Origin of the sequence: Geofilum rubicundum JCM 15548 (genome assembly GCF_000974365.1) — a bacterium.
Classification (GTDB): Bacteria; Bacteroidota; Bacteroidia; order Bacteroidales; family Marinilabiliaceae; genus Geofilum; species Geofilum rubicundum.
This window is the reverse complement of sequence record NZ_BAZW01000031.1, coordinates 1-46,632: the sequence shown is the minus strand read 5'-3', so window position 1 is coordinate 46,632 and position 46,632 is coordinate 1. Positions and strand designations below refer to the sequence as shown.

The following is a 46,632-nucleotide window of genomic DNA, read 5'->3' as shown; positions in this document are numbered from 1 at the left end:
CGCAAAAAAGCTGCCCTTTTCAGGACAGCTTTCCACTATATATCAAATTACTAAAAAGTTATCGGTTCAAACGACCGGCCAATACCCAGGGACTGACTTGTTTGATGCTGTTGATGGCGTATTGAACGCCGGAACCGGCTTCTTCAGCTGCAATGGCTGCTGATAATACGGCGACCAATTCGTCATCGTCTTCCTCAGCCACTTCTGTTTTGGCAGGAGCTGCTTTGGGAGCTGGCGTTTCTTCCACCTGATTCAGGGTACCATCCTTACGCATTTTGAAGAATTTTTCAGCTACCTGAGGCAGCAAAGCATAGGTCAGCACATCTTCGTCCTGTATAATATACTCTTCAATCTTGGCACGAATGGTATGTAATTCGGGCGCGATCAAATCGGCCGGGCGACAAGTAATGGGTTCTTCATCTCCCAAAATCTTTTTGGTCAACTCAGCAGAGATCGGTGCCGGGGTTTTTCCATATTCCCCTTTGACAACACCTTTGGACTCTTTAGGCACCATTTTGTAGCGCTCGCCCATCAACACGTTGAATACGGCTTGTGTACCAACAATCTGGCTCGAAGGTGTTACCAGTGGCGGGAAACCAAAGTCCTCACGCACGCGTGGCACCTCTTTCAACACCTCATCGTATTTGTCCAAAGCATTGGATTGCTTCAACTGAGAAACCAGGTTGGACAACATGCCACCCGGCACCTGATAGATTAAAGCATTGGCATCTACACCCAACATTTTGGTATCCAAAAGGCCGGTTTCAATCCACTTGTCCCGCAACGGACGCATGTAATCAGCAATTTCGCTCAACTTAACCAGATCCATTCCCGTGTCGTATTTGGTTCCCTGCAGCGAAGCGACCAAAGGCTCGGTAGCTGGCTGAGAGGTACCACCCGACATGGGTGAAAGGGCGGTATCCACCACATCTACACCTGCCTCAATGGCTTTGATGTAGGTCATGGAAGCCACACCACTGGTGTAGTGGGTATGCAACTGAACAGGAATCTTAACGGTTTCTTTGATGGCCTTGATCAGATCATAGGCATCATAAGGCTTCAACAAACCAGCCATATCTTTGATACAGATAGAGTGCGCCCCCATGTCCTCAAGAACCTTGGCATCTTTGGCAAACAACTCCAGACTGTGGAAGGGACTGGTGGTATAACTCATACAAGCCTGGGCGTGACCGCCTTCTTTGATACAGGCTTTGATGGCCGTCTCCAGGTTACGGGGATCATTCATGGCATCGAAAATGCGGATAATGTCCATACCATTGGCGATGGCTTTCTGCACGAAATATTCGACCACATCATCGGCGTAGTGACGGTAACCCAACAGGTTTTGTCCGCGCAACAACATTTGCAAAGGCGTTTTGGTGGCCTTCTCTTTAATCTTGCGCAAGCGATCCCAGGGATCCTCGTTCAAAAAGCGAATACATGCATCGAAGGTAGCACCACCCCAAGCTTCCAAAGAGTGGTAACCGATATTGTCTAACTGCTCTACTATTGGTAACATCTCTTCGGTGCGCATACGAGTGGCGATGAGCGACTGGTGCGCGTCCCGAAGGATGGTTTCTGTAATTCCTACTTTCCCCATTATTCTACTCCTTTTAACTATTCAATCACAACTAAAACATCTCCAACAGCCATCACGCCGCCTTCTTTCACATTCACCTGAGCAACAGTCCCATCACATGGAGCCGTCAGGTCATTTTCCATCTTCATGGCTTCAAAAACCAATAAAGACTGACCTTTGGTTACTACATCACCTTCGGCAACATTCACCTTTAAAATACTACCCGGCATAGGCGCTGAAACAGATTTTCCACCATTCACTGCTTTTTTGCTTTTGATGTGATCGGTAGATACTGCTTTCTTCATCTTAGGGGCTGATTCAATCGTTCTTTGAGCCGAACCTGATGCCCGAACCTCTGCTACTTCAACCTCGTACTGTTTGTCGTTAACTGTGATTAAATACTTTTTCATAGAATATCTGGTATAAATGTTTGCTAATTCAATTACTGCAAAATTACTTTAATTGAATAAAACACCCTCCTATTTAAGTATTATTAACCAATTGCTACAAATTTGAAACAAAAACAATCAAACCTCTGTTTATCAAATATTTAAAACCTAATATTATGGACATATTAAAGATACAAGGTCATTGAAATGTTATATAGCATAAAAACCGCAAGCCCTATTATGTTATAGGGCATAAAAAACAGGATAAAACCTTATCAATAAGACCTTACACCTACTTTTGGTTCATTTATTTTAAGACTATTAAAGATTTAATTCTCTATTAAAACCGTCTTATCCGGAGTTCGCTACAAATTGCAAAACACTATAATTTAAGAGATTGCAAAATTCAGATCACTTCTTTTGAAAGACACGGACGTAATCTACTTCATAGCGAATGGGGAATTCGGTGTCGGACGGATCGCCCCCATTGGAGCCAACAGCCAAATTGAGAAGTATATAGTGCGGTTGATGAAAGGGATTAAAACCATCCGGGTGGATGGTTTTGGTCAGGTCCACTTCATTGAGCAATTCATCATCCAGGTAGAGACGAATAAAATCTTCATCCCAATCCATTTTCCACACATGAAACTTCTCATGCCATTCCGGATCCTTGGCCAAAAAATCGCTATAGTCCATCACCTCAGAGTCCCACACAGCGTCCCAACTGTCGTCTACCGACCAGGCAGCATTGGCAAGAATTTTGGGGGCATCATTGACCCGGTAATATTCCAAAATATCAATTTCTCCGTTGGCGGGCCATCGTCTTTCATTTCCCAAAGTCCATATAGCCGGCCAGGACCCTTTACTGGTATCAATTCTGGCTTTAACCTCCACAATACCATACTGAAAGGAAAACTTACCGTTGGTCTTGATTAAACCGGAGGTGTAGTCAATAAATTCCCGGTTATAACGCCAGTCATCGCTCGATGGGTTATAATTGGGGTTATTGTATTCCTCACGTCTCGCCTCAAATACCAATATGCCGTCTTCAATGAATACATTCTTTGAGCTGTACCATTGCAGCTCCTGGTTACGGACAAAGCCTTCCTCAAAATTCCAGAATTGCTCATCCGGCTTTCCGTCTGTCTCGAATTCATCGGACCAGACCAGTTCGTAGCCTTTAGGGGCCAGAACAAAACTGCCCGATTGATTACTTTGTATGTTGCAACCGGCCCATACAAGCATGCCTACCACCCAAATCCATCTCATTTCGTTCTTTATTTAGTTATTTGCCAAAATCGACAATAACGGTTTCATTATTTGATTTTTCTATGACGATTTCCTCAAAATTATCAGAGAAGGTGAAACCTCAACGGGTAAAAGTTCTTCGTCGGACCAGGACTCACCCGACTTTTTCCACAACATCAGTGTGGCATAAATGGGATTAGAATTTGTCTCTGGTTCATAAGTTCCGGTCACCACCAAAACTTTACTTTTTTCACTTATGGGATGCAAACCTTCAGCACTCACCACTTCGGTCTGACCCCACCCCAGCAGTGGCACCATGGCCAACTGATGGCTTCCGTTATCCAGGATGGTCACAGAATGCCCTTTCACTTCTCTGGAAGAGACTTCAATGCCATGGCCCAGATCGGGCAAGGCATAATGCCCCAGGCGCATTTGAACCGTCTGTGGGCTCAATTGACGATCAACCCGCAAAATACCATTGGGCAGCGGAATATCAGCCAGATTCATGGCCCATTCCTCATTGGTCTCCAATACCACATCCCGGTAATATATCCCCTTTTCAAACTTTTGAAAATCATACAATCGAAAAGCCTCCCACTCCTGCTTGTCATTCAGGAACAAGTAATTCATAGCCACCTCCCCGTTGGCGCCATCCGCCTGCCAATGAAATTCTGTGTTGTAAGCCAATCGGTTGTAATTCTCGGTCGACCGGAATTTTTGCCAGTCGTCGGCCACCCTTTCATGACACCACGAACGCACCTCTGAAGCCCCTATATTGGGGTAGTTGGTAATCAGAATCTCTGAGCCCGGTTGGAACTTGTTATAGACCTGATCGGCTTCAAACGCATTGTCCCAGGCACCATTGTTCTCGGTGGCTGTCCAAAACGGACTGTCTTCCGGCACCAGCAAACCCATAAACAACTTACCCATCCAGTAAACACTGGCGCGGCAGCTATAAATCTGAACCGCAGGCTCAAAAGCACCGTAAAAGCCCAAAGTAGGCACACTGTCCTGCAAAAACTCGGGATGTTGCATAAACTGCAACAAGGTAGAAGAAGCTATCCGGCGCATCCATCCATAATTAATGTCCTCATCCACATCCCATCCCATCAACGGAAAAGGCACAGCTGCGGCCATGCGATAGGCCATACTGCGTCCCCACATAATCATCTCCCCGTCTTCATCAAAAGATAGGGGTAGTTATCAGACAAGTCGGAAAAATTGGCCTGGAAAGCACTGGCGTATTCCGGATAATGGCGTTCACCGTAAAGTTCGCTCCACAATTTACCATACATTTGAAAGGACCACATGCTGTAAAAATCGTAGGCCGGACTGTCATTGTACCAACCCTCGCCGCGGTATTGGTCCAGCGACTTTTCAATATACTCCACCATCAGGGCTCATCAATATCATAACCCCGCTCCTGGTAGAAACTCAACACAAAAATATTGAAAAAGCGCCAGTTGGAACCCACCGTTGGACCATTGCCATAGCTGATCATCAAAGCCGCCAAAGCATCTTTGGTTTCCTGATCAAAAGGCTCCCACAATACTTCAGGGGCCACTGACATAGAAATGGCAAGGGCACCGAACTCAACCAATATTTGTGAAATCCAGCCGGGTTGACTCATGTGTTTAATAAACATCGGACCATCCGGATCGAGCAGCATCTTCATTTGATGGCGGTAATATTCCCCCACCTGAATGCCATTGATCACCAGTTCCGGATCTTCTTTGAGCAAAGGCGCTGCCATAAACAAGGTACGACATAAGCCCTCCAAATTCTCGGTAACATTATAGGATCCATCCTGGGGATAACTTTTTCCCGGCTGCTTGGGAAAGCGCATGGGATCATCCAGTTCCTCTATATAGCAAAATGCCCCCTCCAATAAGTATAGCGCCGCATCCTTCCAATGCGCTCTCGTTAGCCCGGTATAGGGACTCACCGAATAATCCGGGTTTTCTACCTGAAACACGCCTTCCGGCACTTCCTTTCGTAGGGCATTTTTTGGTGCGCAGGACATCCACACCAGTGAAACAAGCAAAAGACTGACTGAGAATAATTTACCAAAACGGATCATCTGTACAAAAATTACTGATTATTAATATAATAGCTTGTTACTACTTTGTAAATGCTTAATTTTAAACAACTTACACCTTTTAACGTCAAGGACATAATTTATTGAATATCATGGATTTATTTTCACCTATCCACCTAATGATCTATCCACCTAACGATCTGTTATTAAAAGATTCATTGAGAAATACATCCATGACCATTGTTGTCGCCATCTGAAACAGACAACCATAGGTCGCCTTAACTACTCATCAAAAACGGAAAGGTCCCATTCTTCATGCCACTCAATGACCGGTTTGTGTCCCTCAAATTTAATGGGCAGCCATACATACCGGCCGTCGATCGGGTTGCGCGGACGCCACCGATCGCCCATAAAAATAAATGCTCCCTCCTTACCAGCCACAGGCAACACAAAAGTGCTTTGCGAATGAAAAGTCAGGTCTGCCCCTTCACCCACACAGGGATTACCCAACATTTCCCACGGACCCCAAATACTGGTAGCCATGGCCGACCTGGCCGCATTGGGATCCCAGCCGGTGCAACCTGAGGTGATCATATAATATCTGCCTCGTGCTTGAAAAGCGCCGGCGCCTCATTGTGTCCCCCGGGAAAAATTCGAATGTAGCGTCCGGTATGCGACAGATAGTCGTCCGACAGCTCTGCAATATGAATGGTCAGGTTTTCTTCGGAAGAGAAAACATGATAGGCCTTACCATCATCATCGACAAAAACAGTCATGTCGCGCGACATCTGTCCCCCCTCGAAATCGCGTCGCACAAAAAGCCCTTCATCCACAGCTTTGCGCCATCGGGGCGTCCACCACTCATATTGATCCAAATCAACATCCTGGTTTTTAAAATCCGCATCCATATTGACCGGCCAATGTTGTGCATTGGGCCTGAGCGACTCAATAAAGGTATAAGGCCCCGTAACTTCCTCGGCAACAGCCACCCCGGCCCGTGCCGCGATATACCCCTGTCCCTTTAGTTCCAGATGAAACCACATCACAAACTTTCCGGTTGATTCATTATAGACCACTTTGGGCCGCTCAATCACCGCGCCTCTTTCAATATCGTGGCCCGCTTCATCCACCACACTTAAAGCCACTCCTTCGTTGCTCCAGTTTAGCAAATCTCTGGACGCATAGACCTGTACGCCGACAAGGGCGGTGTTGCCGCCCCGTCCGGCCGTTTTATGTTCCCCAAACCAATAATAGGTATGATCATGATATAGAATACCGCCGCCATGGGCATTGATATGCGTTCCCTCATTGTCCCACCACAACTCGCCGGGTGTAAAGGTTTGATTGATACGCAATCCTTCAGAATTCGTTGAAGCGCTAAAATAGAATAAAAAAACAAGTGCCAATAGTTGCATACCCCATCGCAGTCCAATACTTAACAGTGATACCATTTTTGTAGGTTTTAATTTAACAACCAAATAAAAGGCTTTTATCTCTAAATCTTTGGCACAAAATTGACGATTGGTGCAAGAAAATCTAACTGAACAAATCCCCTACCCTTTTTGATATTTTTTTACCCCTATTAACCAAAACCGGCGTCTGATATCAAAAACTCAACAGCGTCTGTCGAATAATTAACACTTATATCGAAAACCTGCCAAAAACCACAGAAATGCTGACAATTTTTAACAACTATATTGAATAATTTTAACCTTAAATTTTCAGCAAGCATCCATCCATACAATTCAATTTTTTTTACGCATGAAAAACAAATACAAGCGATTCAAAGAAGGGCTGTTATTGCTCCCGTTCCTGGCTTTTTCAGCATTAGCCATTGCCCAGCCGGCCATTGACCAGACTGGTCTTTTGGAGCCTCCGGTAAGCGGAGACATCATCCTGTACACGTCCTTTCAAATCACCGATGAAGGGGGTGATGGCCATGCCGATGCCGTATTCACACTTTCCGAAGGAACCATTGCCGACTGGTCCGATTACTCCGCAGCCTTACGTTTCAACACCGCCACCGGATTTCTGGATGTGCGCAATGGCGGAGGTTTTGCTTATGAGGCCGGCACTTCGGTGCCCACCCTTTTCAATACCATTTACCGGGCATGGTTGGTAGTCAACTTCAACACCTTTACTTACGACACCTACGCACAAACCGATCAAATGGACAGTCCGCAACTCATATACGCGGGTGCGGCCTTTAGAAAGCAACCTGTCGGTGAGCTGGCCCACTGGACTGCCGTTCACAATTCTCAGGGCGACTCTGATCAACTAAATATCGCAGAAGTGGTTGCAGTGGATCAGGTGGGCACCTATCCCCCTTCGGTGGACAGTTCCGATGATGATGCCGATGGAATTCCTGCATTTAAGGATAACTGTCCCGCCGTCTACAACCCCGACCAATCGGACATTGACGGTGATGGCATTGGCGATGTGTGCGATTCGGAAAACATCGAAGACTATAATTTTGGCATGACACTCCCCGGAGGTTCTAACGGTGCCAACAGTAACGTGGCCCTGCCGCCCTTTAATATCGCCTCACTGCCTGTCACCATAGAAATGTGGTATAAACCGGAGGCCAATCAAAACTACTACGCCACCCTTTGGTACAACCGCGGCGCCTCCAGTAACAGTGGCGTACAATACGACCGCTGGGCCGATGTGACAAAAATAAAGGGTGTATGGAACGGTGCCTCTGAAGTGCCGGACATAAAACCGGTACCCGGACAATGGAACCATGTGGCACTGGTGGTTACCTCCAATAGCAAAACGCTCTACATCAACGGACATCCGTTTACAGAGACAGGTACTTCGTTCAATAACTACCTTTTTGACGGTATTACCTATCTGGGTTTTGACAATGCGGTGGCCGACCGGACCTTAAAAGGCAGCATTGATGAAGTCAGGGTATGGACCACAGAGCGCAGCGCTCAGGAGATTACAGACCACATGTTTTCACCCTTAACCGGAAATGAAGAACATCTTTTGGGGTATTGGGACTTTGACGACCGGGCAACGATGGCCACCGATGTGAGTGGCAACGGCTTAGATGGCACCATCAATGGCGGCAGCTATAGTCTGTCGAGCATCTTTGACCCCATGGAAATGACCCGTGCTGAGGCTTACCAGGCCTCCCGTCTGGTCAATACAGGTACGGCCGACAATGTGGTCCTGCGCTTCGAATTGGACGTGCAAAACCAAAAAGACCTCTTGCAACTGACACAGATAGATCTCTCAGCTGCAGGCACCACCCTTTTGTCGGACATTACCAACGTTAAGGTATATGCCACAGGTACCCAATCCGCTTTCAATACCGCTCATTTGATTGGAGAATCGGCCGGCACACCGGCCAGTAATGCCTTCACCATCAGCAGCAGCTATGATTTATCCTTGAGCACCAATTATTTCTGGGTGACCTACGATGTAAGCGCTGATGCAGCTAAAAACAACACTTTGGATGTGGCCCTGACTCAATTCACACTGACAGGCACAGAAGCCACCAGCTATTCACCCGCTACGCCTTCACCCGTGGGTGAACTGACCATCAATCCGGATGCTTTCATTCAATCAACCAAACTCCCCATCAGTGTGGTCACCAACTCGGCAGCCACCTCGGTGGAGGGGGCCAATTTTGCCTCCTTTCAGCAAAATGCCATCATGACCTACAAGGGGTATCAATATGTGACCTATTGGAATCAGGTGGCCAGGGTATGCATTGCCCGCAGAAAGTTGCCAGATGGGAACTGGGAAGAGATTGAATTCACCGATCACACGATATCGCTGGCCCGCGCTGCCGACAACCACTATACCATTTCGATGGGGATTGCGCCCGGTGACGGAACCATTCACTTGTCGTACGACCATCACAACGATCCTTTGCGCTATAAAAAATCGGTAAAGGATTTGGCCAACGACCCGGAAAATATAGCATGGTCGGCGGCCTCTTTCGGCAGCAAACAGAATTATCTGGTAGCCGGAACCCCCATCGAAAATGTTACCTATCCACGCTTTGTGGCCAAGCCCAACGGGGATTTGCTCTTTGAGTGCCGACTGGGCTGGAGTGGCGATGGTGACTCTTTCCTTTGGGAATACGACGCACAGACCAGTGCATGGACCTACATCGGGGAGTATTTAAACGGAACCTCCGTCAATGAAAACGCCTACATCAACGGCATACATTATGACCCGGCGGGCCAATTGCACGTTTCCTGGGTATGGCGCCAGACACCGGATGCGCGGACCAACCACGATGTTTATTATGCCTATAGCGCCGATGATGGACGCACCTGGAACAATGCCGACGGTCAGCAGGTTGGCACGGCCGGAACGGCGCCTATGACCATCCATTCGCAGGGACTGAAAGTGTGGACCGTGGGTACCAACCGGGGGCTCATTAACCAGGAATCGCAGGCGGTGGACAGCAAGGGAGGCATTCATATCCTGCAGACCTACATTTCGGATGATCAGCCCAACAGCAGTGACTTCTGGGGCGGACGTATCAACCACGGACAGTTGCGCCACATTTACCGCGATGACCAGGGAGTATGGCACAATGATGTTATTGCATACTCAGGCAGAAACCGTAATGAAATTGCCGTTGATGCCAACGACAATATTTACGTGGTAGCCGGTAATTACCGCATCTATTTTGCTTCGGCGGCGGACCATTGGAAGACCTGGACCGAGTTGGACGTATCGGAAAGCCATATTGGCATGAATGAACCATTGATCGACCGGGAGGCCCTTCTTGAAGAGAACAGGCTGTCGTTCGTGATGGCGCACAGCGCGAACGACGGCCGCATTATTGTACCATCCTACTTACTGGAAATCGGAGACCCAAGCACCGGATGGGCCAAAGAACCAGCCAGAGAAGGCCTGACTGTTTATCCCAATCCCTTCCGTTCGACTTTTACCATAGAAACCAATGCTCCCTTCAGCTACACCATTTACGATTTATCGGGAAGGCTAATGGAAACTAAACCCGTGGCGGATCATAAGGTGCTGGGACAAACATTACCGCACGGCATCTTTATCTTAGAAATCGTCCAGGGCCAGCGTATGTGGCAACAAAAAATGATAAAAAAACCCTAAACTTAATCATCATGAACCGAAAGAGTAGCTGGCAACCCTTCAGCTACTAGCCGCTGAATTTTGCAAACACCGGTCGTGGCCTTGGCCGCGACCGGTATTTTTGTTTTAGCTCCCTAAACGCCCTGGCTTGGCGGTTCCCAATCCGGCCGACCAGCAATCACAACAAAGCATAAATACTGAGCAGGAAGAGCCTTATGCGCTCAGCCTCATCGATTACAAAGGAAGGACGGTATACCATCAGGCGGCCTTTTTTGAGAAGAAAATCACCGCTCCTCTAAACCATTTGCCCGCCAGCCTTTACATCCTTCAGTTGGTGGCTTCCGGCAAAGCCTATCAGACCAAGATCAGTATTAACTAAGTCCGTTTAGAAATTAAACCATTAAACCAAAAGGAAAGGGCTGCCCGCGTGGACAGCCCTTTTTACATAACAACTAATTAAGAACAGATAATTACTAATTGCTAAGTCCTCTTAATCTCTTTTAATTACTTTAAAGACGTTTACGCCCTCTTTCGTATCCACCTTCAGGATATACATACCAGCACGTTGCAGGCTGATGGTATCTTCTGAAGACTGTAGCGGCTGACTAATAACCACGCGGCCAGTCATATCATAAACAGTCACCATACCTGCCTGTCCTTTGGTCTTAATGGTAAAGTCTCCGCTGGTAATGGTTGGATAAACCACCACAGCTTCCTCCTTAGCCTCACCAATAGAAGTCGTAGGTCTGATAAATTCAATGGTATAAGTCAGTGTTGTTTCACCATCGGCAGCAAGTACCTCAACAGTGGCTGTACCAGGTATTTCATTGGCCTGAACAACAGTCGCCGTAGCTCCGGCATGCTTGGCCTCTGCTGAAATAAATGGCTCATAGTTTTCATCGGCCACTTCAACAACGTAATCTGTTATTGTAGAAGCAAATCCGTCGATGCTCACACCATCCAACATTAAATCAAGAAGTGTAGCATCTTCAGAACCGTCCTCAATTGGGAAGGCCACAGAACGCTGGGCCACCATATCACCATCCATTACACCGGAATAGATATTGTATTCCAGAATAGAACCATTCCATGTTTCATCACCTGAATAGCCACTCTTACACAGATAGGCCAGTTCGTTACTCAGGTTATAAATCTTATTGTGGTCCCGCAACAGCGTACTACCAATATAGGTACCATCCACATACAGAGAAATAGAATCATTGGTAAGGGTTGCCACCATATAGTGAGGAAGACCATCATCCATAACCAAGGAATTAACCCCATCCTCATTACTCCATGGCGATGAGTAATTGCCCGCACTAATGGCCGTGCGACTCTTATGAGAGAGATACAAGCCATCAATACCATAATTGTTTTGGGTATTACCGAACCAGGAAATCATGGTATTTGCGCCATTTATACCATCGCCGGCTTTAAAGTAAACCTCCATCGTCAAAGACGCATATGTATTGATAGCAATTAGGTCACCCGGAAGCGAAATAAATTCACCCTCTTCGGCCGCAATGTATTCACCGGCTACAATGGTACCACCATTGAGCGTACCATGTGCCTGGCCCACCACATCTTTGGCCGTTCCATCGGCAAAGGTATAAGAGTGCTTCAAAGTCAGTTCGGTCTGAACCTGATAGTTAACAACAAACTCCTGACTATAGGCTCCCTCTGTAACTGTAAATGTTGTAGAACCTCTTTCTCCGGTTACATCAATGGTTCCCGCACCGGTTATAGTGGCAGAGGCGGACTCAGCCTCAGCGCTCAAAACAAAAGAAGTCGTTCCTACCGGAAGAATAACGGTGTATTCAGTCACAGAAGCCTGCAATCCTGGGAATAAATTGCCCTGATCCACAGTCAGCGAGGTCAGATTCAAATTGGCCCGTGGGAAAGATTCCACAATAGTACCACCGGTAATGACACCGTTCACACCACCGGTCCAGTCATAAACGCCATGTTCATTATTCAAATCGAAATTCCAATAGCCAATCAGTCCTGCCTCTGCGCCAGTAAGAACCTCATAGCGATTGTTCATGATGGTTTCAGCATTTAAGGAATCATTCCATACGCGGACTTCATCAATCGCTCCTTTAAAGGCACGATTAGCTGCCCCCGTGTCCCATCCAAGATACAATTTCCCTACAGAATAATCGAAAGCGGGACTTTCTATCTCACGGGTATAAGGAGTTCCATTTAAATAAATTGTGCTGGTTTTTTCAGTCAGAACAACCGCTACGTGATGCCATACATCCGTAGCTGCCGTAACATCTGTAACCGTTCCATAATCGTTACTGGCAATATTGGTCATAAACCTCAGTTTGCCAGACCCCTGCCATCCCGAAGCATAAGCTGCACCGGCATTATCATCACCGGTACGACTGTAAAAAAGACCTGCATTATTGGTTTGCGCGCCTTCAGGCTTAATCCACATTTCAACGGTATAAGGCAAAGTTTTAAGGTCAAGACCGGAAATATCAATGTGACTGGTGGCCCCATCAACTCCGGCCATTTGTATGGCATAGTTAAGACCATCGGCCTCCACCACATTCACCGTATATGTCTTGTTGGCAGAACCGTCAAATGACTGAACAGCAACACTTGCAGTACCAGCACCACCGGTTAGAGCTATGGCACCATCACCACTAACAGTGGCCTGTGGGTAAGTCGGCGTGCCGGCAAGGGTCACCGATGTTACACCCATCGGTACGGTAAGCGTATAGCTTTCTACGGCCTGACTAAAGGCAGGCGAAAGGGTGCCAATACTTGGGGTGAGGTCAGACAATGTCGCTTCAGAGCTACCATCATCCACAAAAATATCCAGATAATAAGAAGCAGAAGTACCATCAAAAGCTTTTACCTGAATTTCCAGAGAAATACCATCCCCAGCAAAAGCAACCACCCCATCGTCACCTACCAGCTCTCCGAGTCCGTCAAAAATTTCAACAGTGGCACCCAAACCGTTAGCCAACGCATCAACAGTAATAGCGGTAGTTCCATAAGGAACAGCCAATTCATACGCCTGCTCCATGGGATTGAACTCAGGCGACATCACGCCCACATTGGCACTTAAACTGGCCAAAGAAGGATCTGAATTGGTGGTCAATTCAAAATTCTGTACCGTCAAATAATCATCCTGGCCACTGCCATTGTGAATGGCCGACCACAAATTAAGTTCTGTAAAATTGGAATGATTAAAACCGGCATCTTTAAAAATCATTAATGGCGCCTCCATGCCTTCAGTTTGCACCCAGGTAGTATAAACCCCATTCGGAATATCCACCGCCATCCAAATATCATAAGGCTGCCCGGGAACCGGAATCAATTGATTGGTATAAACAAGACTGCCCGTGAAACCATTCTTAACCGCAATGCCTGTGTGATAAAAAGCAACGGTTGTTACATAGTCGGCCCAAGCCCTCACAGTGTCCTGAGAAAGGGTGAAAATGGCATCATACTGTCCGTTCTCATCCCCATCAAAAAAGGTCACTTCCGCATGAACCAGATGCTTACCCGTTAATGCCGGATCAATCACTTTGGCTGTGTCTGTAATCTGACCGTTTACTGTTGTTACGCCCAGCATCATAAAGAATGCCAGAAGATACCAACCTCTTAAGAGTAAATTTTTCATTTTCATAAACTATTACTATTTAGATGAATAAAACTTTGTGTTTTAACTATGATTGTAAAAATACCATATAGCGCAGCAAATCGCTTTCATAAAAGGCCGCAAAACCTGACACATAATTGTAATTTTATGTAAAAAAATCGATCCCGAAAAACATCACTAAATCACACTCTGCTGTATTTCAAAAACTTACAATCAAAGCTTGATAAACAAGCATTTAGTTTTATGGATGTACGTTAAGAATTGTAGCGTAAAACGAATAGAAAAAGGGGGGATTTACTCATTTGAGCAGTCCCCCCTAAGTTGATTTTTAAGTACCAAATACCACAGCTCAATAATAGAGCGGGGGTTTCGCTTATGCATTATTTAATGGGCAAATACCAATTGCTTTCCTGCATCAGCAAAGCCTCAATGGCGGCTCTGTTGTCGTGCTTTTCCGCCACTTTAGCGGCCAAATACCCAGGATTGTTGCGTCGCTTGGCCACCCGCATCAGATCGTGGAAACGATTCCCTTCAAAGGCAGTCTCCAAAGCCAGTTCCTCAACAATTTTATCTTCCACATACAGGATAGAGTCCTGCAGCGTAGGTAAAGAAGGAATGCGGAAATCTTCTGAAAGATGAATGCTGCCATTGCCACGCCCATGAATGCCAATCACATCTATATTATTGCTGGTCGCATAAATATTAAAGCGGGGACCGGTAAAATCCATCCATGGGGCCAGAGCAGGAGTTTTTTCATGAAGGGGCACAATTTCATCATTGGCCAGTGTATTGGCCGTCAATCCATTTTTGAGAACAGCAAAGGCCAAATTGGGCTTGCCGGCCCTATTCACAGCTTCGGCATATCGTAAGTAAAGTAGTCCAATACGGTAAATCTGAACACCCCAGAACTCATCGGTATACATATTCCTATGCTTACGTACCGCAATCAGATCAGTATTTTCAGGAGCATCTGATCCAAAAAACATATTGTAATACATAGCGGTCATTTCGGCAGAATAATAAGAACCATTTTCTCCCCTCAAATCGCCTTCCTTGACCACTGTGGAGTTGTGAAAATAAACCTGGGCAGCCCAGTTCTCTACGGCCACTTGCGTAGGAGCTATTTCCCTGTTGAGAAAGAAGAGACTATCCAACCTATAAGGCGTTCCGAATTCAGAAGAACCACCAATGAGGGAAATATGCTCAGACCGACTAACTCCAACATTAAAAATACTCGTCCAATAAAGGTAATAGCTCGTAAACTCACCATTGGTGACACTCCACTCCGACTGATAAATGCTGGTCGACAAATACCCCTGACTCCACATCAGATCGTAGTACGCCTGAGCAGCCTTTTCATATTCCTGGTTGTACAGGTATAAGTCGCCCAACACAAACTGAACGGGAAAAAGCAATTGCCTGGAATCATCCACATCATCCCCCAAAGGAAGTTCACCTGGCAGAGGAATATCCCTAACTGGCTCCAGATCAGCGATCAATCTGGGTAACAAAGCATCCGGCCCCAGCTCCTCCATATCCTTTTCTGCATCCTGTATGGAAGTCAATGGCTGCTCATAATACTTGACCAGGCCATGATTAAGCGCTAATTGGAGATAAGTCCACGCCCGAATGGCTTTGGCAGCAGCAAATTCTTTGTACATCACCTTTTGACCCCGCGATACAATGGCCGTATCAATGTTATGAATCAAAAAATTACAACGATTGATGACGCCATAATAATCACGAACATTGGCATAAGGGTTGTCTGCCTGAACGCTGAAATTGTAGATATCCTTGAGTGAAGTAGATGCATTCTCAGTTATCTCGAGCAAGTCGCCCCGCAATTCACCTAAAACCACATAGCGCTCCCCAAGGCTTTCCAGCTCACTCAAAATTCCCATCATGGAATAGATCGTATCATTGGGAGAATCCATTTGATAATCCTTTTCCAACAATACATTATCGTAATCAACATCCAGAACGTTGTCACAGGAACTCAGCAACAATCCTGTTCCCATCAATCCGATAAATATTTTACTGAATAAATTCATTACTTTCCAATTAATTGATTAGTACATTGATTAACCTCAAACACCTAGAGGTTCAGCTTTACTCCCACCACAAAACTTTTGGTACCGGGAAGAAAACCCCTGTCGATTCCCTGATAAAGAACGGCATTGCCGGCACTTACTTCAGGATCAGTTCCCAGATAATCGGTCAAGGTCCACAAATTGTTGCCGGAAGCCCATATCTCAATCGCTTCAAAAGCCTGCGTATTAACAGGAATCTTGTAGCTCAACGTCAGAGTTTTAAACCGAAGGAAAGAGCCGTCTTCAATCCAACGATCCGAAAACCGGCTATTGCCCATTGGGTCACCAAAGACCGCTCTCGGTTGCGTAGCCGGTTGTCCTTCAGCCGTCCAGCGATCCAACATGGTTACTGTCTGGTTGCTAAAGTCTTTACCCGACTCCAGATTGGAACGCAAGTAGTTATAAATTTCATTGCCATAGGAAAAATTAAACAACGCACTTAAGGTAAAATTCCCCAAACCCATGCGGGTAGAAAAAGAGCCGTAAAAGTCAGGATTGGGATCACCAATAACCTGCTTGTCCTTCTCATCAATAACACCATCCTCAACCTGATCTACAAAGGCAACGTCACCGGGCGTAAACAAATAATAAGCACCACTCACATCATCTATCCGATAGGTTGGATTGGCCATTACCTCTTCCTCAGAAGAAATAACTCCGTTGGTTTTATAGCCGTAAAAGACACCGGCTGCCTGACCCTCGGAAGTCAGAATTTCGGCGCCAAAAATAGAGGTGATAAAGCGACCTTCGGGTAGTGAAGTAATCTCATTTTGATAATGTCCTACACTGGCACCCAGTTCCCACTTAAATTGATTAAAGTTCAAGATCTTCCAATTGGCGACCAACTCTACCCCGGTATTTTGCAACTCTCCTTCGTTGTTCCAATAAAACCCTTGCCCCAAAACTTCGGGGTAGGCCCGAAGTGCCAAGAGGTCTTTAGTCTGGTTCTGATAAAAATCAACATTCAGCGCCAACCGATTATTGAACACTTGGGCATCCAGCCCCACATTCATCTTGGAGGTCGTTTCCCACTGCACCTGCTCATTACCCATATTTCCAATTACCAGTCCATTGGCACGATCTAAGTATCGGGTAGAAGTCAGGTAGGTGTGACTGGCATAAGGATCAATATCATCATTCCCGGTAATGCTATAACCCAACCGTAACTTTAAATGGTTAAGCAGGGAACGGTTTCCCATAAAAGATTCAGATGAAATCAACCATCCGGCGTTAACAGAAGGAAACAAGGCCCAACTGCGATCCAAAAATTGAATACCACCAATGGTTTCCTTACCAAACTTTGAAGAACCGTCCATTGCAGCAGCCAAGGATAAAAAGTATTTGTTATCCAGGCTGTAATCGGCATTCAGGTAGGTGGACATATATTTGCTGCTGCTGTTTACTCCAATAATCTGACGGAACTCAAGTTCATTCATCAGGTTTCTTTTCTGATTGGATCCTGAATTGTGACCTTCTCCATATTCTAAACGGTAATCATTGAATAAGTATCTCCATCCCAACACCCCATTTATTCTGTGCCGGCCGTCCAATATCTTCTTATATTCTAAACGGGTATCGTCGTACATGGCAATATTGCGAATAACCTGGCTTCGAAAAACATTTTCCGACATGCCAAAACCTTCTATCTTGCGGAGAGCAACCACGTCTTTAGGACTATAGTAGGTTTCTTTGTTTTTATCCAGACTATAATCAAACAGCGTGCTTAAGGTCAGTTCTGGTGTCAACTTAAAAGAAGGTCGCATTCCTACATTTAAACGATAATGTTTATTGGTATTGAGCGCGAAGCCAATCACCCCTGTGGGGTTACTGATACCAAAAATATCACTGTTCTCATAAATAGAAGTTTCAGTACCCCCAGTCGTATAAGTATAGGGATTTAAAAAGGGCGACTTAATTCGGGCCAAATAGGTAGGTGAAGTATAAAAATTAACACCGTCATCCAATAAATCCCGATCCACATTACTAAAACCAACATTTAAACCTAAATCAATGTAATCTGACAAGTTAAAATCTGCATTAAAACGGGTAGAAAGACGCTCCATATTGGTATTTTTCACCACGCCTGTTTCTCCCATGTAACCAATGGAGAAAGCATAGAGAGCCCGCTCATCTCCGCCGTCAACGCCAATATTATAACCATGGACAATGCCATTGCGATAAACTTCATCGTTCCAGTCCGTATTGTTGTGATATCTGTTATAACCAATGGCTGAAGGATCGCCCTGCAAAAAGGGAAGCTCAGAAATATCAGAGGCTGACAAATTGGTGGTTCCCAATAATTCAGATGTATAAATGCGATAGGCATCGCCATCCATCATGGGTATATCAGAACCGGAACGCTGTGTTACGCCCCCAAAAGCATTGAATTCAATTTTTGTAACCATGCTCTTTCCACGCCTGGTACGAATATCAATAACGCCATTGGCGCCCTTGCTGCCATATAGGCCTGATCCGTCCTTTAGTAAATTAATACTCTCAATATCATTGACATCAATATCTGCCAGTTTGTTGCCAAAATATCCCTGATGCAAGGAGGCCTCATTATAAAAAGTATTCAGAATGACACCATCCACAACAATCAGTGGTTGAGAATTCATATTTACAGAATTAAACCCTCTGATAAACATAGCATTTCCAATTCCGCTGGTACCTGAACGACTTATGGAACGGATTTCACCACCGGCATAAGATTGAATCAAGGCATCGGCGGATACGGCCATGAGTGGATCATGGGCTTTCAATTTTCTTGAAGACAGCATATTGTGTGATGCCCTGGTTTTCCCCAAAAGGCCTTCTTCCTCACTAACAAAATCGGAGAAAAATTCAGGAAATAAGGAAACCTCCACTTCCGTCCTGCCCCTCAGAGGGACCTCAGCCGGGTCGTAAAAGTAGGCGCGCACTTCCAATACATCATTCAAGGAAACCACCCCAATATTCATAACACCTTCATCATTGGTAGTTCCGGCAGCAGGAAAATTGAGCGTTCGTGCCTGGGCGGCAGAAATTGGCGCTCCTGTATGGGCGTCCTTTACGAGTACTTTTATATACGTTAACGAATCTGCCTCCCCGGAATTCTGTCCTTTTAAAGACAAGGGAACGAGCATTAAACCAAATGCCAACAACAGCAGTAATTGCCTATCTGAAAAAAGTGATATTGCAATTCTTACAAGTCTATTATTTCTAGTCATTATCATCCTGTATATATTATATATGCTATTCAATAACGGGTTCTAATACAACGCAGTCAATTCGCATGGTCCTACTGTAGGCACCAGAGGTTTCTTCTGCCAGAGTCACATCATTGGTAACCTGTAAGTTAACTGCAACATTGGGATAATCCTCATTAGAGACATTGGCAAAAGGAAAATCAATCTCTGTCACAAACATTTTGGTCAGGCCTTCCGGCTTGGTTTCATTGTCTTCCGGTGTAACCCGCAAACGTTGAGTTCTTCCGGTTGTGGTATTGACATACGTTAATTGAAAACTCGTCTTGGTAGGGGTCAGGTTGTTGGGATCTTCCACCGTTGCAGGCACAAAAACAACGTAGACCCGGTATTTGGCTGACAAGGTATTCGGTATAGAAAATGTGACATTGGAACGCGCAAAATTACTTGTTCCGGAAGGCTCCAGTAACAGATACCGGTCATTTGAAACATCCAGTCCGGTGCCCAATCCACTTCGGTTGAAAAGTTCATTGTTCTGGTTGGTTCTGCCTGTGGGAAATTCCGCTTCAACCCTAATTTCTTTAAACCAGGTAAGGGTATCCACAAATGGAAAATCATTCAATAAGTATCCATCTCCATTACTTAACGCAACATGTTCAGCGCCGGCGAAAAGATAGGCAGGGGAATAAAATACGTTGCCCCCGGTAGAAATAAGTGAATCTCTGGCACCCGGGTCTTCAAATCTTCCTCTAAAAACCAAGTCGGAGATCATGCTACGACGCATCAACGCCTCCCCTCTTTCAGCCCCACCAAAAACATCCGGAACAGTAAAGTAGGGAGAAATCTTATCATAGGCCATATTCCAGGCTGAATTCTTCAAATACAAGGTGGTATAAACGCTGTCTTCCACATTCAATTCTCCTCTGGATTCCAGAAACAAGTTGCTTTCAACAAAAACAGAGTCATAAACAGCATTCCCATCCTCATTGGTACCAATCTGAGAACTGAGAACAGGAGAAAATACTTGTTCGGTTAGGCCGTATAAATACTCCCTCAGCGAATCCAGATCATTTCCCCTATCTAGAAACTCCCACAAGTTGGGCAAAAATTCCACATAGCTTTCAATTTCATGAACCAGACCATTGTTGGTTCTAATATTGCCCTTGGTAAAACCCGATCCTCCAAAAGAGAAGACCGCATTTTCGCCCCGTTCCAGGGGAATGTATTTACCATTGAGCAAGCGCACCATTCTGGAGCTAATCAGAGAGGTGGTAATGCTTCCCCGGGCAATATGATTTTGTGCAATCACCCTTGCACGTTCAACATCCTGTCGATCAACCATTTCCAGACTGGCATTGACTGGCGCCCATACCGTAAAGTTTTGGGCGGAAACAAGCACAGTGTCATAACCGGCTGTTTTCAAAATCTCGGCAAAATAACTAAGCTCGGCCTGAGAATTAATGTATTCATACAAATTAAAATCCGGAAGTTTTTCCTGATTGCCACTGTAGTGCTGTTCCCATTGATCGTCACAGGCAGTGCCGGCAAGAACCAAAAACAACAGAAAAACAAATGCATTTATCTTATTTAGTGCTTTCATCTGTGATTATTTTAACAACATTAGGAGCCTGAAACTTTTTTTGTACCTAATCAGGCCATCATTAATCTATGCCTTCAAATTCAATGACCTCAATGGGGACAAACTCCAGATAATCGAACATGAACTCTCCTGCCCGTGCTGCACGCACCGAAAAAGTATGATGAGCGTCCTCGGCAAAGGTGTAAATCCCTAAAATTCGTCGAAGCGCCTGGGGACTCATTCGTGCATTGGCACCGCCATACCACGCATTGTTGATGACTTTAAAACTGGCAGGCGCTTTCATATAACCTCGGTTACGCATCATCTTATCATTTTCGAAACCTTGCAAATCGGCAGGGTTCAACCCTGGTTGTTCATAACCAATCTTTGCATGGTTGGCATTCAATCTTAAATCAAGCGGTATACCACTGGGTTCTCCATTCCAGTATAGTTGTGCAGCACCCCTGTTGCCAGTTGGTTGATAGCCAAAGCGAATTTCGTAAGTTCCTGCGGGGATGGGAGGTGTTATGATGGAAAAATCATACAAGCCACTCAAAAACACTTCATCGCCTTGATAATCCAAAAATCGGTCATCTGCATTGAAATATCCAAAATTGGTATTGTCAGAAGTCTCTACTCGTTCGATATAACCGTGCGGAAAATAGAAGCGCTCTGAGGGATACTCCGGATTGTTTCCAGTGTACTTTTTTCCAACCCGCATATCATTATTCCGTAACTCCGGGAAAAAACTGGCGGCATCCATACGCATTCGCTTGCTGGTAAGCATGCGCTCTACATCCGTTGAGTAAGCCAGGATGCCATCAATTTCGTGATAGACGCCATTGAGCGCATCATTGTCAATATTATCTGCAACCAAACGAACAGCTGTTCCTTCATCAATCATATTAAAAACATTGTACTCATTACTGGCCCGAAGGGTACGTACCTCCATTAAGGTCAGTGGTGCCATGGTTTCAATGTATTCAAACATATCGTAAGATTTAACCGAATGACTGGTACCTGAAACAGAACCCGTGTTATCATAAGCCTCCACAAAAAACTCTGCAGGAATTTTGCGATCCAATAAGTGGTAGGCAATAAACCGGTTCAAACTGTTTTGACGATCCGTAATATCATCAATACCGGAATCTTCGGGATACTTTTCGTCATAAATGGTTTTTGCATAGGCTTTCAGATCTTCCATGTTCTCTATCCCATATTCACCAAATGTAACATCGCTGGGAATCAAAGCTGTAAAGCCGTATTTCCTTTCACGAGGCACTCGCATGATACTTCCAATACCATTGGTTACGCCATCGTATTGGGAAATAAGGTCGACAGGTAAAACGTAAGACTCATCCTTAATGGGCAGCAGAAGTTCAAATAGTCCGGTTTCAACCAAGCCTTCATAAAAAAGAGAAAACTTATCTTCTTTTCCAATGGCTTCTACAATGGTGTTATCGGTGGGAGAAAGAACACCATCAATGGTATGCACTACGCCATTGTGCAAATCAACATCCGGATTGACCACTCTGGCAGTCTTATTTACCAAGTATTCCAACCCTTGACTCGTGGGTCTAAAGGTAATTTCAATATTTCTTCCGTTCATCGACAAATTAGTCAACAAACCCTCCCTGAATTGGTCCGTTGTTACCTCAAAATCCTTGATAATGTGATTATACGCAATAACTTTCATGGAGTCCAGAGAAAAATCTCTCAAGGAGGATTTTCCACGGGTAGTGTAAAAAGCCTCCAATGCTTCATTGGTGGGCAAAAAACAGGTATAAACCCCGTAAGCATTCAATAAGCCCATTACCTTGGTGGTATCCAGAATTCTTTTGAATTCTGAAAACTGTTCCGGATTTGAACTGATATAGCCACCAACAGTCTCTCCGGTAAAAGTATAGTAATTATCACCGATTTCATCACTGTCGCAAGCATACAAAACAGCCAGCAGAGCCAACAACATTAAAACACCCGCCTTGTTAATTCTTTTCATAACTGATATGAATATATTCTTCATGACTTATAGTTTTACTTGGTGATATTTCCGTCCTCAATCTCATAGTAGGGATTCTGTTCAAGCGCTGAATTGGAATTAAATTCATCAATGTGTATGGGCATGTAAAGCGCATCCATCACAGAAAGTTTCAGATTATTACTTCCGCCAGCATATTTTTTAACCACATAGCCTACAAGAGAAACCGGAGAATCCTCACGACGGGCCAAACGCATTAAATCAAACCAGCGCTTCCCTTCAAACATGAGCTCTCTCTGACGTTCGCGCAAGACCAGGTTGGTCATCTGGCCCTGTGAATTGTAAAAATCAAGGTTTAACTCAAGAGTTCCCTCCTCTATATTGGAACGCATGTAAGTCAGGTTGACCATTTCCATGGCCTCCTCCAACCGATTCAATTGAACCAGGGCTTCGGCCCGAAGCAAAATAATGTCGGACAAACGATAAACAATCCAATTGGGAACGTGGGAACCAAAGACATAAGCACTTGAACCATCTTCCATTTCAATTCTGCGGGCGCCAACATACTTAAAAATACTGAAAAAGTCCTGAGCAACAGAAGTAGAGTATAGAAAGTCCTTTCTACGCAAATCCTCCTCACTTTCATAAGTAGTTCCAACCTGAACATTGAATATTTTAAAATTCTCATTACCGGTCACCAATGCCAGGGGAAATGTCCAGAAACCTACGGTTCTATCATAGGAGCCATAATTAGCCCGTACCAGATCATTCTCCTTGATGTCTCTTTCAAATTGCAGTTCAAAAATACTCTCCGAAGCGTTTTTGTTAAAAAACACTTCATACAACATCTCCTCACCCTCAACCAATTCCAAATCGGTATTGGCCATGACCTTATCACAATAGGCTACCGCAGCTTCATAATCCTCCATCCACATATAAATATCAGCCATCAAAGAGCGTACGGCACTTTTGGTAATACGTGCTTTCGATAAAAGTTCTGTTTCAAACTGATCACGGCTGTACCTTTCGGCAAAAGTCAAATCTTCGAGCAACTTATTTAATACAAAGGTCTCAGATGATTTCGGTATCTGATAATCCTGATTATCGGCAATACTGGGAGCATCAATCCATGGTACTTCTTTAAAAGTGCGCACCAAATAAAAGTAACTCAAGGCTCTCAATGTCAAAACTTCAGCTTTAAGAGAATTGAATTTAGACTCCGTAAAATTGGCATCCCGTTCAACAACCTCTGGGGCATAGTGCAAAAAGGTATTGCAATAATTAATAACCGTATAAAAAGGGCCCCATTTGGCATACTCGTTATTGATAGAAAGGTCGCCATCAATCAAACGAAACATGGATGTCGGCATGTCTTGCAATGTACCTTTAACCACATTGTCGGAGCGCAATTCACCCCAGGTCATCATCCTTTCCATCACTCCATTCTCTGTAAGTGAACGGTAACAAGCGGCCACCACCTGGTTCACTTCACTTTCATCCTGCCAAAAGTCGTCCAGCACAATCTCGCTCTCCGGCCGCAAATCCAGCCAGTCGCTGCACGCCGAAAATCCAATAACCATAAAGGTCAATCCTATTATTGAAAATATTTTTTTCATCGAACTATTTTTAAAATGAAACCGTCAGACCAAATGTAAAATCTTTAGAACGGGGTGTCCGATTGTTATCGGCACTCACACTAAATGAGCCATAGCCCACTTCCGGATCTACCCCGGTATAATTGGTCAGGACAAAAATATTATTGATGGTCAGGTACAAACTCAGCTGACTCAGATTGTATCGCTTCAGGGTTTCCTGAGCAACGGAATAATTAAAGGTTAAATGCTTCATACGCAAGAAGGATCCATCCTCCACATAGCGGTCACTTCCCAGCCAGTTATATCCATAGCGATACAAGGCTCTGGGCATGTCGGTCACATCACCATCCTTGCGCCAGCGCCAATTAACGGACTCACTCTGATTGTTGTTGTAATACATATTTTCAGCATTCATCCGTGCCGTATTCACAATTTTGTTGCCATAACGGAAATTAAAGAAGGGCGTGACCACAAAGTTCTTATAGCGTAGAGAAAGACCGAATCCGCCATTTACTTTTGGGTTGGAGTTGCCCAGGTAAACAATGTCGAGTTCATCAATGGAACCATCCTTGTTGATGTCTTCATAAATGGCATCTCCCCCTCTGAACTCATAGGCATTACTGCGTCCAAAGGCAAAATACATCGGCATAGGATCGCCCAATTCATCGGTAAAGACATTGCCATTGGCATCTCTGGCTACTGGTGCATTCTCCTGAACACCGGAGATGTATTCATCGTACTGATAAACGCCCTTGTAACGAAAACCATAAATAGATCCATAGGAATTGCCTTCCTGAATACGCGACATGTAAGTCCCGTTTTCAAAATTGTAATCACCATTATAGTTATTCAGCACATCCTCCCGCAAATCAACAATGGTGTTGACGTAATTGGATAAGTTGAAATTGAAATCCACAGAAAAATCATTGGCCCTGAAAGCATTGACGGTATAGAAATTAAATTCCCAACCGTTGTTGTCCATGGTTCCCACATTTTGCCAGGGAACGCCACCAAAACCAGAGGAAGAGGGCAATCGTAAGTTTTCAAATAGCAAATCCTCCGTTCGCTTGTTGTAAAAGTTAATGTCAAACACAAAACGATCATCAAAAAAGCCCAAATCCAAACCATAATTAATAGAAGTGGAAGTCTCCCATTTCAAATCAGACAACTGAAGCGTGGTAGGCCTGGTAGCAGGCATACCGGCATAGCTGCCATAGGGGCTGTAGCGGCTAAAATGAAGGTATTCCTGTGTGGGCTGATTACCACTCACACCATAACTGGGTCGAATGGCCAGCATGCTCAACCAATTACTGGTACCTGCCATAAAGTCTTCATCAGAAATAATCCATTTGGCAGAAACACCCGGAAAATTACCATATTTGCGATCATCCCCAAATTTGGTACTACCATCTCTTCGGAAGGTAAAACCCAGAATGTAGCGTGAAAGGTAAGTGTAGTGTGCACGGTACAAAAAGGCATTGGAGCGGTAGGAGGATCTGCTGCTGGAAATACCATCTATATAAGTATCACCTACCGGAGTTGTCATATAGCCAGAAGGATGATTGGTGGTAGCCAGGCCCTGACTGGAACTATTACCGGTTCGCATTTGATAGGAACCGTACATCATAAAACTGTGATCGGAATTACTTAATTTGGGCTGCCAGGTGATGTTGTTGTCCATCATAACCGTAACACTCTCAGAATCGGCACTCTCGGCCTTATTCACGCCTGCATCATCCCACGGCAAATTGGAGACTTCACGTGGAAAAAATTTCGATACTTTGTTGTTGTTCACATCAAAGGAAACATACATGTTATACCGCAATGTGGACTCATAAGGATCTACCAAGTCGTACTGCAAACGAAAGGTTGGTAAAATCCGGTAATTCTTGAGATTATCTATGGCCAAATCAGCAAGAGCAACCGGGTTCCGTAAATCTCGCTGTGATTCGTGCAATTGGGATTCAGTCCTTGAAATATTGTAATAGACACCTGTATTATTGCCCTGGGCATCCTGATGATAAATACTTACGTTGGGCATTTTTTCATAGGCGATTCCCAACAAATTTCCGGCATTACGCTGGTTATCCGAAAAGGTATAGGAAAATTCCGTAATAAATTTGATACGATCGGAAACAGCATAATCCAGATAAGCTCGTGTGGTGAAACGATCCATCACCTGTCCGATCACCGTACCTGTTTGGGTTAAAAAACCACCGGAAACCCTGTAACGTGCCCTTTCACCACCCCCGGAAACGGTGACATAATGGTCGTGCTTAAAACCAGTCTGTGTCACGGCATCAAACCAGTTGGTATTGTTATTAAAATTATGATATTCTGAGTAATTAGGGTCATACATAAACTCTCTGACGTTGGCAGCATTCTCGTTTTGCTGAGGATTGAAGTAGGCCTGTTTCATCAACATGGTGTAATCGTCCCCATTCAGCATCTTTAAGCCTTCAGGCTGCACCGCGCGGGTAAGACGATAAGAATATTGAACACGTGTGGGACCGCGAAAACCTTTTTTAGTGGTAATCACCAGTACGCCATTGGCTCCCTTGGATCCCCAAATAGCAGTAGAGGCGGCATCCTTCAACACGGTAATATCCTCAATATCATCCGGATTGATACTCAACATATTGGCAAACTGCTCCTGATTGGCACTGGCAAAATCAAAAGTGGGATCAATCTCCACTTCATAAGGGATGCCATTCACAACAATAAGTGGCTCACTACTGGCATTAATTGAAGTGATACCACGTATACGCATGGATGTTCCACTTCCCAGGTCACCCGAATTACCAATGATATCCAATCCGGCAATACGACCCTGAAGGGCATCATCCACCGAAGTCACCTGAATACCTTCAAACTCACGTGTACTAATGCTTTGAACGGCGGTAGACACCTCGCGCTGTGGAATAGCAAAGGTACCATCGCTGTGCATTTTGGTAGCTGTGACCACTACTTCATCCACCTGCTGTTGCTCTTCTGTCATAACAACATCAATATTACGTTGATCACCAATAGGAACCGATTTGGTTACAAAACCTATAAAACTAAAGACCAGATTGTTTTCAGGATTCTTGATACGAATCACAAATTCGCCGTTAATATCCGTCACTGTGGCACTTACAATCCGCTTTGTTTCATCCACTTCAATAACGTTTACCCCAATCAGTGTCTCATCGGTAAGGTCGCCCGTAACCGTTCCCCTAACGATTAAATCTGAACCCGACGCCTGGGCCCATAGGGACAAAGGCATCAGTAAGCAACAAAGCAAAACAAGACCTATTTTAATTTTCATCAGAGAATAATTTAGTTAATTCATTGACTGCATGAAGCTGGCTGAAAAAAATTTCCATTTCTTTATGAAAAACAAATGACAAATCCACTTCACCTGATTCATTGTTTATTTTATATTAATGGCACTCCGCCATCACTTACTCTTTAAATATCAATACTTTATCAATTTGATGAATCACCACTGACGAAGAAGTTGTAATTCGTGACTGGTTATATAGGGTGCCAGTGCCTGATCCGTCCACTTCCCGGTAACCACCAGGTTGGCATTAAAGACATGTTCCCGTGTGATGATATTGAACAAATTGTTCTCAGTTAATACCTGAGCAACGCCATTTCCCTCCATTTCAACAGATAAATCACTTCCATCTCCGGAAACTTCGACTTTATAGTATTTGTTTTTATAGGTCCCGAATTTGGAAGGGGCATCATCCAATTTAATGGTAGCCGTCTGGTATAATTGATCCACAGGCTCCCCTGAAATCAACACTGCATTGTCCTGGAAATGATAGCGTAAAAAACGCTCAAGTTCCTTTATGGCAGCCTGCTGCTCTTCCTGACTTTCCATTTCGTTGATACCAATAATTCCGGGACGTTCGGGACTGCTGTTCCAAGGATGTATGAGCCCCGCCTCAATGGCGGCATTCACGGCATCATTGGTTGGCACATAGACGGTATAATTATAGGTATTGAAAAACTTAACGTTGAAATCTACGCCGTAATAGTTGGTTTTTCGTACAAAAATCTCAGAAGCATGATTGACCGGAAAGCCGGTAAGCAATTCAAAGAAAGAATTGAAAGCTTCATTTTGACTCAAAACGGAGTATACGGAGCGCAAGGGCGGCTGAATCGGCTTGTCGATAAAATAAGTGCGCCCATTTTCCTGTTCGTAAACATCCGTTACATTGACCGTGACATCACGTTCCAGATCGCCGCCTCCCATGACTTTTAAACCCATGCCGCTGCCCTCAGTCTTCACCAGGGTACCTCCTTTGGTAAGCGAATAAGCTGATCCGGACTCCACATCACCAACCACCACATGGTTATCTAAGATATCCCACAATCTATTCAGAATAAAATCATTGTACTCATTGGGCTGATTGGGATTGCCATAATTTACGACACCAATGGAATCCCCAACTGTATTTGTTTCAGGATCGTAAGCATGAATAATGGCATTTACATTGGAAGTACTTTCATTGTATTTAAATTTAAGCGCTCCGGGCACATTCTTCCCAATGGTAAAAGGATCAATGTAATTCTCAAAAAACTCATCGGTAGGCACAAAAAAGCTGTATCGACTGACCAGTGAGTTCAGATAAAAAGTATAGTCCAGACGATTGATAATCCAGTTAAAAATCTTGGTATTGGCACCAAAAAGCACCGGCGCATAAACAGACACATAATCATTGGGAGGATACACCGCATTCGTCTCGTACACCAGTCCGTTAGAAGCCAGATACGTATTTTGAATATCTCCGGAGGTAATATTAATGCGATTATTACTTCCATCACTCATTTTATCAAAACGAGCTGGAACCGATTCCAAAAAGGAAGTACGCATGTGCCGATCAAGAAATTTTATCACAATGTTGTCGGGAATACCCTCCCAACTCCCGAAACGCTCAGAAAGGATGGCTCCGGAGCCCGTGGCAAGATATTCCTGCATGGCCGCATCACTGGGTGCCAGGAGCGTAGCCATATCGGCCTGCAGAGGCCCGTTGCTGTAGTTGTTGTTCCCGGGATTAAAAATAAGACGTAAATCCACAGGAACCGTAGTCCCATCCGGATATGTAGTCGGTCCATTGGCAGCATTCCTGCTAAAATACCCTTTAACGAACAAAGTGTCGGTAAAATCAGGGTTCACCAATTTGTAATCCTGATCCCATTGCGAAAAATAATAGGGCGCACTGAAGCGTTCCAGAAGCTCTGAAAAAATCTGGGTTCTTTCATTGGAACGGATGTGCTCTGCCATATTTAAAGGAGGCAACATAACCTCTTCCAAAATATGTACATAACCATTTTTACAGGTAACATCCGCTTCAACCACTTTTATATCAAACAAATGCGCATCACCGTTTTGTCTTTCAACACCGGTAATGAGTTTAAAATCGGCATCGCTGATGGCTGCATTTTCGAGTGGCCGCTGTAGAAAGTACATAATAGGTTTGGAGGTCTGATCGGTTAACATGTACAAACCACTGGTGCGATACGGCTCCCAATAAGGAGATGAGGGCAGGATATTTCCGGATTCATAGACAATACTATCGAAAGGAGACAGCGCCGATGTTCGACGAATGGCGGCACCTTCCACCAAACCACCACTGTTGTAGTTGGCCAGAGTACCCAATAAGTAGGCATTGTCAATCATGCCAAAATTCATGATCAACTTTTTCTGGGCCAGTGACAATTCCTGGTACGATCCGACCCCCCAGGGGTTGTCCGTAAAAAAACGTTCAAAAGCGGCATCATCCGCAACAAAAAGGGTTTTACTACCCGTTCTTGCCAATACCTCACCATATCCGATGTCATCGATTAGACGCACAAAATTTGTGAAGCGCTGTTGCTCCACCAGATAATCGTAGATGCTTTCGCCCAACCATTCGGGTTCTTGATCATCGTAGATATAATCATCCTCGCAGGAAACAAGCCAAAAACTTCCAACAAGCAACAGACATACCATCAACAGATGTCTTATGCTATGTTTCCAAATTTCATTTTTCATTGCTTTTGTTGATTAAATAAAACATTATCTCAAAAAAATCAGAGTCGCTATTTCAAGTTGGGTGGACCGGTTAAAAACTACTTATACAAAAGTAGCTGCCTGAGTAATCATTTTTTTACAAATTTTCGAGATATTATATAAGAAAATCGAATTCTGTTTAAGTACCAAAGGTATAAACCAATCAAAATTTGTTTTATAAAAATATGAAAACCAGATAATTAGCAATTACCATATTAAATATTAATCAAAAACCGAAATATTTACATTCAAAAATCTAATTGCAAAAAATTGTAATTTTAAGAACTACTGCACCACCAATTTGCTGCGTCCAACAATGCCCTTATGATTGGTATAAACCAATAAATAAAAACCGGACGCTAATTGAGACACATTGAAAGTGGCCTGCTCATTATCCATTTTTGTTACCATGACCACAGAACCAGCACTGTTGTATAGCGTCGCGATCACTTCTGACCCACTATCTGCTCCCTTTCGAATGGTAAGCACATCGCTTGCCGGATTGGGATATATCACAAAATCGCCATCTTCATCTGATTGATCCGGGTTAGGCCCGATGGAAGAAATCGTACTCCACTGCTTTAACAAGCGCTCCTTTTCCTCTGTAGTAATAGGAATTACACTGCCGTGCCGCGGTTGAAAATCCATTGTTACAGATTGATCGATAATGGAGAAATTAACCAAGTCGGTACTCTCGGTAAACTGGTAATGACCGGAAGTGTACATGTCATAAATCAGAAAATACGTATCACTGTTAATCAACCGGAAGACCGAAGAACCTTCAACGGCCTGAGTGGTTTGTTGCAAGTATTGGTCGTGCAACACATAGCCCTGCGTCAGCTGATCAGAAACGGCCTTTTTAATGCCATTGCCCGATCCCTCCGTCTTAAAGAACAAATGAAACTGTCCATCTTTCTGAATGATGTCGCCATCGATACAGGAACTGTTGGTGGGATGATAGAACAGCTGTACCGGTTCCGTCTCAAGGTCGGTAAAAGTGGCATTGGCGTAAGCGTAATAAATAATATCCGGTCCGTTGCCATGTTTCATCGACCAATACACCATGTACTTACCGACATTGGTGTCAAAAATCACCTGAGGGGCCCAAACCCTTAACAAATCCTCGTGGCCTGTAAATCGTTCCTGAATATTAACGACGCTGGACGACCAGTTAATTAAATCATCGGAGCGCAACAGCACCATGGCCCTGTTGGAATTCCAGCCATTGGCAGAAACCATATCGGTGACCACCATATAAAAGCGCCCGTCGGCACCTCTTAAGATATGCGGATCACGCACACCACCGGTTGAACTGATGTCCTTAGAATCCAACACCGGCTCATTGTTGTTAAGCGCCTGATAATTATAGGCATCATCACTGATCGAAAAGCGAATGGCTTCCTGATCGCCGCTATTGCCGGTAAAATAGGCAAACAAATAGGCGTCAAAACCTTCATCTTCGGCAATGAAAATATCAAAAGTCCGCACCTCTGTCGCCTCACCTTTGGTAATGGTGGCGGTTAGTACCACCAACTGCTGCCCACTGCCATTGGGTGATAGTTGGAGTAGTTGCCCTTCAGAAGTAAGAAAAGCCTCATTGCCGGACGACCAGGAAATAAGGGATCCCTCACCCCCTGTGGCAGGCAAATCCAAATCACTTCGACGATGGTTAAGACTCCCTGCTATTTCCAGATTATTGGCATCCTTATCAACCGAAGTGGCATCATCGAGGGAAGCGATAACCGTTGCCTCAAATGTTTGGGTATGAATGGATCCATTCTTTTCAAACGCAGCGGTCAGAGTTACGATCGCATTGGGTTCCCCGACTGCAGGCCGTTCAACAACACCATTGCTACTTATCAATTCGGGATGGGAGCTGGTCCAGCTAATGGAGATGCCATTATCGCCCTGCAAGGGCAGGTCCAAATCGCTGATAACATGGTCTAAATCCGAAATCACTAATTCATCGGCATAAATTTCCAAATCCTGAACCGTTTGAGCCTGATTTAAAGCAACGGTGCCTGACGATAGGGTAGCGATATCAGCAGAACTAAGCGCAGTGTTGTAAATCCTGAAGTCGTGCATTTGGGCATTCTGCAAATAGGCATCACTGCTATAAAGCGAGCGCCCGAGGTAATTATAAAGGGTAGGTCCCAAATCGGCTGGCGTAATAGTTATTTCCCCGGACTCCACCAGATTACCATCCACATATATGCTGCCGGTACTGCCCGATTGGCTGTACACTACATGTCGCCATTGCGCTTTGGTGAAGGGATCCCGGGCATTTACGATTTGTTCGCCGGTCCAGTGCGTTAGCGAAATCGCAAAACGGGTGGCATTGGCACTAAAAAACATGCCTCCGTTTTGGTCAGAAGCCATGTTGTTGGAATTACCAAAAGACCACACAAAATTACCTGCCGTATTCAAATCTATGGAAGCGTCCAAATAGAGAAACATAGCGATGGAGAAATCCTGCAAACCACCCATTAAATCACCGGTGGAACTGCCTAAATCAAGATAACCATTGGCATCGCCCAGGTCAAGCACCTTGAAATCGCCCAGTAAGCGCACCACCGCCCCATTCTCCAGGCTGGCATCATAACCATTTCCCGTCTCATCTATCACCAATGCATTATCCGGCGATAATTCCGAGAAAGAATAGTGCAATTCCGGGATGCTTTGCCCGTTGACCATTAGCGGGGCCATTACCACCCAGGCTATAACAAGCGTCCACTTTTTCCAAATTTTCATCATCTCAATCCCTCTCTCTCTCTTTAATTCGTCCCTACAACACATCTATCTCTTGATAAATTTGGCGACGCCTTGTTCCGTCTTGATGAAATAAACACCGGGGGATAGCGCGGATACGTCCAGTTGTTGTTGCACACTTGACTCAAGCCATTTCATGCCCGACATATCAAAAATCTCCACCTGGGTCGGCACCTCAAAATTGAAATGCATCACATCTGTTACCGGGTTGGGATAAAAGGGCAATTCACTGTTGGCTTCTATAGAGTTGACAGAAGTGGGCTGATCGGCCCCAAGATCCATGATCATCCATCCCATATGATCCTTCTCCATTTTAGCCAAAGAACCGGACATCTCACGCTGTTTGAACAGACTCACCTCATTTGCTCCGGATGAATAGTAACGTATGGTGGAAGCAAAAGCATTTGACTCTGTGAGCAGTCCCGCAAAAACCACCGGTTTGGTATAACTGTTGTCGTACGGCACCTTAATAGCATCAGTGGACACTTCCTCACCCGCTGCGGTCTGTCCCACGGTCACCCGATAATTGTCAATTTTACCTGATCCTGTTTCAATGGCTAAAAAATTTACCTTCTCGGCAAAACCCGAGGCGGTAACAGCTTCTTCCGATTTCAATCGCAGTTCAAACCCTGTTTCTGTTATATTCCTGACAGCCACGGTAGTGGCAAAAGAATTCCGGTTAGATACCTGTGTACAGAAAACAACCGGAATGGTTTCAAAAACTTCATCAAAAGTTACGCTTAACCAATTTTTATCCACCTCCGGAGCCTCTCCAACAACACCTTTTAATCCGCCGAAATTATAGATTCCGGCAGGCATGGCCAGCACAGAAATGTTATCTGCTTTGCTCAGTGAAGGCGCGTTCAGATAATTCCAGGGCTGCAATTTGAAGACAAAAGAGGTGGTGGATGCTGAATTTACCCGTGGTGCCATGGGTACCACATTACTAAAGGAAGGCACACCCAGAATAACCTTGGGACTGGCTGTATATTTTTTAGCAAATATGGACTGTGACCAATCGAGCGAATTAACACCAAAAACGCCGGCTTGCACATCACTCTCACCCCCGGTTTGGTAGTAAGAAACTTCATTGGAGCCTACAAATTCACCTGGCAAAGTTTCCAGACTCAATCGGTAAGTGACCGACCCCGAGGCTGCTGGATCCAGATTATCAATGAAAGACAAAACAGAAACGTCATTGCTGTAATAAATCTCTTCGTAAGGTTGATTATCCACCTTTTTCTCAAGTTTATAAGCCTTCGACAAATCACCATTGGCATCACTCCAGTTTAGGCGAATGGAATTTGTCAGCGTTAAATGACGTAACGCCAAAGTTGGATGGGTATAGTTCCATCCCGGAATAACATCCATATCTTTGTTATAGGCCATTTGCGATTTATTATTGGCATAATGCTCCCCGGCCGGGGTCAGTTCACCATTCAAGACCATCGCCCGGGCATCTTCCACCCAATTATAAATAGAGTAGCGCTCCACAAAACTGGCCGTATCCAAGACATTTAAAATGGCGATCATGTCGTTCAGCTGCTTTTGAGCATTGGCTGTAGTATATTCAGAGGGATCATCCGGCCATGTCTCATTGGTCCAGTTAGCTCCATTGTTCCATTCCGTGATCCAAATGGGTCGACCGGTACGCTCATGAATGTATTTTAAATCGTTGTACCAATTCTGGGCACTTTTGCCGCCCCAATAACAGTGAATGGCTACAAAATCCACGCGGTAATTCAACTCATCACATTTATCGATAAAGTTAAAAAGCGACCAGTTATTAAAAGGATCCGAAGTAGCCGGAGAACCCAGCCTTAGACCTGAAGTCATATATTGCGGCCATTGACTCAAGGCAGCATCAAAAGTCATATTGGCCTGATCAGGTCTGTCCGGTTCATTAAAGCCCAACAACTGACTTACATCCGTTTTTCCATTGATATCATTCCAACTTGGCCAGCCACCATGCTGCTTAATAGTGGCATATTCCAGGTTCAAAGAAGTGGAGCCTCCGATGTTCCAGTCGTAATACCAGGTTGCATTAACCATCTGATATTCATTCCAATTCCAACCGGCCCAACCTTTTTTTGTCACCCATTGGTGCTTAAACACACGTATAAAGGAGATGTTTCCATCCAGAAAATCAGGCATGACTTCGAATTCCAAATCTTCCTTGTCGGCCACAAACACCCGACTGTAACCCTTACCGTCAGAACTGGTAGCAAAGGTGGCCTGATAACCTCTTTTAAGTTTAAAGGATTTAATCGCGTTGTTAAAAGTCCCTAAATTATTATAGTAGGTATGGATGGCATATTGAGCCGACTCCCCGCCAAAATTCTCTTCGGTATAAACCGTTAAGGGTCTGAAAGAATTGGCATGCGGCATTAAAACCGTTCCGTGGGCATAAATGGCGATACGGCCATTGGTTCCATTTTCAAAAGCAACCCCATTGACCTGAATATGATCCAGATGGTTGTCAGACACCAAGGAAGGTTTGATGTTCTCAAAAAACACCCAGGCATCCTGATGATTCAGGGAGACTACAACGCCGTCGTCAATGGGATTATCGGCAGAAGTAATGTGTAATTCATAGGCCGCGTCCAGACTCCGGTTCCCGGAAAGGGTACTGACCGTTTCAACGACTTGGGCTTGCATGGCGGTTGAACCCATCAGCCAAACGACCATGGCCAACATCCATTTCTTAAGTGATAACCTTAGTATCGGTTTTTGCATAACTTTGATTTTAACGTATTAATATTATAATAGTTGCCCTATGGCCATCGACCAATAATTGTTGAGCAACAGAATTTCATTAGCGTTATACAAAATTAACATCGCCCATGCATACGCTCTGTTTCAAAAATGAAATTCACTAGCATAAATTCTAAAAAGGCTCGCTTAATAGCACATTCAAAACCGGATTAAACGAAACCGGTTAAACCATCCATCCCAAATAAATCCATTTGACAGCCCTTATTAATGGCCCCTTCCAAACCACTTGTCGAATAATTGGCATAGATTTTAATTTTTGAAACAATGCTTCACCCGGGCATTGGTTAATTTTAACATTTGTAAGAAACTAATTATTGATTGTAGTAACCTAACAAATACACGCATGCAATTTTTACGATTTTCGGTTATTTTTGGACTGGGACTGATGCTGGGATGGCCCACGGCTCAAGCACAGACGCCTGCCAGCGCACTGGAGTTGCACTACACTTTTGAAGCGGTCAACAACTCAGAGATACAGGATGCCTCCAACAACAACCATGAGGGCCAGATAAACGGTCAGGCTGCTTTGGTGAATGCCTTTGATGGCAAAGGCCTTCAAATGGTGAACAAAGAAGATTACATCCAAGCACCTGAGAACATTTCCACCAACCTCAGTTCCTTCACCTTTGCCACATGGGTAAAGTTGGATGCTCTGAAAGGCTCCACCCGATTTTTCGATTGGGGAAACGGTGCCGATGGCACCAATAATTTTGTGGCTTTCATTCCCAGCTATGGTGGGGACAACAGAATGATGGCACTGCGCTTCAAACCTTCATCGGGCTCAACGGAGATGGTTTTTTCCAACAAAAGATGCCCGGTGGGCTCCTGGGCGCACATTGCTGTCACCTTCGAGTGGGATGAAGCCAGCAGCAAAGGCTCCGCCATCTTTTACATCAACGGTCAGGAAGCAGGCGGCGGAAGTGCGATTTCCTCCAATCCAGCCGTTTTCCTGGGGCAAACGTCAGACAATTACTTCGGTTACTCCCGATTTGCGTCTGAAACCAATGGTTTCAACGGCATTGTGGATGAGATTCGCCTATACAACCGGGCACTCACTTCTACAGAAATCAACGAAATATCCGGACTTGACAGTCCGATGGCCGATCTGATCGTAAAATACGACTTTTCGGATACCGATGCCAGCCTGGTCAGGGATGCCTCCATGTATCAATTGCAAGGCTCCCTGAAAAACGAGGCGAGCATTCAAACCATTGGCACGTCCGAAACAGGCATTTACAACGTCCTTAGTCTGGGCAACAACCAGGGTTACTTCGATATGGGCGCCCCGCTGGGTAACCTGCTGGTACAAATGGAAGATTACACGGTATCGGCTTACTTTAGGGTGGATGAAGACTATGCGAACCTGCATCAGAACGGAAACTTCCTGTGGAATTTTTCCAATTCGACCAATGCAGCCACCGATCAGAACGGCTACATCATTGGCAGTCTGGGACGACAATCCCTAAGCATTACCCCCGGCTACTACACCCAAGCCTCCGGCAACCAGGCCGTAGGCTATTCAAAACCGGCCCTAAAGGGCAACTGGCACCACATGGCCTACACGCAGCAGGGGAATACAGGTACGATCTATATCGACGGGGTGCCCATGGCTACTTCAACCATTACCCACACCCCGGCCTCGGCGCTTGTGAAAAGTGGCCTGACCGGAACGCCTTACAACTGGATTGGCCGCTCTTGCTACACGGGCGATGTTTATTTGCGTAACACGCAGGTTTACGATTTCAGAGTTTACCGCAGAGCACTGACCGGCGATGAAATAAAGACTTCCGAATTGGATGTGGAAAGAAACATTGCACGTTTGGAAAGAGCGGTCAAGGCCTATGAGGGGACTGGTAAAACGGCAGAGTCTCAGCCACATGAACCCCGCTTGAGGCCACAGGCCACGCGTCTGATTGTCAATGAAACCGATGGCTCCTTCCAACCAACCGCACTGCCGGAAATAAAGGATCTGACTTTTTCGACCGGGAGCATGCATATCAACCTGATGGACGGTACCGTTAGCACCTTCACCCTTGAATCGGTTGACCGGCTGGTGTTTGCCTCTCAGACCACACCGGTTACGCGAATACCGATAGCCAATAACATGCGCATCTACCCCAACCCGACCTCGGATGTCATTTATTTTGAAGCGCTTCCGGACGACCCAGCCCAAATCGATGTTTATTCAATGAGCGGACATTTGGTCATGACGGAAATGATTCACCCGCAAAAGAAATCCATGAAGATAAGCCATTTACCGACAGGCATTTACATCCTGAAAATCGGTGGCCACACCATCAAATTTCAAAAGAGATAGTCTTTTAACACAGAACATAACCATCATTTATTGAAAGAAACTCATGAAGCGCACATTTTTTACATATATAGGACTCCTGCTGGTAGTGGCGATTTTTGCATCCGAAACCACACTTAATATATTCAGAACCGACAAAACGGTTCAACGCTTCCGCGTTGAATCGATTGCACGTGTTTTCACCAACGACAATGACAGTCTACTGAAAATTGAAAGAATAGACGGGGAACTTGTTGCTGTTCCGATTGCTGAAATCGACAGCATGACCTACTCGGAAGGGGATTATGCCTTACCAACTGTCTCTACCGTTTCGGTCAATAACAACATTGAATCGAACCAAACGGATTGCACCATTGAGGTGACAGATGATGCGACTGCCTTATTCTGGAAAGAGGTGTGGTATGGTCCACTTCTCAGAATCCAACCATTGCGGATAGTAAGTTTTCTGCCGGACTGTCGACCGGTGAATTCTATGGACGACTGACGGATCTGGACCCTGAACAGACCTATTATGTGAGGGGTTATGCCACCAACTGTATGGGAACGGCTTATGGCAATACCAGACTGCTGGAGCCCATGACCGGTAATGTCACCTATACACTGGCTGTGGATCCGGCTGTGCATCCGGATTACTATGAATTGATCAAAACAGCCCTTGACAGTGCCTGTTACTATTACAATAAATACACGACTTTTGAAGCCAATATCTACGTCTATTACAACGCCGGCATTCCAACCGCTCAGGCCAGTTACAGAGGCAGCATAGGCTATGGTCCCAATACCACTTACATGTGGGTGGGCACCACCATGCATGAAATGGCCCACTATTTTGGCTCGGGTACTACGCAAGCCTGGAAAGACCTGATGGTTGGAGGTGTATGGCAGGGACCGGTAGCACAGGCCTTGTGTCAGGAGTTAACAGGCGCCACCCTGAGAGGTGATAACAACAACAACCCCATTCATTATTGGCCCACCGGCATCAATTACCGCTCGGAGGTCAGCACTGTTCAGGATTTAATTGACCATGCCAGAATTGTTCAGGCCATGATTGTGGATGATGCAGGCATACCCGCTAAGTAAATCAACCCAAGGACAAAAAAAGCCAAACAGAAAAACCATAAATAATTAAAACATACGAACAATGAACAAAGTCAAAACGGTTATTGCAGCAGCGCTTATAATGGGGCTGTTGGTAGTGCCTCATCTGGAGGCAGGTGCCAACAATGTGAGGGAGAAGGATTATGTAGCCTACCTGTTTTCCTATTTCACAGGTAATACCGGGGATGAAGAGGCCGTTCGTTATGCCATCAGCGCAGACGGATTTAATTACTTGACACTGAACGACAACGAGCCGGTGATTGACTCCAGGGAAATCAGCTCGACAGGTGGGGTGCGTGACCCACATATTTTGCGGGGGGAAGATGGCGGAACTTTTTATATGGTGCTGACCGACATGGTATCGGCCAGGGGCTGGAGCTCTAACCGCGCCATGGTACTGCTCAAATCAACGGACCTGGTCAACTGGAGTTCTTCCGTCATCAACATCCAGGAAAAATACGACCATCAGGAGGACCTCCTCAGAGTCTGGGCCCCCCAAACCATCTTCGACAAGGAAGAAGGCAAATACATGGTTTACTGGTCGATGAAGCATGGCGACGGACCCGACATTATTTACTATGCCTATGCCAACGCAGATTTTACCGATCTGGAAGGTAAGCCCAAGCAGCTTTTCTTCCCTGAATCGGGCAGATCCTGCATCGACGGGGATATTGTTTTAAAGGACAGCCTTTATTATATGTTTTACAAGACCGAGGGGCATGGCAATGGCATTAAACTGGCGACCACTGCCTCACTCACATCCGGCAAGTGGCAGGAGTATGATGACTACAAACAGCAAACCACTCAGGCCGTGGAAGGATCGTCCCTGTTCCGACTCATTAATTCCGACACCTATATTCTGATGTACGATATGTACATGGCGGGCAAATATCAGTTTACCGAGAGTACCGACCTGAAAGAATTCACGGTCATCGACCATGAAATTTCTATGGACTTTCATCCACGCCACGGCTCCATCATTCCCATCACACGGAAGGAGTTGATGCGACTGACCGATAAGTGGGGACATCCCGAAGGTTTTCCGGCCATCCCCAACAACCCGGTGCTGGAGGGCTACTTTGCGGATCCGGAGATTATTTACTCCGAAAAACATGGTAAATACTTCCTCTACCCCACCAGTGATGGTTACCATGGCTGGTCGGGCACCTACTTCAAAACCTTTTCATCCGAAGATTTGGTGACCTGGGAAGAGGAAGCGGTAATTCTGGATCTGAAAAAAGATGTGGAATGGGCCGACAGAAATGCCTGGGCACCTTGTGCCATCGAGGTCAGGAAAGGCAAGAAATACAAGTATTACTATTATTTCACAGCGGCTCAAAAAATTGGCGTGGCCGTGGCCGATCATCCGGCCGGACCCTTTACGGACTCAGGTAAGCCCCTCATCAATTTCAAGCCCGAGGGTGTGAATCGCGGTCAGGAAATTGATCCCGACATTTTCATCGATCCCAAAAGCAAAAAGCCTTATCTCTATTGGGGAAATGGCTACTTAGCGGCGGTGGAATTAGAAAAGAACATGACCGAGATTAAACCCAATACGGAAGTCGTGATGACCCCTTCCGACAATACCTTCCGTGAAGGCGTTGAGGTATTTTACCGCAATGGTCTCTACTATTTTCTGTGGTCAGAAAATGACACCCGTGATGAAGATTACCGCGTACGCTATGGAACCTCCACATCACCCACCGGTCCTATTGACATTCCGGAGAACAACCTGATTTTGTCCAAGCGCCCCGAAAAAGGCATCTATGGAACCGGTCACAACTCAGTCATTCAAGTGCCCGGCAAGGATGAGTGGTACATTGTTTACCACCGCTTTAGCCGTCCTAACGGCATAAAAATGGGCTCAGATGCCGGCTTCCACCGCGAAGTGGCCATCGACAAAATGGATTTTAACAGTGATGGCAGCATTAAAGTTGTTGAACCTACCATCTAAGGCACACTGTTTGATATTAAAAAAAAACATATCCACATGAAACGAGCCAGTAGCTATTTCTCTCACCAAAGAGATGGATTCTCTTGGCGAGTTCCCTGTGACCGTAATAAAAAAACATATCCATATGAAACGGCTTCTATTTACCTTCGCATTCCTCGGCATCATTGCCCTGGCCAACGGCCAGGATCCCGATGTCTTAAAAAGTGATGCCATTATGGCTGAAAGCATCGATGATTTTGCTTCCGCTGCACAATTGTACGAGTCGGCCATGGCGCCTATGAAGCGGCCGACCGCTTTGATACGGCCAGTGTTTACAGGGCTGGGGTTAATTATCACCGAATCAAGGAGTACCAAAAGGCGTTGACCTTTTTCGAAAAACTGGAAGCACAGGATATGGGATCGGCCGATCTCTTCCTGAGTATGAGCGACAGCTATGCCGGACTCAATCAATTCGACAAAAGCAGTGATGCGCTTTTGAAGGTTGTAGCGTCCTATCCGGAGGAGAAAAACACGGCTTATCGTAAATTGGTCACCGTCAGTTTTAACGGACGTGATTTTGCCAATGCCGTTAAATATGCCGATGAAACCCTGGAGGTCGCCCCCGGCGACACCCATGTACTCTTCATTAAAATGATGGCTTTTGCCCAGCAGAGCAAAATCAATGAAGCCCTTGCAACCGGTGAGCAATTGCTGGCCATTGATCCGGATCACCAAAGGGCAACGGAACAAATGGGCCTCATTCTAAGCAAGGTGACGGACGCCGAGTACGACCGGGAAAAACGACGTTACGAAGCCATGAGTAACCCTACGCGGGTAGATTACTCCAACACCACCAAAAAACTGGCTGCTATTAGCACAAAGTACAACAAGGCCATCCCCTATCTTGAAAAAGCCCTGGCCATTAACCCCAACAACACCGCGGTAAAGAATGCGCTGGAGAATGCGCAGAGGAGGTTGAGGGAGTAGGATAGGAAGGGTTGATGGGGTAAGAAGTAGATAGGGTTGCGATTCTGATCCATTGGGACTTCAGCTGAGGCAAGAGATCCCATAGCACTGGAGTTGATGGGGTTGACCAGCTCAAAAATTGAAGAAAAGGACTTAAGGCGGGATGAATTCCGCTTTAAGTCCTTTTCTTATTCTATATACAACGGTTCAGAATAAATATCCCTTTAAAACAACGCCTTAAGCCTATTCGGGTCCCAATTTTTTAATTAATGATACGGGATGGCCGTCTTTGGAAAGGCCGTTTACTTCGATTCGGATGTCTTTGGAGACATCGGACTGGAAGAAGGATACGCTGGCCTTACCTTGTGAATCGGTCTTGACTGAGGGGAACCAGGCCAGGGTGTTTCGGCGATCGGGGAGTATGGAATCTGACTCCTTGCCTTCATACTGCACATGGTAGAAGGTTTTATCGAGGCTATAGCCTGAATGGTGACATTGGCGATGCCCTTGGTGTATTTTCGGGTGTACATGCCGGTGCCTTTATAGGTATAAATGGAAATGACCGCTACAGGTGCAGAATTGAGCTCCATGGAAGTCTCCAAATCCCGCATATCACCGGCTAAGGCTGCCAGACCATTGTCCCTTAATTCGGCTTCAGAGCTGTTGTAATTGAAGGCATTTTCAGGCACTAAATCGTCGGAGGTGTTTTGCAAAGCATAGAAAAGGGCGCGACTATAAAGCTGGCTTTGGTTGGCATCCGGAATCAGCAATTCAACCGATTCGACGATCTCCGGATCCATCGATATTAATTCGTCGATTTGGTACAAACTCAACATTTTAGACAATACCCCCCGCTCATTGGAAGCACCGACGATGCGACCGTCCACATAAATAAAAAAACGATGGGCCCTTTCATTTTCCAACTTGAACTGCACGGAGGCCGCATCTGAATGGTACATGTTGTCGTTGACCATTCCGCCGAAACTTCCCCCACTCACGTACTCCGTGGAGGACTGGCGCACATCCACATATAGGCCGGGGCAAGCATCCATCATAAGGCTCATCAATCCAAAATGCCAGGGCTTTTCATCGACCAGCTGACTCAGTTGCCGGTCACTGACTGCGGCCTCAGGTTCGCCATACAGCTCGGTCATTTTTTCTTTGTTTGATTGCAGGCGCTCAACGGCCACCGTCACCTCATTCAAGGTGACATCGGTCGATATTTCCAGCTGATCTTCTACCTGATAGGATATACCCTCCACCAAATATTCCCTGATAAGGCTATCTGTTGTCACACCTGAATCCTGTATGGGATTCATATCATACGTGGTATCGTAGCTATCATCATACAAACGGGTGTATGCCCCCGAGCCGCTGTTTTGCATATTGGTGGTCAGGGCGATGTCATAATCCACGGGATTTCTCCGTTTGTTCTTGGTCTGTATGACCGCTTTCAAAGGCCCCTTAAAGTCCTTTAACAAAAAGGTAAAGCGACCGTCTTCTCCAATATCCGTAAAAAAGAGCTGGGAATAATCACTTGAAATCAGCGTCACCTCGGTGGTAGGTGGAGCCGGTTTATCGGAACCGGAACGGTACACCGTTCCGGTCACATACAGTCCCGGGTCTTCCAAATGCGTGGGTATAGCCAGGCTATCCACCAAAATCTCATCCCAATTGTATCGACGCCAGCCATTGGTCATCAAAACCAAATTTCTTTTGACGGCCGCCATGCGGGAATTTTCAAAGAAAATAGATGGGTCCCCTCTATAACCGGGCAAATCGGAGGACAAGGCCAGATATCTGGCTAAATCCTCAGATGCATAAATGTCATCCGGAATGCGGTGGGCATCGGTAACCGACACGGCCAAATCAGAGATCACCGCTTGGCCCGCTTTATCCACGGTCTCAAAGGCGATCTCCACTTTCTGGCGGGCTTTTCCCGTCAGCTCATCCACCTGAACATTCAAAGCTACCTGTGGTTCCTCATGTATATAGACCAAACGTTCGCAGACAGGGACTCCTCCCCGACTAAACAGAGTCAGCTGCGCAATCCCCGCCGTAAAAGAAGCCTTTTCCAGTCTAAAAACAACCGGTTGGTCTTCAACCGTACCATGGATCCCCGCCTTGGGCACTCCTCTTTGAACGCCCAGCAAATAAAAGGGCAGGGCAGCATCCGTTTCTGAAGTGCCGTTAATGGTTACCATTAAGTCGCCACTTCCATGGTCATCCTCCACGCTCAAAGTCAGGCCCCCACTTTGTGCCTCCGGTAAGGCAAATTTATGCAGCGCCCCATCAGGGGTATTGACTTCCGCAAAATACGATCGGCCGGCTTCAGGGACAAAAGCCAGGATGCCTCTTTGTCCCCACAGCGGCGTAAATGAACTGACCAGCTTCCCCTGATCGTCCACCACATTACCAAACCATCCGCCATTGCTGAATCCGACCCCTTCAAACGCCATGCGACAAGGCAATCCCTCAACCACCTGTCCGCCTTCGGGATAAAAATTTAGAACGAAGGGGACTTCACCGACCGGACTAGCCCCTTTCTCCGTTTCTGAAGGTTCTAAGCCGCCTTGTGGCGACTCAGCCTCATTTTCTGTCATTTCCTCCTGACCAACGATGCTGATACCTTTACTGAAGTAAAAAGCACTGCCGGCGTTGCGCATCCAATTGGTATAGGCCATTAAAAGATAATGGCCGCCTTTCATCTTTTCATTGATAAACAAAGCTCCCTCTGCTCTCCCTTTATCCAACTTAAAAGCATGTTTGGCCGCAATGCCTCCGTCGGGTTTCACCAATTCCACGTAAAGCACCTCTTCGGTCTGATTGAGCCGATGCGAAGCAGCCTCCATTAAAAAGGCACTGAACCAGACATTCTCGCCCGCCACATATACCGGCCTGTCGGTCTGCACAAACAGTTTCTCTTGTCGATAAACTATTTGGTGAGCCGACAGTTTTCGAATAATGTCATGGTGCCACTCACTGGTGGAGGGGATAAACGAAAGAAGCAAACAACTCAATAAAACGAAAAGGAATGGACGAAGGGAAAAGGAAGCTGGCATAAAATGGGGGTTTAAAAGATGATTATTTGAGTGATTTAAAAAAAGGTCAGAGAATGGAATAAATCCTGTATCTCTGACCTTGTTTGTATGTAATCGACATAAAGACGATCAGATTATTCTGCGACGTAGCGATACATTTCAGAGGCGGCCAACAAGAAAGCACCCACCCCAAAATTGGAGGTAGAGTTGACATCCACCACCTGTCCGGGAATGGCGCGTTCGCCAATGGGTTGCACGTAACCCAGCTTGCCATTTTCCTGAACGGCAATGTTGGTTAAATAATTCCAGGCATTAAGAGCGACTGGCAAATAGCTTTCCTCATCCAATAAACCATTGTTGATACCCCACAAATAACCATAAGTAAAGAAGGCAGTTCCGCTGGTTTCATAGCCAGGAGCGTGTTCCGGATCCAGCAGACTGCGGGTCCAGTAACCCCCCTCTTGCTGAGCTTCAGCCAGGGTTTGCGCCATTTTCCGGTAGATTTCCAGATACTCGGCCCGGTGCTCATGATCTTCGGGTAAATCAGCCAGCACCTTGGCCAGACCGGCAAATACCCAGCCATCACCACGTGCCCAAAAATCTTTTTGGCCATTCAGACTTTTATGTTGGGGATATACATACTTGCCATCGCGGAAAAACAGACCTGTTTCCTCATCGTACATAATGGACTTGGCAAAAGTGAAATACGCGTGTAGCTTGTCGAGGTACAGTTCATCACCGGTCACTTTATACAATTTGGTCATTACCGGCATCACCATATAAAGACCATCGGCCCACCACCAGTAGTCCACCGAATCGGTAGCCATCTGGTATTCCATCACCTCAATGGCCCGTTCAATCATTTGCTCATCCCCCTTAATATTATAAATATCAATGTAGGTCTGGAAACAAATTTGCCAATCGCCAAACAACACATAGTCGTGCGACTCCCCATAACTGTATTTCCATTCACTGCGATCATCCGACCGGGCACCCTCCCATTGATTGCGCTCCGACCAGGCAATGGAATAGTCCAGCCATTCTTCATTACCCGTAACAAAATAGGCCTCCATATTACCGGTATGATAGGCAGCATTGTCCCAAAAAGCACGTCCGTGCTCAGGATGCTCACTTTGCCAATGGTCATTAACCCTGGTCATTACCTCAATAACCGCCTCAGGCTCCGGCAAATTCTCCTTGCCCTTTGCACAACCCACAGTAGCCATCATCATCAACGAGGCCAAACCTGTAGCAGAAAATACACTCTTCTTCATAACTTATATAATTAATTAATTTAAATTCTCACCCTAATAACCC

26 protein-coding genes and 1 pseudogene are annotated in these 46,632 nt (G+C 45.5%); 8 read left to right on the top strand and 19 right to left on the bottom strand.

The features are described from left to right. Window positions 1-58: 58 nt before the first annotated feature. The 7 genes and pseudogenes from JCM15548_RS13310 to JCM15548_RS13290 all read right to left on the bottom strand — a co-directional run bounded on the left by JCM15548_RS13310 (window position 59) and on the right by JCM15548_RS13290 (window position 6,705). Window positions 59-1,600 carry an oxaloacetate decarboxylase subunit alpha gene (locus tag JCM15548_RS13310; RefSeq protein ID WP_062126287.1) on the bottom strand — a complete coding sequence of 514 codons (1,542 nt, stop codon included), beginning with the start codon at window positions 1,598-1,600 and terminating at the stop codon, window positions 59-61. A gap of 17 nt (window positions 1,601-1,617) precedes the next feature. Further along, window positions 1,618-1,989, bottom strand: coding sequence for a biotin/lipoyl-containing protein (locus JCM15548_RS13305; RefSeq protein WP_062126284.1), 372 nt, complete (start codon window positions 1,987-1,989; stop codon window positions 1,618-1,620). Between the two features lie 390 nt (window positions 1,990-2,379). After that, complete coding sequence (locus tag JCM15548_RS13300) at window positions 2,380-3,237, bottom strand: glycoside hydrolase family 16 protein (RefSeq protein ID WP_062126281.1); 858 nt, start codon at window positions 3,235-3,237, stop codon at window positions 2,380-2,382. Between the two features lie 60 nt (window positions 3,238-3,297). Next, window positions 3,298-4,610, bottom strand: a pseudogene (locus JCM15548_RS13295) (DUF2264 domain-containing protein). Beyond that, a complete protein-coding gene (locus tag JCM15548_RS25610) occupies window positions 4,610-5,296 on the bottom strand; it encodes a DUF2264 domain-containing protein (RefSeq protein ID WP_262487055.1) in 687 nt (228 codons plus the stop codon). Before JCM15548_RS25610 ends, JCM15548_RS13295 begins: the two are co-directional and overlap by 1 nt. A 240-nt stretch (window positions 5,297-5,536) precedes the next feature. Beyond that, entirely contained in the window at window positions 5,537-5,848 is a 312-nt protein-coding gene (locus JCM15548_RS24115) for a glycoside hydrolase family protein (protein ID WP_227625803.1), read from the bottom strand. Next, window positions 5,845-6,705 (bottom strand): glycoside hydrolase family 43 protein, encoded by an 861-nt coding sequence (locus tag JCM15548_RS13290; protein WP_227625802.1) that lies wholly within the window; start codon window positions 6,703-6,705, stop codon window positions 5,845-5,847. Before JCM15548_RS13290 ends, JCM15548_RS24115 begins: the two co-directional genes overlap by 4 nt. Before the next feature lie 310 nt (window positions 6,706-7,015). On the opposite strand from JCM15548_RS13290, the gene JCM15548_RS13285 reads away from it, so the two are divergent. Together JCM15548_RS13285 and JCM15548_RS13280 are read left to right on the top strand one after the other, a co-directional pair. After that, a complete protein-coding gene (locus tag JCM15548_RS13285; RefSeq protein WP_062126278.1) occupies window positions 7,016-10,351 on the top strand; it encodes a BNR-4 repeat-containing protein in 3,336 nt (1,111 codons plus the stop codon). Between the two features lie 127 nt (window positions 10,352-10,478). After that, complete coding sequence (locus JCM15548_RS13280; RefSeq protein WP_062126275.1) at window positions 10,479-10,709, top strand: T9SS type A sorting domain-containing protein; 231 nt, start codon at window positions 10,479-10,481, stop codon at window positions 10,707-10,709. Between the two features lie 111 nt (window positions 10,710-10,820). On the opposite strand, the gene JCM15548_RS13275 is transcribed toward JCM15548_RS13280, so the two are convergent. The 10 genes from JCM15548_RS13275 to JCM15548_RS13230 all read right to left on the bottom strand — a co-directional run bounded on the left by JCM15548_RS13275 (window position 10,821) and on the right by JCM15548_RS13230 (window position 35,924). Further along, window positions 10,821-13,967 carry a LamG-like jellyroll fold domain-containing protein gene (locus tag JCM15548_RS13275; RefSeq protein ID WP_162198243.1) on the bottom strand — a complete coding sequence of 1,049 codons (3,147 nt, stop codon included), beginning with the start codon at window positions 13,965-13,967 and terminating at the stop codon, window positions 10,821-10,823. A gap of 359 nt (window positions 13,968-14,326) precedes the next feature. Beyond that, complete coding sequence (locus tag JCM15548_RS13270) at window positions 14,327-15,997, bottom strand: RagB/SusD family nutrient uptake outer membrane protein (protein WP_157482755.1); 1,671 nt, start codon at window positions 15,995-15,997, stop codon at window positions 14,327-14,329. A 44-nt stretch (window positions 15,998-16,041) separates the two neighbouring features. After that, window positions 16,042-19,149, bottom strand: coding sequence for a SusC/RagA family TonB-linked outer membrane protein (locus JCM15548_RS13265; RefSeq protein ID WP_162198242.1), 3,108 nt, complete (start codon window positions 19,147-19,149; stop codon window positions 16,042-16,044). Between the two features lie 121 nt (window positions 19,150-19,270). Then, on the bottom strand, window positions 19,271-20,821 hold the full coding sequence (locus tag JCM15548_RS13260) for a fasciclin domain-containing protein (RefSeq protein WP_062126263.1): 1,551 nt from the start codon (window positions 20,819-20,821) through the stop codon (window positions 19,271-19,273). A 61-nt stretch (window positions 20,822-20,882) separates the two neighbouring features. After that, entirely contained in the window at window positions 20,883-22,823 is a 1,941-nt protein-coding gene (locus JCM15548_RS13255) for a fasciclin domain-containing protein (RefSeq protein ID WP_062126260.1), read from the bottom strand. 11 nt (window positions 22,824-22,834) lie between these two features. Next, entirely contained in the window at window positions 22,835-24,394 is a 1,560-nt protein-coding gene (locus JCM15548_RS13250; RefSeq protein WP_062126257.1) for a RagB/SusD family nutrient uptake outer membrane protein, read from the bottom strand. A 10-nt stretch (window positions 24,395-24,404) separates the two neighbouring features. Then, complete coding sequence (locus JCM15548_RS13245) at window positions 24,405-27,680, bottom strand: SusC/RagA family TonB-linked outer membrane protein (protein WP_062126253.1); 3,276 nt, start codon at window positions 27,678-27,680, stop codon at window positions 24,405-24,407. A gap of 174 nt (window positions 27,681-27,854) precedes the next feature. Then, window positions 27,855-30,401: a fasciclin domain-containing protein gene (locus JCM15548_RS13240; RefSeq protein WP_062126249.1), complete on the bottom strand. Its 2,547-nt coding sequence runs from the start codon at window positions 30,399-30,401 to the stop codon at window positions 27,855-27,857. Between the two features lie 303 nt (window positions 30,402-30,704). Continuing rightward, the gene (locus tag JCM15548_RS13235) at window positions 30,705-33,173 is read right to left on the bottom strand and encodes an immunoglobulin-like domain-containing protein (protein WP_062126246.1); all 2,469 of its coding nucleotides are present in this window, start codon (window positions 33,171-33,173) and stop codon (window positions 30,705-30,707) included. A gap of 42 nt (window positions 33,174-33,215) precedes the next feature. Further along, complete coding sequence (locus JCM15548_RS13230) at window positions 33,216-35,924, bottom strand: glycosyl hydrolase (protein WP_083985140.1); 2,709 nt, start codon at window positions 35,922-35,924, stop codon at window positions 33,216-33,218. A gap of 382 nt (window positions 35,925-36,306) precedes the next feature. Between JCM15548_RS13230 and JCM15548_RS13225 the strand changes: the two genes are divergently transcribed. The 6 genes from JCM15548_RS13225 (at window position 36,307) to JCM15548_RS13200 (ending at window position 42,295) form a co-directional block, all read left to right on the top strand. After that, on the top strand, window positions 36,307-38,280 hold the full coding sequence (locus tag JCM15548_RS13225) for a T9SS type A sorting domain-containing protein (protein ID WP_062126240.1): 1,974 nt from the start codon (window positions 36,307-36,309) through the stop codon (window positions 38,278-38,280). A gap of 43 nt (window positions 38,281-38,323) precedes the next feature. After that, on the top strand, window positions 38,324-38,761 hold the full coding sequence (locus tag JCM15548_RS13220; RefSeq protein WP_062126237.1) for a hypothetical protein: 438 nt from the start codon (window positions 38,324-38,326) through the stop codon (window positions 38,759-38,761). Next, window positions 38,674-39,357 carry a hypothetical protein gene (locus tag JCM15548_RS13215; RefSeq protein WP_162198241.1) on the top strand — a complete coding sequence of 228 codons (684 nt, stop codon included), beginning with the start codon at window positions 38,674-38,676 and terminating at the stop codon, window positions 39,355-39,357. The genes JCM15548_RS13220 and JCM15548_RS13215 overlap by 88 nt, the downstream gene beginning before the upstream one ends. Window positions 39,358-39,418: 61 nt before the next feature. Then, window positions 39,419-41,329, top strand: a complete 1,911-nt coding sequence (locus tag JCM15548_RS13210; protein WP_157482751.1) for a glycoside hydrolase family 43 protein — start codon at window positions 39,419-39,421, stop codon at window positions 41,327-41,329. Window positions 41,330-41,453: 124 nt separating this feature from the next. Further along, window positions 41,454-41,693: a hypothetical protein gene (locus tag JCM15548_RS13205; RefSeq protein WP_062126230.1), complete on the top strand. Its 240-nt coding sequence runs from the start codon at window positions 41,454-41,456 to the stop codon at window positions 41,691-41,693. Further along, window positions 41,690-42,295, top strand: a complete 606-nt coding sequence (locus JCM15548_RS13200; protein ID WP_062126227.1) for a tetratricopeptide repeat protein — start codon at window positions 41,690-41,692, stop codon at window positions 42,293-42,295. Before JCM15548_RS13205 ends, JCM15548_RS13200 begins: the two co-directional genes overlap by 4 nt. Before the next feature lie 281 nt (window positions 42,296-42,576). Here the strand turns inward: JCM15548_RS13200 and JCM15548_RS13195 are convergent, their stop codons facing one another. Then, entirely contained in the window at window positions 42,577-45,336 is a 2,760-nt protein-coding gene (locus JCM15548_RS13195) for an MG2 domain-containing protein (RefSeq protein WP_062126223.1), read from the bottom strand. Window positions 45,337-45,449: 113 nt separating this feature from the next. Then, the gene (locus JCM15548_RS13190) at window positions 45,450-46,589 is read right to left on the bottom strand and encodes a glycoside hydrolase family 88/105 protein (protein WP_062126220.1); all 1,140 of its coding nucleotides are present in this window, start codon (window positions 46,587-46,589) and stop codon (window positions 45,450-45,452) included. Window positions 46,590-46,632: the final 43 nt, after the last annotated feature.

Coding starts and splice junctions, on each gene's coding strand:
- JCM15548_RS13310 (WP_062126287.1), bottom strand. CDS start 1,600: ATGGGGAAAGTAGGAATTACAGAAACCATCCTTCGGGACGCGCACCAG.
- JCM15548_RS13305 (WP_062126284.1), bottom strand. CDS start 1,989: ATGAAAAAGTATTTAATCACAGTTAACGACAAACAGTACGAGGTTGAA.
- JCM15548_RS13300 (WP_062126281.1), bottom strand. CDS start 3,237: ATGAGATGGATTTGGGTGGTAGGCATGCTTGTATGGGCCGGTTGCAAC.
- JCM15548_RS25610 (WP_262487055.1), bottom strand. CDS start 5,296: ATGATCCGTTTTGGTAAATTATTCTCAGTCAGTCTTTTGCTTGTTTCA.
- JCM15548_RS24115 (WP_227625803.1), bottom strand. CDS start 5,848: ATGATCACCTCAGGTTGCACCGGCTGGGATCCCAATGCGGCCAGGTCG.
- JCM15548_RS13290 (WP_227625802.1), bottom strand. CDS start 6,705: ATGGTATCACTGTTAAGTATTGGACTGCGATGGGGTATGCAACTATTG.
- JCM15548_RS13285 (WP_062126278.1), top strand. CDS start 7,016: ATGAAAAACAAATACAAGCGATTCAAAGAAGGGCTGTTATTGCTCCCG.
- JCM15548_RS13275 (WP_162198243.1), bottom strand. CDS start 13,967: ATGAAAAATTTACTCTTAAGAGGTTGGTATCTTCTGGCATTCTTTATG.
- JCM15548_RS13270 (WP_157482755.1), bottom strand. CDS start 15,997: ATGAATTTATTCAGTAAAATATTTATCGGATTGATGGGAACAGGATTG.
- JCM15548_RS13260 (WP_062126263.1), bottom strand. CDS start 20,821: ATGAAAGCACTAAATAAGATAAATGCATTTGTTTTTCTGTTGTTTTTG.
- JCM15548_RS13255 (WP_062126260.1), bottom strand. CDS start 22,823: ATGAAGAATATATTCATATCAGTTATGAAAAGAATTAACAAGGCGGGT.
- JCM15548_RS13250 (WP_062126257.1), bottom strand. CDS start 24,394: ATGAAAAAAATATTTTCAATAATAGGATTGACCTTTATGGTTATTGGA.
- JCM15548_RS13245 (WP_062126253.1), bottom strand. CDS start 27,680: ATGAAAATTAAAATAGGTCTTGTTTTGCTTTGTTGCTTACTGATGCCT.
- JCM15548_RS13240 (WP_062126249.1), bottom strand. CDS start 30,401: ATGAAAAATGAAATTTGGAAACATAGCATAAGACATCTGTTGATGGTA.
- JCM15548_RS13235 (WP_062126246.1), bottom strand. CDS start 33,173: ATGATGAAAATTTGGAAAAAGTGGACGCTTGTTATAGCCTGGGTGGTA.
- JCM15548_RS13230 (WP_083985140.1), bottom strand. CDS start 35,924: ATGCAAAAACCGATACTAAGGTTATCACTTAAGAAATGGATGTTGGCC.
- JCM15548_RS13225 (WP_062126240.1), top strand. CDS start 36,307: ATGCAATTTTTACGATTTTCGGTTATTTTTGGACTGGGACTGATGCTG.
- JCM15548_RS13220 (WP_062126237.1), top strand. CDS start 38,324: ATGAAGCGCACATTTTTTACATATATAGGACTCCTGCTGGTAGTGGCG.
- JCM15548_RS13210 (WP_157482751.1), top strand. CDS start 39,419: ATGAACAAAGTCAAAACGGTTATTGCAGCAGCGCTTATAATGGGGCTG.
- JCM15548_RS13205 (WP_062126230.1), top strand. CDS start 41,454: ATGAAACGGCTTCTATTTACCTTCGCATTCCTCGGCATCATTGCCCTG.
- JCM15548_RS13195 (WP_062126223.1), bottom strand. CDS start 45,336: ATGCCAGCTTCCTTTTCCCTTCGTCCATTCCTTTTCGTTTTATTGAGT.
- JCM15548_RS13190 (WP_062126220.1), bottom strand. CDS start 46,589: ATGAAGAAGAGTGTATTTTCTGCTACAGGTTTGGCCTCGTTGATGATG.